This window comes from Oerskovia sp. NPDC060338, assembly GCF_042726295.1.
Classification (GTDB): Bacteria; Actinomycetota; Actinomycetes; order Actinomycetales; family Cellulomonadaceae; genus Oerskovia; species Oerskovia merdavium.
Genome location: NZ_JBHXCQ010000010.1, coordinates 174889 through 231133 on the forward strand (window position 1 = coordinate 174889; position 56245 = coordinate 231133).

Annotated in this window: 52 protein-coding genes, 1 pseudogene and 1 riboswitch; of the genes and pseudogenes, 32 read left to right on the plus strand and 21 right to left on the minus strand. The window is 72.8% G+C overall.

Going from position 1 to position 56245, the window contains the following annotated elements:
- The first annotated feature begins 187 nt into the window (after positions 1 to 187).
- From ACFWGN_RS13810 to ACFWGN_RS13865, 12 genes are all read left to right on the plus strand, one after another.
- The gene (locus ACFWGN_RS13810) at positions 188 to 1741 is read left to right on the plus strand and encodes an ABC transporter ATP-binding protein (protein ID WP_377617521.1); all 1554 of its coding nucleotides are present in this window, start codon (positions 188 to 190) and stop codon (positions 1739 to 1741) included.
- A complete protein-coding gene (locus ACFWGN_RS13815) occupies positions 1738 to 2994 on the plus strand; it encodes an ABC transporter permease (RefSeq protein ID WP_377617522.1) in 1257 nt (418 codons plus the stop codon). Before ACFWGN_RS13810 ends, ACFWGN_RS13815 begins: the two co-directional genes overlap by 4 nt.
- A gap of 5 nt (positions 2995 to 2999) precedes the next feature.
- Positions 3000 to 4268 (plus strand): ABC transporter permease, encoded by a 1269-nt coding sequence (locus ACFWGN_RS13820; protein ID WP_377617608.1) that lies wholly within the window; start codon positions 3000 to 3002, stop codon positions 4266 to 4268.
- A 4-nt stretch (positions 4269 to 4272) separates the two neighbouring features.
- On the plus strand, positions 4273 to 4683 hold the full coding sequence (locus ACFWGN_RS13825) for a cytidine deaminase (RefSeq protein ID WP_191803718.1): 411 nt from the start codon (positions 4273 to 4275) through the stop codon (positions 4681 to 4683).
- Positions 4680 to 6026 (plus strand): thymidine phosphorylase, encoded by a 1347-nt coding sequence (locus tag ACFWGN_RS13830; RefSeq protein WP_354509770.1) that lies wholly within the window; start codon positions 4680 to 4682, stop codon positions 6024 to 6026. The genes ACFWGN_RS13825 and ACFWGN_RS13830 overlap by 4 nt, the downstream gene beginning before the upstream one ends.
- A gap of 1 nt (position 6027) precedes the next feature.
- A complete protein-coding gene (locus ACFWGN_RS13835) occupies positions 6028 to 6462 on the plus strand; it encodes a YidH family protein (protein WP_377617524.1) in 435 nt (144 codons plus the stop codon).
- Complete coding sequence (locus tag ACFWGN_RS13840) at positions 6459 to 6773, plus strand: DUF202 domain-containing protein (RefSeq protein WP_191803712.1); 315 nt, start codon at positions 6459 to 6461, stop codon at positions 6771 to 6773. Before ACFWGN_RS13835 ends, ACFWGN_RS13840 begins: the two co-directional genes overlap by 4 nt.
- Positions 6774 to 6831: 58 nt before the next feature.
- On the plus strand, positions 6832 to 7935 hold the full coding sequence (locus ACFWGN_RS13845; protein WP_377617526.1) for a hypothetical protein: 1104 nt from the start codon (positions 6832 to 6834) through the stop codon (positions 7933 to 7935).
- 29 nt (positions 7936 to 7964) lie between these two features.
- Positions 7965 to 8237 carry a hypothetical protein gene (locus ACFWGN_RS13850; protein ID WP_377617528.1) on the plus strand — a complete coding sequence of 91 codons (273 nt, stop codon included), beginning with the start codon at positions 7965 to 7967 and terminating at the stop codon, positions 8235 to 8237.
- An 88-nt stretch (positions 8238 to 8325) separates the two neighbouring features.
- Positions 8326 to 9438 (plus strand): adenosine deaminase, encoded by a 1113-nt coding sequence (locus tag ACFWGN_RS13855; protein WP_191803706.1) that lies wholly within the window; start codon positions 8326 to 8328, stop codon positions 9436 to 9438.
- Entirely contained in the window at positions 9435 to 10142 is a 708-nt protein-coding gene (gene deoC, locus ACFWGN_RS13860) for a deoxyribose-phosphate aldolase (RefSeq protein WP_377617530.1), read from the plus strand. Before ACFWGN_RS13855 ends, deoC begins: the two co-directional genes overlap by 4 nt.
- A gap of 117 nt (positions 10143 to 10259) precedes the next feature.
- Positions 10260 to 11072 carry a siderophore-interacting protein gene (locus ACFWGN_RS13865; RefSeq protein WP_377617532.1) on the plus strand — a complete coding sequence of 271 codons (813 nt, stop codon included), beginning with the start codon at positions 10260 to 10262 and terminating at the stop codon, positions 11070 to 11072.
- 11 nt (positions 11073 to 11083) lie between these two features.
- Here the strand turns inward: ACFWGN_RS13865 and ACFWGN_RS13870 are convergent, their stop codons facing one another.
- Positions 11084 to 11728, minus strand: coding sequence for a response regulator (locus ACFWGN_RS13870; protein WP_377617533.1), 645 nt, complete (start codon positions 11726 to 11728; stop codon positions 11084 to 11086).
- 56 nt (positions 11729 to 11784) lie between these two features.
- Positions 11785 to 13329 (minus strand): histidine kinase, encoded by a 1545-nt coding sequence (locus ACFWGN_RS13875; RefSeq protein WP_377617535.1) that lies wholly within the window; start codon positions 13327 to 13329, stop codon positions 11785 to 11787.
- 172 nt (positions 13330 to 13501) lie between these two features.
- Here ACFWGN_RS13875 and ACFWGN_RS13880 point away from each other — a divergent pair, with 172 nt between their 5' ends.
- Entirely contained in the window at positions 13502 to 14221 is a 720-nt protein-coding gene (locus ACFWGN_RS13880) for a DUF4352 domain-containing protein (RefSeq protein WP_377617536.1), read from the plus strand.
- 90 nt (positions 14222 to 14311) lie between these two features.
- On the opposite strand, the gene ACFWGN_RS13885 is transcribed toward ACFWGN_RS13880, so the two are convergent.
- Both ACFWGN_RS13885 and ACFWGN_RS13890 read right to left on the minus strand, forming a co-directional pair.
- A complete protein-coding gene (locus ACFWGN_RS13885; protein ID WP_377617538.1) occupies positions 14312 to 16138 on the minus strand; it encodes a phospho-sugar mutase in 1827 nt (608 codons plus the stop codon).
- A gap of 1 nt (position 16139) precedes the next feature.
- On the minus strand, positions 16140 to 16979 hold the full coding sequence (locus ACFWGN_RS13890; protein WP_377617540.1) for a purine-nucleoside phosphorylase: 840 nt from the start codon (positions 16977 to 16979) through the stop codon (positions 16140 to 16142).
- 110 nt (positions 16980 to 17089) lie between these two features.
- Between ACFWGN_RS13890 and ACFWGN_RS13895 the strand changes: the two genes are divergently transcribed.
- Complete coding sequence (locus tag ACFWGN_RS13895; RefSeq protein ID WP_191803690.1) at positions 17090 to 18541, plus strand: NAD(P)H-quinone dehydrogenase; 1452 nt, start codon at positions 17090 to 17092, stop codon at positions 18539 to 18541.
- Between the two features lie 104 nt (positions 18542 to 18645).
- Here ACFWGN_RS13895 and ACFWGN_RS13900 read toward each other — a convergent pair whose 3' ends face one another.
- Positions 18646 to 21195: an endonuclease/exonuclease/phosphatase family protein gene (locus ACFWGN_RS13900; RefSeq protein WP_377617542.1), complete on the minus strand. Its 2550-nt coding sequence runs from the start codon at positions 21193 to 21195 to the stop codon at positions 18646 to 18648.
- A gap of 187 nt (positions 21196 to 21382) precedes the next feature.
- Between ACFWGN_RS13900 and ACFWGN_RS13905 the strand changes: the two genes are divergently transcribed.
- The 5 genes from ACFWGN_RS13905 (at position 21383) to ACFWGN_RS13925 (ending at position 28034) form a co-directional block, all read left to right on the plus strand.
- Positions 21383 to 22921, plus strand: a complete 1539-nt coding sequence (locus tag ACFWGN_RS13905; RefSeq protein ID WP_377617544.1) for a CoA-acylating methylmalonate-semialdehyde dehydrogenase — start codon at positions 21383 to 21385, stop codon at positions 22919 to 22921.
- Positions 22922 to 23022: 101 nt separating this feature from the next.
- On the plus strand, positions 23023 to 24393 hold the full coding sequence (locus tag ACFWGN_RS13910; protein ID WP_377617546.1) for an aspartate aminotransferase family protein: 1371 nt from the start codon (positions 23023 to 23025) through the stop codon (positions 24391 to 24393).
- Between the two features lie 110 nt (positions 24394 to 24503).
- Positions 24504 to 25337: a nitrilase-related carbon-nitrogen hydrolase gene (locus ACFWGN_RS13915; protein WP_354509743.1), complete on the plus strand. Its 834-nt coding sequence runs from the start codon at positions 24504 to 24506 to the stop codon at positions 25335 to 25337.
- A gap of 80 nt (positions 25338 to 25417) precedes the next feature.
- Entirely contained in the window at positions 25418 to 26884 is a 1467-nt protein-coding gene (gene hydA, locus ACFWGN_RS13920) for a dihydropyrimidinase (RefSeq protein ID WP_377617548.1), read from the plus strand.
- A 16-nt stretch (positions 26885 to 26900) separates the two neighbouring features.
- The gene (locus ACFWGN_RS13925) at positions 26901 to 28034 is read left to right on the plus strand and encodes a TIGR03842 family LLM class F420-dependent oxidoreductase (RefSeq protein ID WP_377617550.1); all 1134 of its coding nucleotides are present in this window, start codon (positions 26901 to 26903) and stop codon (positions 28032 to 28034) included.
- 16 nt (positions 28035 to 28050) lie between these two features.
- Here the strand turns inward: ACFWGN_RS13925 and efeB are convergent, their stop codons facing one another.
- The 3 genes from efeB to efeU are packed head-to-tail and all read right to left on the minus strand — an operon-like array spanning position 28051 to position 31575.
- A complete protein-coding gene (gene efeB, locus ACFWGN_RS13930) occupies positions 28051 to 29469 on the minus strand; it encodes an iron uptake transporter deferrochelatase/peroxidase subunit (RefSeq protein WP_377617551.1) in 1419 nt (472 codons plus the stop codon).
- 13 nt (positions 29470 to 29482) lie between these two features.
- Entirely contained in the window at positions 29483 to 30703 is a 1221-nt protein-coding gene (gene efeO, locus ACFWGN_RS13935; protein WP_377617553.1) for an iron uptake system protein EfeO, read from the minus strand.
- Positions 30700 to 31575, minus strand: coding sequence for an iron uptake transporter permease EfeU (gene efeU, locus ACFWGN_RS13940; protein WP_377617555.1), 876 nt, complete (start codon positions 31573 to 31575; stop codon positions 30700 to 30702). Before efeU ends, efeO begins: the two co-directional genes overlap by 4 nt.
- Before the next feature lie 240 nt (positions 31576 to 31815).
- Positions 31816 to 31881, plus strand: a riboswitch (guanidine-III (ykkC-III) riboswitch).
- Positions 31882 to 31894: 13 nt separating this feature from the next.
- Here efeU and ACFWGN_RS13945 point away from each other — a divergent pair.
- Positions 31895 to 32209: a DMT family transporter gene (locus tag ACFWGN_RS13945; protein ID WP_377617556.1), complete on the plus strand. Its 315-nt coding sequence runs from the start codon at positions 31895 to 31897 to the stop codon at positions 32207 to 32209.
- A gap of 1 nt (position 32210) precedes the next feature.
- A complete protein-coding gene (locus ACFWGN_RS13950) occupies positions 32211 to 32591 on the plus strand; it encodes a DMT family transporter (protein WP_377617557.1) in 381 nt (126 codons plus the stop codon).
- A 96-nt stretch (positions 32592 to 32687) separates the two neighbouring features.
- On the opposite strand, the gene ACFWGN_RS13955 is transcribed toward ACFWGN_RS13950, so the two are convergent.
- Together ACFWGN_RS13955 and ACFWGN_RS13960 are read right to left on the minus strand one after the other, a co-directional pair.
- Positions 32688 to 33230 (minus strand): NUDIX domain-containing protein, encoded by a 543-nt coding sequence (locus ACFWGN_RS13955; RefSeq protein ID WP_377617558.1) that lies wholly within the window; start codon positions 33228 to 33230, stop codon positions 32688 to 32690.
- Between the two features lie 83 nt (positions 33231 to 33313).
- Positions 33314 to 34615 carry a benzoate/H(+) symporter BenE family transporter gene (locus ACFWGN_RS13960; protein ID WP_377617560.1) on the minus strand — a complete coding sequence of 434 codons (1302 nt, stop codon included), beginning with the start codon at positions 34613 to 34615 and terminating at the stop codon, positions 33314 to 33316.
- Positions 34616 to 34792: 177 nt separating this feature from the next.
- Between ACFWGN_RS13960 and ACFWGN_RS13965 the strand changes: the two genes are divergently transcribed.
- A complete protein-coding gene (locus ACFWGN_RS13965; protein ID WP_377617562.1) occupies positions 34793 to 36247 on the plus strand; it encodes an MFS transporter in 1455 nt (484 codons plus the stop codon).
- Positions 36248 to 36338: 91 nt separating this feature from the next.
- On the opposite strand, the gene ACFWGN_RS13970 is transcribed toward ACFWGN_RS13965, so the two are convergent.
- The 7 genes from ACFWGN_RS13970 to ACFWGN_RS14000 all read right to left on the minus strand — a co-directional run bounded on the left by ACFWGN_RS13970 (position 36339) and on the right by ACFWGN_RS14000 (position 44449).
- Positions 36339 to 38171 (minus strand): acetyl/propionyl/methylcrotonyl-CoA carboxylase subunit alpha, encoded by a 1833-nt coding sequence (locus ACFWGN_RS13970; RefSeq protein ID WP_377617564.1) that lies wholly within the window; start codon positions 38169 to 38171, stop codon positions 36339 to 36341.
- Positions 38172 to 38413: 242 nt separating this feature from the next.
- The gene (locus ACFWGN_RS13975; protein WP_191803665.1) at positions 38414 to 39118 is read right to left on the minus strand and encodes a nucleoside triphosphate pyrophosphatase; all 705 of its coding nucleotides are present in this window, start codon (positions 39116 to 39118) and stop codon (positions 38414 to 38416) included.
- Positions 39115 to 40869 (minus strand): DUF885 domain-containing protein, encoded by a 1755-nt coding sequence (locus tag ACFWGN_RS13980; protein ID WP_377617566.1) that lies wholly within the window; start codon positions 40867 to 40869, stop codon positions 39115 to 39117. Before ACFWGN_RS13980 ends, ACFWGN_RS13975 begins: the two co-directional genes overlap by 4 nt.
- A 52-nt stretch (positions 40870 to 40921) precedes the next feature.
- Complete coding sequence (locus ACFWGN_RS13985) at positions 40922 to 41908, minus strand: hypothetical protein (protein ID WP_377617568.1); 987 nt, start codon at positions 41906 to 41908, stop codon at positions 40922 to 40924.
- Positions 41905 to 42171 (minus strand): acyl-CoA carboxylase epsilon subunit, encoded by a 267-nt coding sequence (locus ACFWGN_RS13990; RefSeq protein ID WP_318244526.1) that lies wholly within the window; start codon positions 42169 to 42171, stop codon positions 41905 to 41907. Before ACFWGN_RS13990 ends, ACFWGN_RS13985 begins: the two co-directional genes overlap by 4 nt.
- Positions 42168 to 42833, minus strand: coding sequence for a hypothetical protein (locus ACFWGN_RS13995; RefSeq protein ID WP_377617570.1), 666 nt, complete (start codon positions 42831 to 42833; stop codon positions 42168 to 42170). Before ACFWGN_RS13995 ends, ACFWGN_RS13990 begins: the two co-directional genes overlap by 4 nt.
- Complete coding sequence (locus tag ACFWGN_RS14000; RefSeq protein ID WP_377617571.1) at positions 42830 to 44449, minus strand: acyl-CoA carboxylase subunit beta; 1620 nt, start codon at positions 44447 to 44449, stop codon at positions 42830 to 42832. Before ACFWGN_RS14000 ends, ACFWGN_RS13995 begins: the two co-directional genes overlap by 4 nt.
- 180 nt (positions 44450 to 44629) lie before the next feature.
- Here ACFWGN_RS14000 and ACFWGN_RS14005 point away from each other — a divergent pair, with 180 nt between their 5' ends.
- A complete protein-coding gene (locus ACFWGN_RS14005; protein ID WP_377617572.1) occupies positions 44630 to 45592 on the plus strand; it encodes a biotin--[acetyl-CoA-carboxylase] ligase in 963 nt (320 codons plus the stop codon).
- A 41-nt stretch (positions 45593 to 45633) separates the two neighbouring features.
- Positions 45634 to 46737, plus strand: coding sequence for an adenylate/guanylate cyclase domain-containing protein (locus ACFWGN_RS14010; protein WP_377617574.1), 1104 nt, complete (start codon positions 45634 to 45636; stop codon positions 46735 to 46737).
- A 79-nt stretch (positions 46738 to 46816) separates the two neighbouring features.
- Here the strand turns inward: ACFWGN_RS14010 and ACFWGN_RS14015 are convergent, their stop codons facing one another.
- Positions 46817 to 47560 carry an SOS response-associated peptidase gene (locus ACFWGN_RS14015; protein ID WP_377617576.1) on the minus strand — a complete coding sequence of 248 codons (744 nt, stop codon included), beginning with the start codon at positions 47558 to 47560 and terminating at the stop codon, positions 46817 to 46819.
- 127 nt (positions 47561 to 47687) lie between these two features.
- Between ACFWGN_RS14015 and ACFWGN_RS14020 the strand changes: the two genes are divergently transcribed.
- The 4 genes from ACFWGN_RS14020 to ACFWGN_RS14035 all read left to right on the plus strand — a co-directional run bounded on the left by ACFWGN_RS14020 (position 47688) and on the right by ACFWGN_RS14035 (position 51688).
- Positions 47688 to 48080, plus strand: coding sequence for a PadR family transcriptional regulator (locus ACFWGN_RS14020; protein ID WP_377617578.1), 393 nt, complete (start codon positions 47688 to 47690; stop codon positions 48078 to 48080).
- A complete protein-coding gene (locus ACFWGN_RS14025) occupies positions 48077 to 48892 on the plus strand; it encodes a hypothetical protein (protein WP_377617580.1) in 816 nt (271 codons plus the stop codon). The genes ACFWGN_RS14020 and ACFWGN_RS14025 overlap by 4 nt, the downstream gene beginning before the upstream one ends.
- Positions 48893 to 49028: 136 nt before the next feature.
- Complete coding sequence (locus ACFWGN_RS14030; RefSeq protein ID WP_377617582.1) at positions 49029 to 50312, plus strand: multidrug effflux MFS transporter; 1284 nt, start codon at positions 49029 to 49031, stop codon at positions 50310 to 50312.
- Between the two features lie 101 nt (positions 50313 to 50413).
- Positions 50414 to 51688 carry an LCP family protein gene (locus ACFWGN_RS14035; protein ID WP_377617584.1) on the plus strand — a complete coding sequence of 425 codons (1275 nt, stop codon included), beginning with the start codon at positions 50414 to 50416 and terminating at the stop codon, positions 51686 to 51688.
- A gap of 65 nt (positions 51689 to 51753) precedes the next feature.
- Here the strand turns inward: ACFWGN_RS14035 and ACFWGN_RS14040 are convergent, their stop codons facing one another.
- Positions 51754 to 53049 (minus strand): pyridoxal phosphate-dependent aminotransferase, encoded by a 1296-nt coding sequence (locus ACFWGN_RS14040; RefSeq protein ID WP_377617586.1) that lies wholly within the window; start codon positions 53047 to 53049, stop codon positions 51754 to 51756.
- A 342-nt stretch (positions 53050 to 53391) separates the two neighbouring features.
- Here ACFWGN_RS14040 and ACFWGN_RS14045 point away from each other — a divergent pair.
- Both ACFWGN_RS14045 and ACFWGN_RS14050 read left to right on the plus strand, forming a co-directional pair.
- Positions 53392 to 53853: pseudogene (locus ACFWGN_RS14045) on the plus strand (CpaF family protein); the annotation flags it as partial.
- A gap of 42 nt (positions 53854 to 53895) precedes the next feature.
- Positions 53896 to 54348: a hypothetical protein gene (locus ACFWGN_RS14050; RefSeq protein WP_377617588.1), complete on the plus strand. Its 453-nt coding sequence runs from the start codon at positions 53896 to 53898 to the stop codon at positions 54346 to 54348.
- Here the strand turns inward: ACFWGN_RS14050 and ACFWGN_RS14055 are convergent.
- Entirely contained in the window at positions 54338 to 54595 is a 258-nt protein-coding gene (locus ACFWGN_RS14055) for a hypothetical protein (RefSeq protein ID WP_377617590.1), read from the minus strand. The genes ACFWGN_RS14050 and ACFWGN_RS14055 overlap by 11 nt on opposite strands.
- 199 nt (positions 54596 to 54794) lie before the next feature.
- Here ACFWGN_RS14055 and ACFWGN_RS14060 point away from each other — a divergent pair, with 199 nt between their 5' ends.
- Positions 54795 to 55343, plus strand: coding sequence for a Panacea domain-containing protein (locus ACFWGN_RS14060; protein ID WP_377617591.1), 549 nt, complete (start codon positions 54795 to 54797; stop codon positions 55341 to 55343).
- A complete protein-coding gene (locus tag ACFWGN_RS14065; protein ID WP_377617593.1) occupies positions 55340 to 55714 on the plus strand; it encodes a type II toxin-antitoxin system death-on-curing family toxin in 375 nt (124 codons plus the stop codon). The genes ACFWGN_RS14060 and ACFWGN_RS14065 overlap by 4 nt, the downstream gene beginning before the upstream one ends.
- Positions 55715 to 55778: 64 nt before the next feature.
- Here ACFWGN_RS14065 and ACFWGN_RS14070 read toward each other — a convergent pair.
- Positions 55779 to 56245: hypothetical protein (locus ACFWGN_RS14070; RefSeq protein ID WP_377617595.1), on the minus strand; the 467-nt coding region annotated here is incomplete at its 5' end.

Below are 56245 nucleotides of genomic sequence, written 5' to 3' on the forward strand. Positions count from 1 at the left end.
AATGGACTTTATCGACCCGCCCCCCACGCACATCATCGCCGCAACCTGGGTGGGGGCGCCCCCGCGCGCGCGGGCCCCTCACGTTGAACCTGGGGGTCGCGCCGCCCCGGCATCCTCGCCGGGCCGGCTCGACCAGTCTTGGGCTAACGTCACAGGCAAGGCTGCCTGTGCATCGAAGGGACCGTACGTGAAGCTGGAGCTCCGCGGTATCACCAAGTCGTTCGGACCGCTCGTCGCCAACGACCACATCGACCTCGTCATCGAACCGGGGCAGATCCACGCCCTCCTCGGGGAGAACGGCGCAGGCAAGAGCACGTTGATGAACGTGCTGTTCGGCCTCTACCAGGCCGACTCGGGCGCCATCCTGCTCGACGACGAGGAGCGCGCCTTCCGGGGACCGGGCGACGCGCTCGCCGCCGGGATCGGCATGGTGCACCAGCACTTCATGCTCGTGCCCGTGTTCACCGTCGCAGAGAACGTCATGCTCGGGCACGAGGACGTCAAGGCCGGGGGGTTCCTGGACCTCGAGGCCGCCCGTGCCCGCGTCCGCGACCTGTCCACGCGGTTCGGCTTCGGCCTGGACCCGGACGCAGTCGTCGAGGACCTGCCGGTCGGCGTGCAGCAGCGCGTCGAGATCGTCAAGGCGCTCGCACGCGAGGCCAAGGTCCTCATCCTCGACGAACCCACCGCGGTGCTGACCCCGCAGGAGACCGACGAGCTGATCGAGATCATGCGACAGCTCAAGGCCTCGGGCACCTCGATCGTCTTCATCACGCACAAGCTGCGCGAGGTCAAGGCCGTCGCGGACGTCATCACGGTCATCCGCCGGGGCGCCGTCGTCGGCAAGGCCGAGCCGACGGCCTCGGAGACCGAGCTCGCGTCGCTCATGGTGGGACGCTCGGTCTCGCTCGGCCTCGACAAGGCACCCGCGAAGCTCGGTGACGAGACCTTCGTGGTCACGGACCTCACGGTCCTCGCGCCCAACGGGCAGGCCGTCGTGGACCGCGTCTCGTTCTCGGTCGCGCAGGGCGAGATCCTCGCCGTCGCGGGCGTGCAGGGCAACGGGCAGACGGAGCTCACCGAGGCCATCCTCGGGTTGCTCCCCTCTGCGGAGGGGTCGATCGAGCTGCACGGCAAGGAGCTGCGGGGTCTCTCGCCCGACGCGGCCCTCGACGCCGGGATCGGGTTCGTCCCCGAGGACCGCAAGGTCGACGGCCTCGTCCTCGACTTCACGGTCGCGGAGAACCTCGTGCTCGACCTCTACGACAAGTCCCCGTACGCGCGGGGCATCGCGCTCAACCTGCCGGAGATCCGGCGCAACGCCGAGCACCGCATCACGGAGTTCGACATCCGCACGCAGGGCCCCGGCCAGGAGGTCGGCCGGCTCTCGGGCGGCAACCAGCAGAAGGTCGTCCTCGCGCGTGAGCTCTCGCGACCGCTCAAGCTCTTCATCGCGAGCCAGCCGACGCGCGGCGTGGACGTGGGTTCCATCGAGTTCCTGCACCGCCGCATCGTCCAGGAGCGTGACAACGGCACGCCGGTGATCATCGTCTCGACCGAGCTCGACGAGGTCGTGGAGCTCGCCGACCGGATCGCCGTGATGTACCGCGGGCGCATCGTGGGCTTCGTCCCCCCGACGACCTCCCGCGAGGTGCTCGGCCTCATGATGGCCGGCGTGCCCTACGACGAGGCCACCGCACAGGTGACCGACCAGACCGACACGACGGGAGCAACCCAGTGACCGACCAGCAGCCCGTCCCTCCGGCGACGGGGGAGCCGACCCCCGAGGCGCCGCGCGCGGCGAAGCCCGCGAGCGACGCCCGCTGGGCTGCGACCTTCCGGGAGATCACGACGGGCCCGTTCGGCGTCACCGTCCTGGCGTTCGTCCTCGCGCTCGTCATCGGCGGGCTCCTGATCATCGTCACCGACCCTGACGTGACCGCCGCCGCGAGCTACCTCTTCGCCAAGCCCGCCGACTTCTTCGGCGCGGCCTGGAGCGCCGTGAGCGACGCCTACTCGGCGATGTTCCGCGGCGCGGTCTTCAACTACGAGGCCCCCACGTTCGCTCGCGGCATCCGCTCGCTGACCGAGACCATGACGGTCTCGACGCCGCTCATCATCGCGGCCCTCGGCGTGGCGGTCGGCTTCCGCGCGGGCCTGTTCAACATCGGCGCCCAGGGGCAGGTCCTCATGGGGGCCGCGATCGGTGGCTACGTCGGCTTCGCCTGGAGCCTGCCGCCCGTCCTGCACCTGCTGCTCGCGCTGCTCGGCGGCGTGCTCGCGGGTGGGTTCTGGGCAGGCATCGCCGGGTTCCTCAAGGCCCGTACGGGTGCGCACGAGGTGATCGTGACGATCATGCTGAACTACGTCGCGCTCTACCTGGTCGCGTGGTTCCTCACGACCAGCGCGTTCACCCGGCCCGGCTCCAACCAGCCCAAGAGCCCGGGCGTCAAGGACACGGCCCAGCTGCCGCTGCTGCTCGGCGACCAGTTCCGCCTCAACGCGGGCTTCCTGGTCGCGATCCTCGCCGCGGTCTTCGTGTGGTGGCTCATGTCCCGCTCGACGTGGGGCTTCCGGTTCCGCGCGGTGGGCTCCAACCCGCAGGCCGCCCGGACCGCAGGCATGGGCGTGGCGTCCTCGTTCGTGCTCGTCATGGTCGTCTCGGGTGCCCTCGCGGGCCTCGCCGGTGCCGTGCAGATCCTCGGCACCGAGAAGGCGCTGACCGGTGGGATCGCCGGATCCATCGGGTTCGACGCGATCACCGTCGCCCTGCTGGGCAGGTCCAAGCCGCTCGGCATCTTCTTCGCCGGTCTGCTGTACGCCGGGCTCAACGTGGGTGGCCGGGCCATGGAGGCCTCGACGGGCACGTCGATCAACATCGTCCTGGTCATCCAGTCGCTCGTCGTGCTCTTCATCGCGGCCCCGCCGCTCGTGCGGGCGATCTTCCGGCTGCCCGCCCCGAACCCCGTCGTCGTGAAGGGAGCCAGCGCATGACCGCCATGGCCGCACCGCGTACCCAGGTCGCTGCCGTGACGGCGACCCGCAGCTGGAAGGTCCCCATCACGCTCGGGGTCTTCGGCCTGCTCTCGTTCGTCCTGTTCGGTCTCCTGGGACCTGCTGGTTCCGTGACGACCTTCGGGATCTCGACGGGGGCCGACCTCCTCAAGTTCGACCCGGTCGAGCTCCCCACGCGGGCCACCGCGATCGTGCTCTCGGTGCTCTGCCTGCTCCTGGCGGGCTACGCGACCGTGCGGGTCCGTGCGGACCAGCCGGTGGGCCGGTGGGTCCTCGCGGTCTTCGGTGTGCTGTGGGTCCTGACGTTCCTCGTGTGGGCCGTCGCGGACAAGAGCACGTCGATCGTGAGCCTCCTGCAGGGCTCGCTGCTCCTCGCCGTCCCGCTCGCGTTCGGTGCGCTCGGCGGCCTGCTCAACGAGCGGGCCGGCGTCGTCAACATCGCGATCGAGGGTCAGCTGCTCACAGGGGCGTTCGGCGCAGCGGTGCTTGCCTCGGTCGTGGGCAACGCGTACGTCGGCCTGGTCGCCGCGCCGCTCGCCGGGCTGCTGATCGGCGCGATGCTCGCACTGTTCACGGTCAAGTACCACGTGAACCAGATCATCGTCGGTGTCGTGCTCAACGTGTTCGCGGTGGGTCTGACGAGCTTCCTGTTCTCCTCGGTGCTCAAGAACGACCCCGCGACGCTCAACACGCCCCCGCGCCTGCCGACGCTCCCGATCCCGCTGCTCTCCGAGATCCCGATCATCGGTCCGGTCCTGTTCCGCCAGTCGATCATCGTGTACCTGCTCTACGTCGCGGTCATCGTCATCAGCATCGCGCTCTTCCGCACGCGGTGGGGCCTGCGAGTCCGCTCGGTCGGGGAGTACCCCCAGGCCGCGGACACGGTCGGCATCAACGTGAACCGCACCCGGTGGGGCAACGTCCTGCTCGGGTCCATGGTCGCGGGCCTCGGCGGCGCGTTCTTCACGATCGGGTCCGTGGGAGCGTTCGGCCAGGAGATGACGGCGGGCAAGGGGTACATCGCGCTCGCCGCGATGATCCTGGGCCGCTGGAGCCCGTGGGGCGCCCTGGGGGCCGCGCTGCTCTTCGGGTTCGCCGACAAGCTGCAGCAGGTGCTCGGCGTCCTCGAGACCCCGATCCCCAACCAGTTCATGCTCATGCTGCCCTACGTCGTGACGATCTTCGCGGTCGCCGGCCTGGTCGGTCGCGTGCGCGGGCCCGCTGCCGCGGGCGAACCGTACGTGAAGGGATGACCGGATGAGCGACGAGACACCGACGATCGACTGGGAGGCCCTGCGGGTCGCCGCCCGGGCCGCGATGGAGAAGGCGTACGCGCCGTACTCCTCGTTCAAGGTCGGGGCGGCCGCGCTGGTCGACGACGGCCGGCTGGTCACGGGAGCCAACATCGAGAACGCGGCGTACGGCGTGACGCTGTGCGCCGAGTGCTCGCTCGTGAGCGACCTGATCGGGAGCGGGGGCGGGCGCCTCGTGGCGTTCGCGTGCGTCGACGGGCACGGCGACGTGCTCATGCCGTGCGGTCGGTGCCGCCAGCTCCTGTGGGAGCACGGCGGGCCCCGGCTGCTCGTGGAGACGACCCGTGGCATCAAGCCCATGACCGATGTGCTGCCCGACGCTTTCGGGCCCGAGGATCTGGTGGAGAGAGCATGAGCACGCAGAGCACTCCGGTGGGCGCCTCCGGCGCGCTGCCGAACAAGGAGACCGAGTCGTTCGACGCGGTCGACGTCATCCGCACCAAGCGGGACAAGGGCCGCCTGTCGGCCGAGCAGATCGACTGGGTCATCGACGCCTACACGCGCGGTGTCGTGGCCGAGGAGCAGATGGCCGCCCTCAACATGGCGATCCTGCTCAACGGCATGGACCGTACGGAGATCGGTCGCTGGACCGCGGCCATGATCGCCTCGGGCGAGCGCATGAACTTCTCGGCGCTCTCGCGGCCCACGGCCGACAAGCACTCGACGGGAGGCGTCGGGGACAAGATCACGCTGCCGCTCGCCCCGCTCGTCGCGGTGTTCGGCGTGGCCGTCCCGCAGCTCTCGGGGCGCGGCCTCGGGCACACCGGGGGCACGCTCGACAAGCTCGAGTCCATCCCCGGCTGGCGCGCCGCGCTGACGAACGAGCAGATGATGAACCAGCTCGAGCACGTGGGCGCCGTCATCTGCCAGGCGGGCTCGGGCCTGGCCCCGGCCGACCGCAAGCTCTACGCGTTGCGCGACGTCACGGCCACGGTCGAGGCGATCCCGCTCATCGCGTCCTCGATCATGAGCAAGAAGATCGCCGAGGGCACGGGGGCGCTCGTCCTGGACGTCAAGGTCGGCTCGGGTGCGTTCATGAAGGACCTCGAGCAGGCGCGCGAGCTCGCGCGCACCATGGTGGACCTGGGCACGGACGCGGGGGTCCGCACGGTCGCGCTGCTGACCGACATGTCGACCCCGCTCGGCCTCACGGCCGGCAACGCGCTCGAGGTCCGCGAGACGCTCGAGGTGCTCTCCGGCGGGGGACCGCGCGACGTCGTCGACCTCACGGTCGCGCTCGCGGTCGAGATGCTCGACGCGGCCGGCAAGCCCGTCCCGGAGGAGGAGGTGCGGCACGCGCTCTCGAACGGCCGGGCCATGGACAAGTGGCGCGAGATGATCGCGGAGCAGGGCGGCGACGCCCGCGCACCGCTGCCCGTGGCACGCGAGAAGGAGCACGTGGTCGCGGACCGCGACGGCGTGCTCTCGCACCTGGACGCGTTCGGCGTGGGTGTCGCGGCCTGGCGCCTCGGAGCGGGCCGCGCCCGCAAGGAGGACCCGGTGCAGGCCGGGGCCGGGATCGAGATCCACGCCAAGCCGGGCGACGTGGTCACCAAGGGGCAGCACCTGCTCACGCTCCACACCGACACCCCGGAGCGGTTCGACCGGGCGGTCGAGGCGCTCGACGGCGCCTGGGCCGTCGCGGACCCGGGCACGGTCGTCGAGACGCCGGCCCTGATCCTCGACCGGCTCGCCTGACATGACGTCGGAGGGGGAGGCCCCGGGGGGCGCGGCACCGCGCGACCCGGCGGCCTCCCTGCCCGACGACCGTCGACCGCGTTCGGTCTACGGGGTCGGCGAGGAGCCGGACATCCGCTTCAGCCTGGCCAACGAGCGCACCGCGCTCGCGTGGGTGCGCACGGGGCTCGGCCTGGTCGCGGGCGGGGTCGCGCTGACGTCCTTCGCGTCGTTCGCGGACCTCACCGGGTTCGTCGACCTGATCGCCGCGGTGGCCTGTCTCGCCGGGGCCGGGTTCGCGGGGTACGCGCTCCTCTCCTGGAAGCGCGTCGAGCGGGCGATCCGCCGGGGTGAACCGCTGCCGTCGCCGAACGGTCTGCCCGTGCTGGTCGCGGGCGTCGTCGTCCTGGCGCTGCTCGTGGCCGGGTACGCGGTCACCGAGGTCTGGCGGCGGTGACACCGCCGACCCGGGACCCCGGGCTCCAGCCCGAGCGCACGGCTCTGGCCTGGCAGCGCACGGTCCTCGCGGTCGTGATCGGTGCCATCCTGCTCGCGGTCGCGGGCCTGCGCGCGGGGCAGCCCGTCCTCGCGGCGTGCGCGGGGGTGCTCGCGGTCGCGACGCTCGTGCCCGCGGTCCTGCGGCCGCCGTCGGGCGGGCTGCCCCGCGACGGTCGGCTGCGGTCGTGGGGGTTCCTGGTCAGGGTCGCGTCGCTCGTGGGGACCCTGGGCCTGCTGGGCGCGGCGAGCGCGCTCGTCCGGCTGCTCTGAGGGCTGCGACGCGGGGAGCGAGGCCCTCGTGGGGCTCGAAGGATGGCAGGCTGTCCGGATGATCCTCGCCGACCTCCAGCTCACCCGGGTCCTGCGCGCAGCGGGCGCCGGCCGGGGTCCGTTGCCCCCGTCGCCCCCTGCGGGGCGCTACGTCCTGCCCGACGGCGCTGCCTCCTCGGCGCGTCGGGCCGCCCTGCGCGCGGGGCATCCCGGGCAGGTCGCGGACCGGCTCGTCACTGTGCTCGAGTCGTTGCGCCCGTGGGAGCGCGAGCACGTGCTCGACCCTCTGCGTCGCCGTGCGGTCGCCCCTGACCAGCGCCGTGACCTCGCGGGCGGAACCGGCCCGGTGGCGGGCCGCCCGGTCGCCCAGGGCCAGGGTTCTGCTCCCGGCCGCCCCGACCTGCGCTTCCCGGAGCCGCTCGTGCTGGGCCGGGCCCGGGCGGTGCAGGTCGACGAGACGACGTGCGGGTCCGCGGTCCTCGCCGTCCTGGCCGCGGCGGGAGACCCCGTGGTCGCGCTGTGGCTCGTCGCGGGTACCGACGTCTCGCGAGGGGCCGGCGAGCACGTCGTGAGCGAGGGCCAGGTGGACGCGACCGCCCGGGAGCTCGAGACGTCGTCGGGCCGGTTCCAGGCGCTCCAGCGCCTCCTCAAGGCGCGCACGACGCGCGCCGCGCTCGGTCCCCTCCCGTGGCCCGGCGGGCTCGGGACGCCACCCTGGACGGCTGCGCGCGACGCCCGCTACGCCGACGTGCGCTTCACGCACCGGATCGTCGCGGGCGGCGGCCCGGGCGACCCGGTGCTCGCGAGCGCGCTGCGGTCCGCGGCCGCGGGCGTGCCCGTGCCGCTGTACACGGGCGGCGACGTCGGGACCGGGTGGTCCACCGCGGTGCCGCGCCACGTGGTGCTGCTGGCCGGGGTGAGCGGGCCGCAGGACGGGACGGGCGCGGACGGCGGGACGAGCGCGCACGGCGGGCGCTGGTGCTCGCTGTACGAGCCGTCGTCCGGGGCGCTGCACCGTGTGCGGGTCGCGGACCTCCTCGCGGGCACGCGCGTCGCGGGGGAGCCGAGCAAGGCCGTTCGCCGCGCGCTCGGGGGCTGGCCGCACGTCACCTGGGCGGTCCTGCCCGCCGGACGGGCTGGCGGGTCGCGCCGGGTCGGGTGACGATGGAGGGACGGCGAGAGGAGCACCCCATGAGCACCGTGCCCGGAGCGGAGGCCTGGCGAGACGCCGGGCTGGTCACGCCCGACGACGTCCCGACGAACCTGGTCGAGGAGGAGTCGCAGGGCGAGCCGCCGCCCTCGCCCGAGGACGCAGAGGACTACACCCCGGGGACCCCACGACCCGACCTGGACGGTGAGGCCGCCGAGGCCGACGTCGTCGAGCAGGCGGCCGTGGTCCCGGTCGGCGAGGGCGGCGACGAGGATGCGGACGCCCCGGGGGGTCCTGGCGGCGACGGCGCGTGAGACAGCATGACCGCCCGTGACGCAGCCGTGACCTGCCCGGCGGGGCGGCCGTCGGGTGCACCCGTCCCGTGCCCGGTAGCGTGAGCGCATGACCTCCACACCCTCCTCAGTGAGCGAGACCGTCGCGGCGATCGCCGCGCTCCCCAAGGTCGTCCTCCACGACCACCTCGACGGCGGGCTGCGTCCCGCGACGATCATCGAGCTGGCCGCTGCGATCGGGCACGACCTGCCCGCGACCGAGCCGGACGCGCTGGGCACCTGGTTCGTCGAGTCGGCGGACTCGGGCTCGCTCGTGCGCTACCTCGAGACCTTCGACCACACCATCGCCGTCATGCAGACGCCCGAGGCGCTCGCGCGCGTCGCCCGCGAGTCCGTCCTCGACCTCGCCGCGGACGGCGTCGTGTACGCCGAGCAGCGCTGGGCCCCCGAGCAGCACCTGCAGCGCGGCCTGAGCCTGCAGGACACCGTGGACGCCGTCCAGGCCGGGCTCGAGGAGGGCGTGGCCCTCGCAGCGGCCCAGGGGCGCACGATCCGCGTGGGGCAGCTCGTCACCGCGATGCGGCACGCCGACCGCTGGCAGGAGATCGCCGAGCTCGCCGTGGCCAACCGTGGCAACGGCGTGGTCGGGTTCGACATCGCGGGTGCCGAGGACGGCTTCCCGCCCTCGCGCTTCCCCGACGTGTGGCAGTACCTGGCCGACGAGAACTTCCCCGTGACGATCCACGCGGGCGAGGCCTCGGGCGTCACGTCGATCGCCGAGGCGGTCCACCTGGGCCAGGCCTCGCGCGTGGGCCACGGCGTGCGCCTCATCGAGGACATCTCGTTCGACGAGAGCCACGGTACCGCGGCCCTGGGGCAGTTCGCCCACTGGGTCCGTGACCACCAGATCCCGCTCGAGTTGTGCCCCGTCTCCAACCTGCAGACCGGTGCGGCGGGCTCGATCGCGACGCACCCCATCACGCGCCTCAAGGAGCTCGACTTCGCGGTCACGCTCAACACGGACAACCGCCTCATGTCGCGCACGTCCATGACCCACGAGATGACGCTGCTCGTCGAGCAGGCCGGCTGGACGCTCGAGGACCTCTACGACGTCACGGCCACGGCCGCGTGGAGCGCCTTCATCCACCACGACGAGCGCCGCGCGCTCATCGACGACGTCATCCTCCCCGGTTACCAGGAGATCCAAGGAGCACAGCTGTGAGCACCGCAGGCACGTCCCCCCTGGACCGCGCGTCCCTCGCGCAGTTCGTCGACCACACCCTCCTCAAGCCCGAGGCGACCCGCGCGGACTTCGAGGCGCTCGTCGACGAGGGCGTCGCGCTCGGCGTCTACTCGGTGTGCGTCTCGCCCTCGGTCCTGCCGCTCGACGGCAAGGGCCTGAAGATCGCGACCGTGTGCGGGTTCCCGTCGGGCACCCACCACAGCGAGGTCAAGGCCGCGGAGGCGGCCCGTTCGGTCGCCGACGGCGCGGACGAGGTCGACATGGTCATCGACCTGGGTGCGGCCAAGGCGGGCGACTGGGCGTACGTCCAGGCCGACATCGCCGCTGTCCGTGCGGCGGTCCCGGCGCCCAAGGTGCTCAAGGTCATCATCGAGTCCGCCGCGCTGACGGACCACGAGATCGTCGAGGCGTGCCGCGCCTCGGAGGCCGCGGGTGCCGACTTCGTCAAGACCTCGACGGGCTTCCACCCGGCGGGCGGGGCCTCGACGCACGCGGTGTCCATCATGGCCGAGACCGTGGGCGGACGCCTCGGGGTCAAGGCCTCGGGCGGTGTGCGCACGCTCGCCGACGCGCTCGCGATGATCGAGCACGGGGCCACGCGCCTGGGCCTGTCGGGCACCGCTGCCGTGCTCGCGGGCTTCGACGGGATCGAGCCTGCTGAGAACGGCTCGTCGGGCTACTGACACGTCCGTGCTGACCGAGGGGTGACCGTGCCTGGACGGGCGGTCACCCCTCGGCGCGTTCGGGGTTAGGCTAGCCTCACTTCGCCATCGCGGGCGGAGCGCACCTTGGAGGACCGCATGACAGACCCCACCCCCCGCAGGCCCGAGCGCGTCGCGACCCACGCCGTGGTCGTGCGCACCGAGCAGCTCACGCCGCACATGATCCGCGTCGTCCTCGGAGGGGACGGTCTCGACGGGTTCGACGCCGGTCCGTACACCGACCACTACGTCAAGCTCCTCTTCCCGGACGCGGCTGGTCCCGAGGGCCGCGTCCCGATGCGCACGTACACGATCCGCTCGTGGGACTCCGTGGCGCGCGAGCTGGCCATCGACTTCGTGGCGCACGGCGACGAGGGCCTCGCCGGTCCGTGGGCGGCCGCCGCCCAGGTGGGCGACCCGATCTCCTTCTTCGGCCCCGGTGGTGACTACGCGCCGTCGGGCTCGGCGGACTGGCACCTGCTCGTGGGGGACGAGAGCGCGCTGCCCGCGATCGCCGCGGCTCTCGAGGCCATGCCCGACGGCGTGCCCGTCCTCGCGGTCGTCGAGGTCGCCTCGGCGGACGAGGAGCAGGCCCTCACGTCGCCCGGAGCGCTCGACCTGCGGTGGGTGCACCGCGACGAGCACCCCGACCGCGCGCCCGGGGAGGCGCTCGTCGAGGCCGTCGAGGCGCTCACGTTCCTGCCCGGGACGCCACAGGTGTTCCTGCACGGCGACGCCGGGTTCGTGCGCACGCTGCGCCGCCACGTCCGGCTCGAGCGCCAGGTGCCCGTGACGTCGCTGTCCGCGTCGGGCTACTGGCGCCGTGGACGCACCGAGGAGGGCTGGCGTGCCGAGAAGGCCGACTGGAAGGCCGCCGTGGAGCGCGACGAGGAGCCTGCGCTGCGGTCCTGAGCGCCGGTCGCTCAGCGGGCGCGCTCGACGGCGATCGCGAGCGCGACCCGGTTGGGCATGTCGAGCTTGGTCATGGTGCGGCTCAGGTGCGTCTTGACCGTGGCCTCGGCACAGTAGAGGCGTTCACCGATCTGTGCGTTGCTCAGCCCTTCCGCGACACCCTGGGCGATCTGCCGCTCGCGGTCGGTGAGCTGGTCGAGGAGCGCGCGGGCCCGCTGCTGCTCGCTCGTCACCTGTCCCTGCGCGACGCGCGAGACGACGTAGCGGACCACGCGGGGCGCCAGCACCGACTCGCCGTCCGCGACGGCGAGGACGCCCCCGATGAGCTCCGCCGGCGAGGCGTCCTTGAGCAGGAACCCGCCCGCACCGGACTCGAGCGCTCCCAGGACGTCCGTGTCGCTCTCGAAGCTCGTCAGGACCAGGACGACCGGAGGCTCGGGGAGCAGGCGCAGCGCGCGGGTCGCCTCGACGCCCTGGACCCTTGCCATGCGCAGGTCCATGAGCACCACGTCGGGACGGTGGGCGAGGAACGCCGGGACGGCCTCGTCGCCGTCGGTCGCCTCGGCCACCACCTCGATGCGAGGACTGCTCGACAGGATCAGGCGGAGGCCGGTGCGGACGAGCGCATCGTCGTCGACCAGGAGGACTCGGATCACGCGTCGATCGTAGGGCGAAGCACCCACACCTGGGCCCGCCGTCCGGTGAGGGCGTCTCAGTCGACGTCGACCGCGTCGCTCACCCACGGTAGCCAGACGTCCACGACGAAGCAGCCCTCCTGGGGGCCGAGCGTGGCCCGTCCGCCGAGGAGCTTGGCCCGTTCGGCGATCCCCGTGATCCCCGCCCGGCTCCCGGGTGCTCGTGGGCCGGGGGACCCGGGGAGCGGATTGGTCACGCGCAGGCTCACGCCGCTCGCCGGGTCCCCGCCGAGGTCGATGAGGACCTCGCTCCCGGGCGCGTGCTTGTGCACGTTGGTCAGCGACTCCTGGAGGATCCGGTAGGTCGCTCGCGCCACGTGCGGGCTGATCGACGAGGCGTCGTTGAAGACGACCGTCGCGACGAGCCGTGTGCCGGCCGCCCGGGTGGTGGCGAGCAAAGCAGGAAGGTCGGACAGCGTGCCCCCTGCCCTCTGCGCCTGCCGATGGGCGAGCCCGTCCGGGTCGCGAAGGATCTCGATCAGGTCCCGGAGGTCCTCGAGCGACCGGTGGGCGTTCTCTCGGACCACCTTGGCCGCGTCGCGGAGCTGCCCGTCCTGCTCGGGGACCGACACCTCGAGCACTCCCGAGTGGAGCGAGACCAGGGAGAGGCTGTGGGCCAGGGTGTCGTGCACCTCACGGGCGATGAGCTGACGCTCCTGCTGGCGCGCGACCTCCTCCTGCTGGCGGGTCACCTCGTCCCTCAGCTCCTCGGTGACCACGTCCTTGCGGGCGACCTCGTCGCGCAGGTGCTCGGCCACGACCTCGTGGCGCTGGGCCTCGCCACGGAACCGTCCCACCTGGTAGTGGGCGCGGCGCGCCCAGCCGACGCTCACCGAGAGCGCGAGCCCGGCCGTCGCGAGGAGCACGTACACCCACTCCGGCGCACCGACGGCCTCGGTGGACCCGGTCGCCGTGAACGAGAAGATGCGTCCCTCGACGGGCCGCAGGGCGTCGCGGGTCAACGAGACGATCGTGGCGAGAGCCGTGAGCGCGCCCAGCAGCCATCCGACCCGGACCGGGCGCGACGAGACGACCCAGGACAACGCCACGAGGGCGCCGATCGCGTCCAGGGGGAAGAGGAGCGCGCCCCCGCAGGCGATCAGGCAGACCGCGACCGGGTAGCGGCGGCGGAACACGAGCATGGTCGCGATGCCGACCGCGGACGCCCAGCCGATCAGGACCCAGACGAAGACCACGTCCGAGATCTCCTGGCCGTCCACGCCGTCGAGCGTCCCCGCTGCGGAGCCCGCGAAGGCGATGCACACGGAAGAGGCGACGAAGGACGCGACGACGATCCACACGGTCGAGGCACGGGACCACCAGCGTCGGCCGTCCGTCGGCCGGTCGGGGACCGTTCCGGGGGAGGGTTCGGAGGCGGCGGCAGGAACCGCTGCCGGACGGCGACCCTGGTGAGCAGCGGCCTGTCCTTGCCCCTGCTGCCATGGCGGCGGCCAGGAACCACCCGTCGGGCCGGCGACCGCCCACCCCGGAGGCACGGGGCTGCCGGGGGGCGGCGTCGCGCGAGGCCAGGGGGAGCCCGAGGGCGGGTGCGGGGTGGTCACGGCCCCAGCGTAGGGAACACCACCGACGGCGGGGTCCGTCGACCGGTTCGGGAGGCCAGGGACCGCGTACGACTTTCGGTGCGCTGGTCGTACCCGGTCCGCCGACGCGCCCGCCCGGTGCGACGCGATGGAGTGGTCCCGTACCGATCCGGAACCCACGAGAGGCCCTCCCATGAATAGCGACCCGACGCAGCAGCCGTCCGTCCAGCAGTACCCGCACCAGCAGTACCCTCAGCAGCCGTACCCGAACCCGCCCTTCCCGGGGCAGCCGCAGCCGCCCCTGGCCCCCGTGCCGCGCAAGTCCTTCTTCGCGCGGCACAAGGTCCTCACGGTCTTCCTGGCGTTCCTCGCGCTGGTCGTCGTCGTCTCGGTCGCGTCCGGCCTCGGGGGCGACGAGCCGTCCGGCACCACGGTGCCGGTGGGCACGACCGGGACCGGCGACGCAGCCCCGGAGGGCGAGCCCGACGGGCAGGCTCCGGCCGCCCCGGAGGAGACGGTGCCCGGCATCGGCACGGCCGTGCGCGACGGGAAGTTCGAGTTCACCGTCACAGCCGTCGAGCCGGGCGTCGCCAGCGTGGGCGACGAGCTCCTGAGCGTCGACGCCCAGGGGCAGTTCGTCCTGGTCCACGTCACGGTGACGAACGTCGGCGACGCGGCCCAGATGTTCGACGCGAGCTCGCAGAAGCTGTTCGACGCCCAGGGGCGCGAGCACTCGGCCGACTCCACGGCCGGGATCTACCTGGGAGACGCCAACAGCTTCCTCAACGACATCAACCCCGGCAACTCGATCCAGGGCGTCGTGGTGTTCGACGTCCCTGCCGACGCGGTGCCGGCGAGCATCGAGCTGCACGACTCGTTCATGTCGGGTGGCATCTCGGTCGCACTGGGCTGACGGCCCGTCCTGGACAGGTCTCGCCGGGAACGACGGGGGCCGTCCCCCGCTCCGTGAAGGAGCGAGGGACGGCCCCCGGGCTTCGGCCCGTCAGATCCCGAGCGCCTCCGCGACGTCGCGACGGACGTGGTCCAGCCGGGTCCGCGCGAACGCGCGGGCGGCCGTGAGGTCGTCGTAGCTCGCGTCGGGCGCGACCGGGACGATGACCTCGAGGTAGCACTTGACCTTGGGCTCGGTGCCGCTGGGGCGCACGATGACCCGGGTCCCGTCCGCGGACAGCAGCCGCACGCCGTCGGTCGGGGGCAGACCGTCGAGGCCGTCCGAGAGGTCGACGACCTCGCTCACCCCCGAGCCCGCGAGCGTCCGCGGGGGCGCTGCGCGCAGCCGCGACATGGCCGCCGTGATCTGGTCCAGGTCCGTGAACCGGGCCGAGAGCTGGTCGGTCACGTGCAGGCCGTGCGCGCGCGCCAGGTCGTCGAGCGCGTCGACGAGCGTGCGCCCCTCGGCCTTGAGCCTGTTGGCGAGCTGTGCGAGGAGCAGCGCGGCGCTGATGCCGTCCTTGTCGCGCACGTTCTGCGGGTCCACGCAGTACCCGAGCGCCTCCTCGTAGCCGTAGACCAGGCCGTCGACGCGCGAGATCCACTTGAACCCCGTGAGCGTCGAGGCGTAGCCCAGGCCGTGGCTCTCGGCGATCTTGCGCAGCAGCCGCGAGGACACGATCGAGCTCGCGAAGAACTGCGTCCCGGGCGCGATGCGCAGCCGTGCCGCCCGCTTGCCGATCTCCTCGCCGAGGAGCGAACCCACCTCGTCGCCGTGCAGCATGCGCCACCCGTTCGAGCGCGCGGTCTCGGCCCCCTGGTAGGTCCCGACGCGCGTGTCGTAGACCGCCAGCGCGCACCGGTCGGCGTCAGGGTCGTTCGCGATCACGAGGTCCGCCTTGGCGTCCTGCGCGTACGCGAGCGCGAGGTCGATCGCGCCGGGCTCCTCCGGGTTGGGGAAGGCCACGGTCGGGAACAGGGGGTTCGCCTCGAACTGCTCGGCGACGCTGATGACGTCGGTGAAGCCCGCGTCCTCGAGGACCCGGTTGACGACCGCCCCGCCCACGCCGTGCAGCGGGGTCGCGACGATGCGCAGGTCGCGCGCCGCGCCGTCTGACAGGCGACCCACCGACTCGACATAGCCGAGCGCGAGGTCCCGGCCCAGGACCGTCCAGCCGTCGACCGCCCGCGGAACCCGTGCGGCCACCGGGGCACGGTGGATCGCTGCGGCGATCTCGGCGTCGTACGGGGGCACGATCTGAGCGCCCTGGCCCGAGTCGGTCACGACCCGTCCGCCGAGGTAGACCTTGTAGCCGTTGTCCTGGGGAGGGTTGTGGCTCGCGGTGACCATGACGCCCGCGTCGGCGCCCAGGTGGCGCACGGCGTAGGCGAGGACGGGAGTGGGGAGGGCCGACGGCAGGATCGACGCCGCGACCCCCGCGGCGGTGAAGACCGCCGCGCTGTCCTGGGCGAACGTGTGCGAGTGGTGGCGGGCGTCGTAGCCGATGACGACCCGCGGGGTCTGGCCGGGCAGCGCGTCGCGCAGGAACGACGCGAGGCCGGCGGCCGCCCGGATGACGACCGCGCGGTTCATGCGGTTGGGGCCGGCCGCCATCTCGCCCCGGAGGCCCGCCGTTCCGAACTGCAGCGTCCCGGAGAAGCGGTCTCGGAGCTCGGCGCGGGCCCGCGCGCGCACCTCGTGGTCGCGCGGGTCGGGCGAGTCGGCCTCCGTGAGCAGCGTGCGCAGCTCGACCTGGTCGGCGGGCTCGGGGTCCGCCTCGATCCAGGCCTCGACCTGCTCGAGGAAGGCCGCGTGGCCGGCGCCGGCCTCGTACCCGGGGTCGTCGACCTCGTTGGCCAGGGGCTCGGGGTTCGTCATCTCACACCAACTTCGCGATCTGGGCGAGCAGGGAGCTGATCCGGGGGCCGGCAGCCTGGCCGGCCTCGATGACCTCGCCGTGCGACAGCGGTGTGGGGCTGATCCCCGCGGCGAGGTTGGTCACGAGCGAGATGCCCAGCACCTCGAGCCCCGCGTGCCGTGCGGCGATGGCCTCGAGGGTGGTCGACATGCCCACCAGGTCCGCCCCCAGGATCCCGGCCATGCGGACCTCGGCCGGGGTCTCGTAGTGCGGGCCGGGGAACTGCGCGTAGACGCCCTCGCCGAGCGACCCGTCGACCGTCCGGGCCAGGTCGCGCAGGCGCGGGGAGTACAGGTCGGTGAGGTCGACGAACGTGGTGCCCTCGAGCGGTGAGGTCGCGGTGAGGTTGATGTGGTCGCGGATGAGGACCGGGGTGCCCGGCCCGTGGTCCAGGTTCAGGCCACCGCAGCCGTTCGTGAGGATGACGGTCTGCGCGCCGGTCGCGGCAGCGGTCCGGACGCCGTGGACGACGTGGCGCACGCCCTTGCCCTCGTACAGGTGCGTGCGCGACCCGAGCACGAGCGCGTGGCGGACCGAGCCGTCGGCGCGCTCGATCCGGATCGAGCGGGTGGTGCCCACGTGCCCGGCCACGGCCGGCTTGGAGAAGCCGGGGATCTCGTTCGTGGGGATCTCCGCGACGACGTCGCCCAGGAGCTCGGCCGCGCCGCCCCAGCCGGACCCGAGCACGAGGGCCACGTCGTGCCCCTCGATCCCGGTGGCGTGGGCGATGTGGTCGGCAGCGGCGCGGGCCACGAGGAACGGGTCGGTGGTGGGGTCGTCGAGAGACAAGGTCGTCGTCATAGGACGAGGCTAACCGTTCTTGGGCCTCGCGCCCCGCCGAAGGCCCACCCGGCGACCGGCTGACCGATCTGTCCGCATGCTGACACGGTGACCTCGGACTTCCTGACACAATGGCACCCGTGACGAACGAGAACAGTGACCTGCAGGCCAGCCGTATCGTGATCGTGGGCGGTGGTCCCGGAGGCTACGAAGCGGCCCTCGTCGCCCGCCGGCTCGGCGCGGACGTCACGGTGGTCGAGCGCCAGGGGCTCGGGGGAGCCGCGGTGCTCACAGACGTCGTCCCCTCCAAGACGCTCATCGCGACCGCCGACTGGATGACCATCGCGGACCGCGCAGCCGACCTCGGCATCCGCCTGCCCGTCGACACGGTCAAGGCCGCCCACCCGGCCATGCGTCGGCACATGGTGGACCTCGACGCCGTCAACACCCGAGTCATGGCGCTCGCGGCGGCCCAGTCGGCCGACATCCACGCACGCCTCGAGCGCGAGGGCGTGCGCGTGCTCCTCGGGGAGGGCCGCCTCGACGGGCCCACCCGCGTGCAGGTGACGCCGTCGGACGCCGACGAGCAGCCCGTCACGCTCGACGCGGACGTCGTCCTGCTCGCGCTCGGCGCGACGCCGCGCGTGCTACCGACCGCCGTCCCGGACGGCGAGCGCATCCTCACGTGGACCCAGCTCTACAACCTCAAGGAGCTCCCCGAGCGCCTGATCGTCGTGGGCTCGGGGGTCACGGGGGCCGAGTTCGCGGGCGCCTACAACGCCCTGGGCTCCGACGTCGTGCTCGTCTCGAGCCGGGACCGCGTCCTGCCGGGTGAGGACGCCGACGCGGCCGAGCTCATCGAGGGCGTCTTCCGCTCGCGCGGCATGACGGTCATGTCGCGCTCGCGTGCCGAGGCCGCCGTGCGCACCGCGGACGGGGTCGAGGTCACGCTCGCCGACGGCCGGGTCGTCCAGGGCACCCACGTCCTGCTCGCGGTCGGCTCCATCCCCTCGACGCAGGGCATCGGGCTCGAGGAGGCGGGGGTGCGCCTCACGCCGAGCGGGCACGTCCAGGTCGACAAGGTCTCGCGCACCTCGGTGCGGGGCATCTACGCGGCCGGTGACTGCACGGGCATCCTGCCGCTGGCCTCGGTCGCGGCGATGCAGGGCCGGGTCGCCATGTCGCACGCCCTGGGCGACGCCGTGAGCCCCATCAAGCTGCGCACGGTCGCGGCGAACATCTTCACGGCCCCCGAGATCGCGACCGTCGGGTACAGCGAGGAGAAGCTCAAGGAGCAGGGCTCCAAGTACGTGACCACGACCCTGCCCCTCGCCCGCAACCCGCGCGCCAAGATGCTCGGCATGCGCGACGGGTTCGTCAAGCTGTTCGCGCACCCCGAGGCCGGCGTCGTGCTCGGAGGCGTGGTCGTGGCACCGCGGGCCAGCGAGCTCGTCTTCCCCATCACGCTCGCGGTCGCGCACCGTCTCACGGTGGACGACGTGGCCGAGGCCTTCACGGTCTACCCGTCGCTGAGCGGGTCCATCGCCGAGGTGGCCCGCATGCTCCACCACCGCGAGGACTGAGCCGCCGCGCGAGGGGCGCCGGGCGCTCCGGGCGGGCGGCGCCGTCGGGCGTCCTGGGCCCGCGGGTGGACAGTGCCGCGGCCTTCACGGCCGCGGCGCTGCCCCTACTCCTGCTCCGCGCTGCCGGGCCGGACCACCGCGACGAGCGGACGGTGGTCGGACCAGGCGACGTCGAGCACCGTGACGCGCTGGAACTCCAGACCCGAGCCGAACACCCAGTCGATCCGGTAGGCGGGAGCGTCCGCAGGAGAGGTCAGGTCGCCGGGGTTCCCGACGTCGTCCTGCCCGCTGACGAGCCCGTGGGACTCGACGAGCTCGATCTCGTCCCAGCCGGGCTCGGCGTTGAGGTCTCCCGCGAGCAGGTACGGACCGGTCACGGGCTCGGCCGCGAACAGGGCGTCGAGCTGGTCGATGCGTGTCGGGGTGTTCGCCTCGCGGTGCTGCAGGTGCACCGAGGTCACCCGGACGCCGCCGGGCCACGAGGTGTCGCCGTCCACGGGGGTGAACGTGGCCGAGACGGTCGAGCGGTTCTGCGGGCCGGCGCCCAGCGGCAGGGCGAGGCGCGCGACGTCGCTCGCCGCGACCACGTCGGGGTTCCACAGGACCGCGTTGCCGAACTGGCGGTCGGCAGCACCCACGAACTCGACCTCCAGGCCCGTCTCCCGGGCGAGGTAGGACGCCATGTCCACGCCTCCCCCGAGCACCCAGCCGCGAGAGACCTCCTGGAGCGTCACGACCTGCGCGCCCGAGTCGCGGACGATCGCGACGACCTCGTCGAGGTCGACCGACGGTGTCGCGCTCACGCCGTAGTGCAGGTTCCAGTCCAGCACCGTGAGGCGCTGCTCGCGGTCGGCGACCGCGACGGGGGCTGCGCTCGTCGAGACGAGCAGCGCGCCGGCGGCGGCCAGGGCCGCGACGGCCGCGGTGACCGGCAGGGAGATGCGCAGGCCCGGCGCGGGCGCGTGGGCCGCGTCGGCTGCGGCGCCCACGGCTGCGCCGGACGCCTCGGGCAGGTCGGCCGGAACGCCGCGCGCGCGGCGCAGGCCCGCGACCGCGAGCACGACCGCGACGGCGACCGGGACGCTCGCGTTGGGCACGGGCAGGGGGACGTCGTAGTCGAGCTGGTAGACGAGCAGCGGCAGGATCAGGCCCAGCCCGACGGCGGTGCTCGCCCCCGCCAGGCGGGCCCACCCGAGCTCGTGGGCGGGTCGGGTCAGGGCGTGGCGGACCGCGTCGGTCGCGGTCGCCGCGAGACCCACGACGCACACCAGCAGCGCCCAGCCGAGCGACGACGAGACGTCCTGCGTGCGCCCGGGCACCAGGAACAGCACCGCGGTGAACGCGGGCAGCAGCACGAGCGAGACCCACCGGCCGGTCGAGGCCAGAGAGCGAGCGGCGGGGGTGCTCGTCCCGGCGACGCCCCAGAGCGGGAGCAGCCCGACGACCAGGGCCATGACGGCGACCGCTCCACCGGACACGGGCAGCGAGAGGCCGGTCTGCGACGCGACGAACGCGGGGTTGCCGAAGACCATGACGCCCAGCGCGAGGTAGGGGCCCAGCACCCACAGCCCACGTGATCCCGGGGTGGCGGGGTCGCGACGCAGGAGCCAGGCCGCGACCACGGCCACCCCGCCGAGGGCGACCGGCGCGATCCAGCCGAGCAGGTCGGTGCGCCAGTAGGCGTCCCACGTGCCGTGCAGCAGGCTGACCCCGGCGGCGCCGAGCACCCCCAGGCCGATGCCCATCGCGACCATCCGGCCGTTCGCCGGGCGCGGCGGACCTGCGGGGCTGTCGTCGAGCTCGGCCGCGGGATGCGGCCGGGTGCCGCTCGCGAACCCGGCGACCAGGACGACGGTCGCGACCGCGAGCGCAGCGCCCCCGAGCCCGAGCCCGTAGCGGGCCGTGCCGAGCCAGGAGCCCGACGCGGCCGCGATCCCGAGTCCTTGCAGGCCCAGGCGCCACACCACGAGCGCCACGACGGCACCGACGACGACGCGACCGTTCACGGGCAGGCGGGCCGCGACGATGGTCACCGCGAGGGCAGGCGCGGCGTAGGTGACCAGCGCCGTGACCGCGGCCGTGACGACCCCGGAGGTGAACGCGCGGTCCAGCAGGGGCCCGCTCGCGCGGATCATCTCGACCGCGAGCGCGGTGACCACCGTGAGGAGCAGCAGTCTTGCCGCGTTGCCCCGTCCGAGGCTCGCGACCCGGCGTGCGGCGTGCGCGATCTGTCGGCGCGTCGTGTGCGGCGCGGTGCCCGAGGTCGTCGGGCCCGCCGCGGAGGGAGGCTCGTCACCGGCGGTGTCCGCCGAGGGGGCGTGCGGGGCGTCGTCGGCCGGGGCCGGGGCCGGGGCCGTCACGCTCGAGGGTGACGGCGCGAAGCGCGCGTCGGCCTGCGGTGCCGTGGGTGCGGCGTCGGGGGGAGAGGCCGGTGTGACCTGGCCGATCGCCGCGGTGTGCGTGGGGACGCGGTGCACCGTGCTGTCCGACCGCCGGGCCAGGTCCGCGAGCTCCGCGGCGCGCTGGGCGGCGCGACGCTCGGCCCGTGTCGCGGGTGTCGAGGGCTCGTCCCGCGGCGCGTCCGCGGCAGAGGGGGCGGCCGAGGTCGGCGGGTCGTCCGGGAGGTCGGTACGGGTGCGGTGGTCGTCGGTCACGGCCCGACGGTACTAGGGGCCGCTGACGCGGCGACGGGGGACGCGCGACGTTCACAGGTCGCTCACCCCCTCTGACCGCCGTACTGTGATCCGGATCACAGAAACAGGGCGATCGTGCCACACTGAGAAGCAGTCGTCGACGACCCGGGCCACCGCTCACCGAGCCCCGCCCGGGAGGGAGGCCAGCATGACGAGCACCGTCCCCGCCCCGCCCGCCGGGGTGGTCGGCCACGTCGTCGGGGGCCGCCCCGTGCGGGAGGCCGAGAGGTTCGGCCCGGTCCACGACCCCGCCACGGGGCACGTCACGGCTCGCGTCGCCCTGGCATCGGTGGACGACGTCGACCGGGCCGTCGCCGCGGCGCTCGCGGCCTTCCCCGGCTGGGCCTCGACGGGCCTGTCCCGGCGGGTCGAGATCCTCTTCGCGTTCCACGAGCTCCTGCGCTCGCACCGCGACGAGATCGCGCACCTGGTCTCGGCCGAGCACGGCAAGGTCGTGAGCGACGCCGAGGGCGAGGTCGCGCGCGCGCTCGAGAACGTCGAGTTCGCCGCGGGGATCCCGCACCTGCTCAAGGGCGGGTTCAGCCAGCAGGTCGCCACGGGCGTGGACGTCCACGAGGTCAAGCAGCCGCTGGGCGTCATGGCGGGCATCACACCGTTCAACTTTCCGGCCATGGTGCCGCTGTGGATGATCCCGACGGCCATCGCGTGCGGCAACACGTTCGTCCTCAAGCCGAGCGAGCGGGACCCCTCGGTCTCCCTGCTGCTCGTGCGCCTGCTCGCGCAAGCAGGACTTCCCGACGGCGTCGTCAACGTGGTGCAGGGCGACCGGGTCGCGGTCGACCGGCTCCTGGAGCACCCCGACGTCGCGGCGGTCAGCTTCGTCGGCTCGACGCCCGTCGCGCGGCACGTCTACGAGACGGGCACGCGCCACGGCAAGCGGGTCCAGGCCCTGGGCGGGGCGAAGAACCACCTCGTCGTCCTGCCCGACGCCGAGCTCGACGCCGCGGCGGACGCTGCGGTCTCGGCGGGGTACGGGTCCGCGGGAGAGCGGTGCATGGCGATCTCGGTCGTGGTCGCGGTCGGTGAGATCGGCGACCGGCTGGTCGAGGCGATCCGGACGCGCGTGGAGGGGCTCGTCGTCGGGCCGGGGAACGACCCCACCTCCCAGATGGGGCCGCTCATCACGGCCGAGCACCGCGACCGCGTCGCGTCGCGCGTGCAGAGCGCGCTCGACGAGGGTGCGAGCCTCGTCGTGGACGGACGCGAGGGGCCGCCCGTGGCCCCCGGGGCCGACGGCGTGGACGTGAGCAGCGGGTTCTTCCTGCGCCCCAGCCTGGTCGACCACGTGCTGCCCGAGCACACCGTGTACCGCGAGGAGGTGTTCGGTCCCGTGCTCTCGGTCGTCCGCGTCGAGTCGTTCGACGACGCGCTGCGGCTCGTCAACGAGAACCCCTACGGCAACGGGGCGGCGCTCTTCACGCGTGACGGGGGCGCGGCCCGACGCTTCGAGGTCGAGGCGCAGGCCGGGATGATCGGGATCAACGTGCCCATCCCCGTGCCGGTCGGCTACTACTCGTTCGGGGGGTGGAAGGGCTCGCTGTTCGGCGACTCGCACATCTACGGACCCGAGGCCATCCACTTCTCGACCCGGACCAAGGTCGTGACGTCGCGCTGGCCGGACCCGGCGACGAGCGCGATCGACCTCGGCTTCCCCCGGAACAGGTGACCCCACGTGACCGCACGCGACGGCAGGTGGAGACAGGCATCGGCGGCGACCGCGCGACCCGACGCGGGGACCGGGCGGCCGAGCGGACGGAGGACCGGCGCATGACGGACGAGGCGACGGGCACGGCGCGGCGCGACCGCGAGGACGCCCACGTCTTCTACTCGTGGTCGGCCCAGGAGCTGATCCGCCCCGTGACGATCGCGGGCGGCGAGGGGGCCTGGTTCTGGGACACGGACGGGCGGCGCTACCTGGACTTCGCGTCACAGCTGATCAACCTCAACCTCGGGCACCAGCACCCTGCGCTCGTGGGCGCGATCCAGGAGCAGGCCGGGCGGCTCGCGACGGTCGCGCCGTCGTTCGCCAACCCGGTCCGCAGCGAGCTCGCGCGGCTCGTCGTCGAGCGGGCGCCGGGCGGCGCGGACGGCGGGCTGACCCGGGTCTTCTTCACCAACGGCGGTGCCGACGCGGTCGAGAACGCCGTGCGGCTGGCGCGTCGCCACACGGGGCGCCAGAAGATCCTGGCGGCCTACCGCTCGTACCACGGGAACACCGGCACGGCCGTGACGGCCACGGGGGACCCGCGCCGCTGGCCGAACGAGGTGGACCCCGGCGTGCGGCACTTCTTCGGGCCCTACACCTACCGGTCGGCGTTCGGCGCCGCCGACGACGCCGAGGAGTGCGTGGCGGCGCTGCGCCACCTGCGCGAGGTCGTCGAGCTCGAGGGGCCCGCGACGATCGCGGCGATCCTGCTCGAGACGGTCGTGGGGACGAACGGCGTGCTCGTCCCGCCCGACGGCTACCTCGCGGGCGTGCGCGAGCTGTGCGACGAGCACGGCATCCTGTACGTCGCCGACGAGGTCATGGTCGGGTTCGGGCGCGTGGGCGAGTGGTTCGCGGTGGACCGCTGGGGGGTGGTGCCGGACCTCGTGGTCTTCGCCAAGGGAGTGAACTCCGGGTACGTCCCGCTCGGCGGCGTCATCATCTCGGAGCGGGTCGCCGCGAGCTTCGACCGCGCCGCGTTCCCCGGTGGCCTGACCTACTCGGGGCACCCGCTCGCGTGCGCGCCGGGTGTCGCGAGCATCCGGGTCTTCGAGGAGCAGGGGATCCTCGACCGCGTCCGCACGCTGGGCGAGAAGGTGATCGGTGCGCGCCTGCGTGACATGGCCGCCCGCCACCCGAGCGTGGGGGAGGTGCGCGGGCTCGGGTTCCTGTGGGCGATCGAGCTCGTCCGCGACCCCGCCACGCGCGAGCGCCTCGTGCCCTTCCAGGGGACGGCCGCCCAGAACGCGCCCATGACGCAGGTCGTCGCGGCCGTGACGGCGGGCGGCGTCTGGCCCTTCCCCCAGGTCAACCGGCTGCACCTCGCCCCGCCGCTCGTGACGTCGGTCGAGGACCTCGAGCACGGCCTCGACGTGGTCGACGCCGCTCTCGACGTCGCCGACCGGTACGTCGTCGAGCCCTCGCCCACGTGACGCGCCGGTCCGCGCGACCGACCCGACCCGATCCGACCTGCAGGAGCACCACCCGCAGCAGCGCCACCGCACCAGCCGCCCCAGCAGCCACACAGACCCGAGGAGAACCCATGATCGTGCGAGCCGCCCTCACCCAGGTCCGCTGGACCGGCGACCAGGAGTCCATGCTCGCGGCCCACGAGACGTTCACGCGCCAGGCCGCGGACCAGGGGGCGAAGGTCATCTGCTTCCAGGAGGTGTTCAACGCTCCCTACTTCCCCCAGGTCGAGGACGCCGCGTTCTACTCCTACGCCGAGCCGGTGCCGGGTCCCACGACCGAGCGCTTCGCGGCCCTCGCCCGGGAGCTGGGCATCGTGATCGTCCTGCCGGTGTACGAGCTCGAGCAGCCCGGGATCCTCTACAACACCGCGGCCGTGATCGACGCCGACGGCAGCTACCTGGGCAAGTACCGCAAGACCCACATCCCGCACCTGCCCGGGTTCTGGGAGAAGTTCTACTTCCGCCCCGGCAACCTCGGCTACCCCGTCTTCGACACCGCGGTCGGACGGATCGGGGTCTACATCTGCTACGACCGGCACTTCCCCGAGGGGTGGCGCGCCCTGGGGCTCGCGGGAGCGACCATCGTGTTCAACCCGAGCGCCACGAGCCGCGGCCTGTCGAACTACCTGTGGAAGCTCGAGCAGCCCGCGGCGGCCGTGGCCAACGAGTACTACGTCGGGGCCATCAACCGGGTCGGGTTCGAGGAGCTCGGGTCGAACGACTTCTACGGCACGAGCTACTTCGTGAGCCCCGAGGGAGCGTTCGTGGGCGAGACGGCCGACGCCTACGAGGAGGAGCTCGTGGTCCGCGACCTCGACCTCGACGTGCTGACCGAGGTCCGCAACCGCTGGCAGTTCTACCGCGACCGCCGACCGGACGCGTACGGCCCGCTGACGGCGCCCTGAGCCGCCGGCCCCGAGCAGCTGCGTCGGCCGGAGCCGGCCCCCGCACAGAAGGACCGACCGACGAACGAGAGGACCGCACCATGGCACTGACCCTCATCACGGGTGGCACCGTCGTCGGGCCCACGGGGCGCTCGCGCGCCGACGTCCTGCTCGACGGCGAGCAGGTCGCCGCGCTCGTGCGCCCGGGCGACACGACGCTCGGGGTGGACCTCGCCTCGGTCGCCGAGACCGTGATCGACGCGACCGGCAAGTACGTGATCCCGGGCGCCGTGGACCCGCACACCCACATGGAGCTGCCGTTCGGCGGCACGGCCGCCTCGGACACGTTCGAGACCGGGACGCGCGCCGCGGCCTGGGGAGGCACGACGACGATCGTCGACTTCGCGGTCCAGCGCACCGGCGAACGGGTCCAGGACTCGCTCGCCGCCTGGTTCGCCAAGGCCGAGGGGAACTGCGCGATCGACTACGGCTTCCACCAGATCCTCGGCGGCGTCGACGACGACTCGCTCAAGGCCATGGACGAGCTCGTGACCGAGGGCATCACGAGCTTCAAGCTCTTCATGGCCTACCCCGGGGTCTTCTACAGCGACGACGGGCAGATCCTGCGGGCCATGCAGAAGGCAGCGACCAACGGTTCGATGGTCATGATGCACGCCGAGAACGGCATCGCGATCGACGTCCTGGTGCGCCAGGCGATCGACCGCGGCGACACGGCCCCGTACTTCCACGGCACCACGCGCCCGTGGGAGACCGAGGAGGAGGCCACGCACCGCGCGATCATGCTCGCGCGGCTCGCCGGTGCCCCGCTCTACGTGGTGCACATGTCGGCCAAGCAGGCCGTCGCCACGCTCGCCCGCGCCCGCGACGACGGCTGGAACGTGTTCGGCGAGACGTGCCCGCAGTACCTGTACCTGTCGCTCGAGGAACAGCTCGGGGCCAGGAGCGAGGAGTGGGGCGACTTCGAGGGCGCCAAGTGGGTCTGCTCGACCCCGCTGCGCTCGCGGGCCGAGGGCCACCAGGACGAGCTGTGGCGCTACCTGCGCACGGGCGACCTGTCCGTGGTGAGCACCGACCACTGCCCGTTCTGCATGAAGGAGCAGAAGGAGCTCGGGCTCGGCGACTTCTCCAAGATCCCCAACGGGATCGGCGGCGTCGAGCACCGCCTCGACCTCGTCTACCAGGGCGTGGTCGACGGGAAGATCTCGCTCGAGCGCTGGGTCGAGCTGTGCTGCACGACGCCGGCGCGCATGTTCGGGCTGGGCGACCGCAAGGGCGTGCTCACCCCGGGGGCCGACGCCGACGTCGTGGTCTACGACCCCGCCGGGCACACGTCGATCGGGTACACCTCGGGCGCGGACGCCGCACACGGGAACCGCAAGACCCACCACATGAACATGGACCACTCCGCCTGGGAGGGCTTCGAGATCGACGGGCACGTCGACGTCGTGATCTCGCGCGGCACGGTCCTGGTCTCGGACGGCGAGTACCACGGGCACCCCGGGCACGGTCGGTACCTGCGCCGCAGCACCTCGGCGTACCTCCGATGACGGGCGGGTACCGGCCATGACCGCGGCAGGCACGGCCGAGCGACTCGACCTGGGCGTCGTCCTGCAGACCAACCCGCCGGCGTGGCGCGTGGTCGACCTCGCGCGCCGCGCCGAGCTCCACGGGTTCAGCCACGTGTGGACGTTCGACTCCCACCTGCTCTGGCAGGAGCCTTTCGTCATCCACTCCCAGATCCTGTCCGCGACCCACCGCGTGACCGTGGGGCCCATGGTCACCAACCCCTCGACGCGCGACGTGACCGTGACCGCCTCGCTCTTCGCGACCCTCAACGACATGTTCGGCAACCGCACGGTCTGCGGGATCGGCCGCGGGGACTCCGCGGTCCGGGTGACCAACGGCAAGCCCGTGACCCTCGCCGAGCTGCGGGCGGCCGTCACGACCGTCCGCGGGCTCGCGGGCGGGCAGTCCGTCGAGTACCACGGCACGACCCTGCACCTGCCCTGGGCCCCCGACAGCCGCACCCCCGTGTGGGTCGCGGCCTACGGCCCGCGCGCGCTGGCGCTCGCGGGCGAGGTCGGGGACGGCTTCATCCTCCAGCTCGCCGACCCCGACATCGTGGCCTGGTCGATCGACGCGGTGCGCCAGGCGGCCGAGCGGGCCGGTCGCGACCCGGCCGAGGTGACCATCTGCGTGGCCGCACCCGCGTACGTGACGGACGAGGCGCCGTCGGGCACTCCTGCAGGCACGGGCGGGGACGGGCCCGCGCACAGGGGAGGGCGGTCGCTCGCCCACGCCTACGACCAGTGCCGCTGGTTCGGCGGCATGGTCGGCAACCACGTCGCGGAGATCGTCGCGCGCTACGGGGCGGGGGAGGGTACGGGGACGGGCGGGGACGGGCCGAGCATCCCGCGCGCCCTGACCGACTTCGTCGCCGGGCGGGTCGACTACGACTACAACGAGCACGGGCGCGCAGGGAACACGCACACCGCGTTCGTGAGCGACGAGATCCTGGACCGGTTCTGCCTGGTCGGGCCGCCCGAGCGGCACGTCGAGCGGCTGCTCGAGCTCAAGGCGCTCGGCGTCGACCAGTTCGCGCTCTACCTCCAGCACGACGCGAACGACGAGACGCTCCAGGCCTACGGCGAGCTGGTCCGTCCCGCGGTCCAGGAGGCGGGCCGGGTCCGGGAGTGAGCCCTCGGCCGGTGGGTCAGGCGAACAGCTCCTGACCCACGAACGCTCCCTGGGCGCCGCCCAGCGTGGCGCCCGCGGCGATCCCGCGCGGCACGGCCCAGATCCCGGAGCCCGTGTGCCGCAGGTACTCGCTCATGAGGTCGTGCTTGGCGAGGGCGTTCTGCATCGGCACGTACTGGGTCGCCGGGTCGCGCACGTACGCGAGGAAGAACAGCCCCGCGTCGAGCCTGCCCAGCCCGTCCGAGCCGTCGGTGTAGTTGTAGCCGCGCCGCAGCATGCGCGCGCCGCCGTTGCTCGTGGGGTGCGCGAGGCGCACGTGCGAGGCCGGGTCGATGAGTGGGACGCCCCCGCGGCCCGCGGCCTCGAAGTCGGGCTCGGTGCGCTCCTCGCCGCCGGACAACGGCGCCCCCGAGCCCTTGGTGCGCCCCACGATGGTCTCCTGCTCACGCAGGGGCGCGCGGTCCCACGTCTCGATCGTCATGCGGATGCGGCGTGCGACCAGGTACGAGCCGCCCGCGAGCCAGTCGGCCCCGTCGCCCGGCGCGACCCACACGTGCTCGTCGATCGCCGAGGACTCCTCGGACGTGATGTTGGCCGTGCCGTCCTTGAAGCCGAACAGGTTCCGGGGCGTGGGCTGAGCGGTCGTGGTCGACGACGTGCGCCCGTAGCCGAGCTGGCTCCAGCGCACCGACGCGGTGCCGAACGCGATGCGCGCGAGGTTGCGGATCGCGTGGACCGCGACCTGCGGGTCGTTCGCGCACGCCTGGACGGCGAGGTCTCCGCCGCAGCGCGCGTCCTCGAGCATGTCGCCCGGGAAGTGCGGCAGGTCCGCGAGGAGGTCGGGCTTGCGCCCGTCGAGGCCGAACCGGGCCGACCCGTCGGCGGCCGTGAAGAACGAGGGGCCGAACCCGAACGTGATCGTCAGCCCGGAGGCCGGCAGGCCCTCGGCCTCGCCCGTGTCGTCCGGCGGCGCGTCGTACGGGCCCGACATGGGTCCGAACTCCCCGGCGGGCTGGCCCTGCGTCATGCGCGAGGCCGCGAGCGTCCACGCGCGCAGGAGCGCGACCACCTCGTCGCGGTCCTGGGTCGTGACGTCCCAGGTCGCGAAGTGCAGGCTGTCCTGGACGGGGGTCGTGATCCCGGCCTGGTGCTCGCCCGTGAAGGCGAACGCGCCGTCGCCCTCGGCAGGACCCGCGCTCGGCGCGGCGCCCCGCGCCGAGGCCGTGGCGCTCCCGGCGAGGAAGCCTCCCGCGAGCCCCGCCCCGGCCAGCCCGACGCCGGCCATCCCCAGGACGGCTCGCCGCGAGATGCGGCGCGCCTCCCGGGTCGGCTCGGTCGGTCGCGTGGGGTCACCGGGTCCGGTGGTCCCACGGGGTGCGTCGGGCCCCTCGAGGGCGGAGGAGCCGGCGTCGGGCTGGTCTGGAGCGGTCGTCATGGTGCGTCGGTCCTCAGAGCACCACGGCGGCGGTGAGCTGCGAGAGCGGCTCGCTCAGCGAGTCGACGGCCTGCGAGAGCGCCTTGACCTGCTCGGGCGTGAGGTCGGTGTAGAGCACGAACCCGTCGCCCTGCTTCTGCTCGTCGAGCAGGCCCTGGAGGGTCGCGAAGCGCTCGTCGAGCGTCGTGGCGAGCTCCTCGTCCTTGGCCGAGACCACGTCGCGCAGACCGTCGTAGGCGACCTTGGCGCCGTCGACGTTGGCCTGGAAGTCCCACAGGTCGGTGTGCGACCAGATCTCCTCCTCGCCCGTGACCTTGCCCGTCGCGACCTCGTCGAGCAGGCCCTTGGCGCCGTTGCCGATCGCGGGCGCGTCGATGCCGTCCGCGAACGACGCCTCGTGCGTGCGGTCGAAGAGCTCCTGGGTGTCGGCGAGGAGCTGGTCGGCGTACTGCGTGCGCTGCTCGGGGGTCAGGGCCACGTAGGTCTCGCCGCCGTTGGCCTCGGGCGCGGGCTGCCACAGGTCCTTCTCGAGCAGGTGCCAGCCGGTCCACTCCTGGCCCTCTTCGAGGTCGGCCTCGCGCAGGTCCATCTTGGGGTCGAGGTCGCCGAACGACTCGGCCACGGGCTCGATGCGCTCCCAGTGCACGCGCACGGGGGCGTAGAGGGCCTTGGCGGCCTCGTCGTCGCCCGCCGTGTACGCGGCCACGAACTCCTGGGTGCCCTCGAGGAGCTGCTCGGTCTGGTCCTTGACGTACGCGACGTAGTTGGTCGAGGCCAGGGCGATCTGGTCGGCGACCGCGCCCGTGGGCTCGATGTCCTTGCCCGAGTCGGTCACGGTGAAGTCGGAGCGGATGCCGTCGCCGATCATGCCGGGCTTGCACGCGGTCACGTACTCGCCGGGCTTGGCCGTGAGCACCAGGTCGCGGCTGATGCCCGGACCGATGTTCTCGACCTCGGACACGATCCGCAGGCCGTCCTCGGCGAGCAGGTAGAACTCGGTCACGTCGTCGCCCGTGTTGGTCACGGTGAAGACGATGTTGCCCGCCGGCGCCTCGGCGGCCGAGAGCGTGCACGCGTCGGCCGACGAGTCGACCGTGAGCTTCGCGGAGCCGGCGGCCGAGCCGTCCGAGCCGGCGGGGGCCGGGTCGTTGGGCGTGCACGCGGCGAGGAGCGGGACGAGAAGAGCGGCAGCGAGCAGCGGCGCTGCGGCGTGGGTGGCCCGTGAGCGGGTCATCGGTTTCCTCCGGGAGTCGTGACGGTGGTTGCCGGGGTGCTGGCCTGCGCGGGGGCACTGCTGCGAGGCGCGCTGAACCAGACGGTCCGGACGAAGAAGAACAGCGTGGGGACGAGGTAGAGCCACCAGGCGGCGAGCTCGAGCCAGGTGGTCGCGGGGGAGAAGTTGAAGACGCCCTTGAGGACCGTGCCGTACCAGCTCGACGGGGGGATCTGCGCGCTGACGTCGAACGCCAGGTTGTGCAGCCCGGGCAGGATGCCGGCCTCCTGGAGGTCGTGCACGCCGTAGGAGAGGACCCCCGCAGCCACCACGATGAGGAACAGCCCGGTCCAGGCGAAGAAGACGCGCAGGTTGAGCTTGACGGCGCCCCGGTAGACGGCCCAGCCGAGCAGGACGGCCACGGCCAGCCCGAGCACGGCTCCGAGCAGGGGCTTGGTCGTGGTGCCCGTGGCCTGGGCGCCCGCCCACAGGAAGAGCGCGGTCTCGAGGCCCTCGCGCCCGACGGCGAGCAGCGCCATGACGACCACGGCCCACTTCCCGGCGGCGACGGCGTCGTCGAGCTTGTGCTGCAGGTCGGTCTTGAGGTGCCGGGCCGTCTTGCCCATCCAGAAGATCATCCACGTGATGAGGCCGACCGCGACGATCGAGAGCGTGCCGCCGATGGCTTCCTGGGCCTCGAACGTCAGCCCCTGCGGTCCGTAGGTCAGGGCCGCGCCGAACCCGATCGAGACGGCCACGGCGATGCCGACTCCGAGCCAGAGGAAGGGGAGCAGGTCGCGCCGACCGGTCTTGACGAGGTAGGTGACGAGGATGCTGACGACGAGCGCGGCCTCGAGGCCTTCACGCAGGCCGATGAGAAAGTTGGCGAACACGGGAGTCCTTCGACGGGTCGCGGGGCGGTGAGCCCGGGAGCCGGAGGCCGGGGCGACCGGTGGCCGCAGCGGTGGCGCCCCCGCTCTGGAACGCGGGTCCCAGTTTGGTAAGGCTTGCCTTCCTCCGCGAGAACAGTACTCCCGTCGCCGGGTCGTCGACACCCGTGCCCACGTGAGCCGTCCCACACGGACGGGGAGCTGCCCCCTGGCCGGGGCGCCGCGATCTTGGTACGATGGTCCCAAGTTCCTCCGACGAGGGACGCGCGGACGAGGGAGCAGTACCCGCACGGACAAGACTGACTCAGAGGGGTTACTTGTCATGGCTTGGGTTGTCCTCGTCCTCTCCGGGATGCTGGAGGCCGTCTGGGCGACGGCGCTGTCCGCCTCGGAGAACTTCACGCGCAAGCGACCGACCGTCGTCTTCGCCGTCTCCCTGATCCTGAGCATGGTCGGTCTCGCGTGGGCCATGACCTCGCTGCCCACGGGCACCGCCTACGCGGTGTGGGTCGGCATCGGCGCCACGCTCACGGTCGTCTGGGGATTCTTCACCGGGTCCGAGACCTTCACCTGGCTGCGCGGACTGCTCCTGGTCCTGCTCGTCGGGTCCGTGGTCGGCCTCAAGGTGGTGAGCTGACGTGCCGTGGATCGTCCTGCTCGTCAGCGCCGTCTTCGAGGCCGTCTGGGCCACGGCCCTCGGCAAGTCCGACGGGTTCTCCCAGCTCGTCCCGTCGATCGTGTTCTTCGTCGCGCTCGCCGTCAGCATGGGCGGGCTCGGCTGGGCCGTGAAGCACATCCCGATCGGCACCGCCTACGCGGTGTGGGTCGGGATCGGTGCGGCCCTGACCGTGTCCTACGCGATCCTGACGGGCGACGAGTCCGCCTCGGTCGGCAAGGTCGTCTTCATCGCGGGCATCATCGCCGCGGTCGTGGGGCTCAAGCTCGTCCCGCACGGGCCCGCGAAGGACCCCGCGCCGACTGAGGTCGAGGGCGCCCCGACCGACCGGTCGGACCGCTAGCGACCACGGCGAACGGCCCGTGGCCACCCTCGGACGTCGAGGGCCGGCCACGGGCCGTTCTCGCGCCCGGAGCACGCCGTGCGGGGGCCGTCCTCGTCAGCGGACCTCCGCGAACCGCCCCACGAGCTCGGGCCACGCGTCCCGGAACGCGTCCAGCAGGGGGAGCGAGGGCACGTCCTCGACCGCGACCCACGCGATCTCGAGGCTCTCGGCGTCGGTGGCGCGCGCCCCGAGGTGAGCACCCGGCACGACCTCCGCGAGCACGGTCGTGTACCGCCACGGCCCGTGGTCCAGGACCCGGTCGCCCACGATGCTCACGAGGGCGGGGTCCACCCCGGCCTCCTCGTGGGCCTCGCGCAGCGCGCCCTGCTCGGGGGTCTCGTCGGGGTGGATCGCGCCGCCGGGTACACCCCACGTGCCGCCCTGGTCGCTCCAGGTCGCCCGGTGCTGGAGCAGGACGTGGCTCACCCGTCCGTCCTCGCCGCGGCGCGCGACGAGCAGGCCCGCGGCTCCCGCGAGCCCCCAGTGCCGCCTGCCGCACGTGCACTCGACCCACCCGTCCCCGGGCTGGAGGTGTCGAGGGGCGCGGGGGGCGTCGGTCGAGGTGGACGGAGGTGCGGGCTCGGTCGGGATCGTCACGGTCCCACCCTGCCATCCGGCGGGCCGGACGGGACAGTGCGCGGCCTGGGTGACCACGTCGTGGACAGGAGCCCGCACGGGGCTCACGTCGCGCGGCGACGCCGGCCGACCGTGAGCACCCCGTACGCGGCGAGCCCCACCACGACCCCCCAGAATGCCGAGCCGACGTGGGCGACCACGATCCCCGAGGTCGTGACGACGAGCGTCAGCACGGCTGCTTCGAGGGCCGCCGGAGACGGGCTCGCACCGGGCGTCGAGGCCGCGGGGGCGAAGGTTCCCGCCAGGGCGCTCGTGAGCGCGCCGACGAGCGCGACCCCCGCGACGGTCGTGACCAGGGCCGCCGGGACGGCGTGGAAGAGACCGACCAGGCTCCCCGCGAACGTCCCCACCACCAGGTACCCGACCCCGCACGCGACCCCCGCGACGTAGCGGCGCGTGCGGTCCTCGTGCGCCTCCGGGCCCGTGCAGATGCCCGCGGTGATCGCGGCCAGGTTGATGCCGTGCGCGCCGAACGGCGCCAGGAAGGCCCAGGCCGCGGCGGTCCCGCCGACCAGCAGCCGGCTGTTCGGGCGGTAGCCGCTCGCACGCAGCATCTCCAGACCCGGGCCGTTCTGGGCGCTGAGCGTCACGAGCAGGAGCGGGACGGAGATCCCGACGACCGCGCCCAGGTCGAGCGTCGGGGTGGTCCACTCGGGGACGGCCAGGGCGAGCGCGGTCGTCGGGCGCGAGACGTCGCCCGCGACGAGCGCCGCCACGACCCCGGCGAGCAGTGCCGCCAGCACGGCGTAGCGCGGCGCGAGGCGGCGCACCACGACGAACGCGACGGCGACGCTCGCCCCGATCACCGGCGAGCCGACCGCGCTCACGACCGCACCCAGCACGAACGGGAGCAGGACCCCCGCGAGCAGCGCCGAGAGGATCTGGGGCGGGACCGCCGCCAGGAGCCTGCCGAACACTCCGCTCGCACCGAGCGCGAGCGCCGCCACCGCCGCGACGAGGTAGGCGCCCACGACGTCCGAGAACGCGAAGTCTCGCAGCGTGCCGAGCAGCAGGGCCGCCCCGGGCGTCGACCAGGCCGTGATGACCGGCTGACGGGTCAGCAGGCTCAGGACCACGCCCGTCAGTCCGCTGCCGATCGAGACGGCCCACAGCCAGGAGGTCGTCTGGGCCGTCGTGAGACCACCGTCGTGCGCGGCCTGCAGGATGATGAGCGACGGCCCGGCGAACGAGACCATGACCGCGACCAGGCCCGCGACCACGGCGGAGACCGACGCGGCGCGCACCGGGCCGGGGGACGGTGCCGGTCCCGTGAGCAGGTCCACGGTCCGGGAGGGTGCGGCGCGAGGGCTCCGGGCGGGGAGGGGCGAGGGTGAGGCGGACGTCACGGGCCCACCCTGCCACCGCGGTGACCTCGTGCGCGGGAACCGGGCGGGGAGAAGCCCGCGCGGCCTTCGGCCGCCTGATCCCGAGGCAGCAGGGGCGCCGGGGAGGCAACGTCCCGGACAGGGCGGTCGACCTCGAATTCGGTGGACGCGCGGCCTCGGGCCCCGCACCATGGACGGGTGAGTCATCCCGAGCCGAACATCGTGTCCGACCCGACCGCAGAGGATGCCTCGACAGGCGCCGACGCCAGGCCCTCATACGCCCCTGAGTCCACCGACCCCGCGGCCGTCTCCTATGGTCCCGCGAGCCTGCCCGAGGCCGCGGACCAGGCTGATCCCGCCGACCCGTCCGGCCCGTCCCGCCCGTCCGGAGCGACCCCGACGGACGACGAGGCCGACAAGCCGCGCTGGCGCCGTGACGCCACGATCTTCCTGGGCGGGCAGACCGTCTCGCTGTTCGGGTCGATGCTCGTGCAGTACGCGATCATGTGGCACCTGACCCTCGAGACCAAGTCCGGTGGTGTGCTCGCCCTGGCTGCAGTGTTCGGCTTCCTGCCGCAGGCCGTCGTGTCGATCTTCGGAGGGGTCTGGGCGGACCGGCTCAACCGCAAGTTCCTGATCATCGCGGCCGACGCCTCGATCGCGGTCACGACCCTCGCGCTCGCTCTGCTGATGCTCGCGGGGAGCGACGACCTGTGGCTCGTCTACGCCGCGCTCGCGATCCGCTCGGTGGGCGCCGGGATCCAGATGCCCGCGGTGGCCTCGCTCCTGCCGCAGCTCGTCCCCGTGAGCAAGCTCATGCGCGTGAACGGGATCAACGGGTCGATCCAGTCGGCCATGACGCTCCTCGCCCCCGCGGTCGCCGCGGCGATCTACGCGAGCGCCTCGATCGTCGCGATCTTCTTCGTTGACGTCGTCACGGCCGCGATCGGGATCGGCCTCCTGGCGCTGATCCCCGTGACCAAGGTGCTGCGCACCGACGTGGGCGCGGGCGAGAAGGTCGGGTACTTCGACGACCTCGTGGGCGGCCTGCGCTACCTGCGCGGCCACGCGTTCGTCCGCTGGGTGCTGGGCCTGTACGCGGTCGTGTTCCTCCTGATCGTCGCGCCGTCCTACCTCACGCCACTCATGGTCGTGCGGACGTTCGGCGACGAGGTCTGGAAGCTCACGGCCAACGAGCTCGCGTTCTCGATCGGCATGATCCTGGGCGGGGTCCTGCTCGCGACGTGGGGCGGCCTCAAGAACCGGGTCGCGATGATCGTCGGCGCGACGTTCGTGTTCGGCGTGCTCTCGGTCGGCATGGGACTCTCGACGAACATGTGGGTCTTCTTCGGCTTCATGTTCCTCCTCGGACTCGCGGTGCCGGCGTTCTCGACGACCTCGATGACGGTCCTGCAGGAGACGGTCGAGCCCGACCGGCAGGGGAGGGTCTTCGGGTTCGTCGGGATCGTGATGGCGCTCGCGATGCCGATCGGCATGGTCGTGTTCGGCCCGCTCGCGGACCGGTACTCGGTCGAGTCGCTCCTGATCGTGTCGGGGGCGCTCATGTTCCTCGTGATCGCGGTCGCCGTGCTCGTGCCCTCGGGCCGCCGGGCCATGCGTGCGGCGGACGAGCACACGTCCGTCACGGTCTGAGGACCAGGCGGCAAGGACGCCGACGGGGTTCGGCCGGCACGCTCCGAAGAGCGTGCCGGCCGAACCCTGTCGGCGTCTCAGCGAAGGAGCGTCAGGCGGACGCCTCGGCGACGTCGGTGATCTCGCAGATCGAGGTGCCCGAACTCACGCTCGCGCCGACCCCGGCGGTCAGGCCCGTGACGCGGCCCGCACGGTGCGCGACGAGGGGCTGCTCCATCTTCATGGCCTCGAGCACCACGATGAGGTCGCCCTCGGCGACCACGGCGCCCTCGGAGACCGCGACCTTGACGATCGTGCCCTGCATGGGCGAGGCCAGCGTGGTGCCGTTGCTCGAGCCCGCCTTGGTCGCCGAGCGACGCGCGGGACGCCGGGCCGCGTTGGCCGAGCGGGCGCGGCCCGCCGCCATGCCGAGCCCTGCGGGGAGGACGACCTCGAGGCGCTTGCCGCCGACCTCGACGACCACCCGCTCGGTCGCGGGCGCCTCGTCCTCCTCGGCAGGAGTCTGGGCGGGCGTGGCGGGTGCGAGCTTGGTCAGCTCGTCGGCGAACGTCGTCTCGATCCAGCGCGTGTGCACGCGGAACGCCGAGTCGTCGGCGGGGACGAAGTCCTCGGAGTCCAGCACGGCGCGGTGGAACGGGACGACCGTCGGGATGCCCTCGACCACCATCTCGCGCAGCGCGCGACGTGCTCGCTGGACGGCCTCGAGGCGCGTGGCACCGGTCACGATGACCTTGGCGATCATCGAGTCGAACGCGCCGGAGATGACGTCGCCCTCGCTCACGCCGCTGTCGACGCGCACGCCCGGTCCGCTGGGGAAGTGCAGGCGCGTGATGCGGCCCGGGGCCGGCAGGAAGTTCGCGGCCGGGTCCTCGCCGTTGATGCGGAACTCGAGCGAGTGCCCGCGCGTGGTCACCTGCGAGTAGCCGAGCGGCTCTCCCGCCGCGATGCGCAGCTGTTCGCGCACCAGGTCGATGCCCGTGACCTCCTCGGAGACCGGGTGCTCGACCTGCAGGCGCGTGTTGACCTCGAGGAACGAGATGGTGCCGTCGGCGCCCACGAGGAACTCGCAGGTCCCGGCGCCGACGTACCCGGCCTCGCGCAGGATCGCCTCGGAGGCCTTGTAGAGCTCGGCCTGCTGCTCGTCGGTCAGGAACGGCGCGGGGGCCTCCTCGACGAGCTTCTGGTGGCGGCGCTGGAGCGAGCAGTCGCGCGTCGAGACGACCACGACCGTGCCGTGCTCGTCGGCCAGGCACTGGGTCTCGACGTGGCGCGGGGTGTCCAGGTAGCGCTCGACGAAGCACTCGCCGCGACCGAACGCTGCGGTGGCCTCGCGGACCGCGGAGTCGAACAGCTCGTCGATCTCGTCGGCCGTGCGCGCGACCTTGAGCCCGCGCCCGCCGCCGCCGAAGGCCGCCTTGATCGCGATCGGCAGGCCGTGCTCGGCGGCGAACGCGTGGACCTCGGTCGCGTCGGCGACAGGGTCCGGGGTGCCGGGGACCAGGGGAGCGCCCGCACGGTGCGCGATGTGCCGGGCGCTCACCTTGTCGCCGAGCGCGTCGATCGCGGAGGGGGGCGGGCCGATCCAGACGAGGCCCGCGTCGATCACGGCCTGGGCGAACCCGGCGTTCTCGGCGAGGAAGCCGTAGCCCGGGTGCACCGCGTCGGCGCCCGCACGGCGTGCGACGTCGAGCAGCTTGGCGACGTCGAGGTAGGTGTCGGCGGCGCGCGCGCCGTCGAGCGCGTACGCCTCGTCGGCGAGGCGCACGTGCAGGGCCTCGCGGTCGGAGTCCGCGTACACGGCGACCGACGCGATCGAGGCGTCGGCGCAGGCGCGGGCGATGCGGACCGCGATCTCCCCGCGGTTGGCGATGAGAACCTTCGACAGTCGTCTGGGCAGGCTGGTCGCGGGGTTCGTTGAGTTCACGGGCACGGCTCACGGTAACGCGTCGGGCGCCCTCGGTTCACGCTCCGACCACCGGTACCGGACAAGATTGGAGATCAGGCCAAGGCACACCGGGGTCGTTTGTAGGAACCCTCCATGGTCGGAGGGACGAACCGCCCCGGGGTCGGCCTGCGTTGTGCGGCCTCGACAAGCCGACGGCCCGCCCGCTCTGCCGCCCGGCGCCCGAAGGCGAGGTGCGGCGGAGCGGGCGGGCCGTCATCGGCTCACGCCCAGAGGTCGGTCCAGGCCACGTCGATCTCGCCGAGCAGCTCGCGCACGAGCGGCAGGCTGATGCCGACCACGCCGTGGTGGTCGCCCTCGATGCTCTCGACGAACGCCCCGCCCAGGCCGTCGACCGTGAACGCGCCGGCGACCGCGAGCGGCTCGCCCGTCGCGACGTACGCGGCGATCTCGGCGTCGGTCACGTCGGCGAAGTGGATCGTCGTCGAGCTGGTCGCGCCGAGCGTCGCCCCGCTGCCGCCGTCCTGCGGGTCGCGCAGGTCGACGAGCCAGTGCCCGGTGTGCAGCACGCCGGACCGGCCGCGCATCGCGCGCCACCGGGCGGTCGCCTCGTCGGCGTCCTTCGGCTTGCCGTACACCTCGCCCGCGAGCTCGAGCATCGAGTCGCAGCCGACCACGATCGGTGCGCTCTCCTCGGGCCCGACGGCGTCGCTCGCCTCGTCACGCTCGCGCGCCTCGCGCGTGAGCACCTGGGCGACCTCCTCGGCCTTCGCCTGGGCGAGGACGAGCACCGCGTCGGCGGGGTCGAGCGCACCGAACCGTGCGGTCGCGGCGTCGAGGACCGCGTCCTCGTCGAGCCCCGAGACCCGGACCTCGGGCGTGACGCCCGCCGAGCGCAGGGTCGCGAGCCTGGCCGGGGACTGCGAAGCCAGGAGCAGGCGGGGTGCAGGGGTGCTGGTGTCGCTCACTGCAGGGCTCCGCGCAGCACGTCGAGGCCGACCGAGCCCAGGTTCAGGGCACGCTCGTGGAACGCCTTGACGTCGAACTCCTCACCGCGGGCCTCCGCAGCCGCACGGGCGGCGTCGCGCGTCTGCTCCCACAGGCGCTGGCCGACCTTGTAGGACGGGGCCTGCCCAGGCCACCCGAGGTAGCGGTTGAGCTCGAAGCGCACGAACGACTCGTCCATGTTGACGTTGGCCTTGAGGAACTCCCAGGCCTTGTCGGCGTCCCAGCGCGGGTCCTCGGAGTCGCCGCGCCACTCCTCGGGCGCGTCGAGCCCGAGGTGCACGCCGATGTCGAGCACGACGCGGGCCGCGCGCATGCGCTGGCCGTCGAGCATCCCGAGCCGGTCGCCCGGGTCGTCGAGGTAGCCCAGGTCGGCCATGAGGCGCTCGGCGTACAGGGCCCAGCCCTCGCCGTGGCCCGAGACCCAGCACGCGAGGCGGCGCCACGAGTTGAGCGTGTCGCGCGCGGCGACGGCCTGGCCGCACTGCAGGTGGTGGCCCGGGACGCCCTCGTGGTAGACGGTCGTCTTCTCGCGCCACGTGTTGAACTCGGTCACGCCCGGCGGCACGGACCACCACATGCGCCCGGGGCGCGAGAAGTCGTCGCTCGGGGGCGTGTAGTAGATCCCGCCGGTCTGGGTCGGGGCGATCATGCACTCGAGGTCCAGGACCGGGGTGGGGATGTCGAAGTGCACGCCGTCGAGGGCCTGGATCGCGGCGTCCGAGGTCTCCTGCATCCACGCACGCAGCGCGTCCGTGCCGTCGAGCCTGCGGCTCGGGTCCGCGTCGAGGATCGCGACGGCCTCCTCGACCGTGGCGCCCGGGCCGGCGATCTGGGCGGCGACGGCCTCCTGCTCGGCGATGACGCGCGCGAGCTCCTCGAGGCCCCACTGGTAGGTCTCCTCGAGGTCGACCTCTGCGCCGAGGAAGTTGCGCGACGCGAGGGCGTAGCGCTCGCGCCCCACGCCGTCGGCCGTGGGGGCCTGGGGTGCGAGCTCGTCCTCCAGGAAGTCGGCGAGCCTGCCGTAGGCGGCCACGGCACCCGCCGCGCCGATCTCGAGCTCCTTGCGCACGAGCGAGCACGCCGCGGACTCGTCGAGCACGGCTGACGCCTCCTCGCCACGGACGAACGTGACGAAGAACGACGTCTCGGGGTTCGCGAGCTCGCGGGCCTGCTTGACGCCCTCGCGGACCTGGCGGATCGCCGCGACGTTGCCGCGCGCGGCACCGGCCGTGAGCGAGGCGATGTACCCGTCCATGGCTCCCGGCAGGGCCGCGAGACGGGCCGCGACGTTCTCCCACGCCTCGACCGTGCCCGTGGGCATCATGTCGAAGATGTCGCGCAGCTCCTGCAGCGGGGACGCGATGTTGTTGAGCAGCGCGAGGTCCTCGCCGGCCTCGTGCAGCTCGAGCGAGAGACCGACGCGCTCGCGCATCGCGGCGAGCGTGACCCGGTCGACGTCGTCGACGGGCTCGGCGTCCGCGAGCTCGGCCAGCACGGCCCGGTCCGCGGCCGCGAGGGCCTCGTACCCGGCGGGCGACAGGTTGGTCATGCGGTGGTCGTAGCCCGTGAGGCCCATGGCCGTGGCGGCGAGCGGGTTCAGGTCGGCGACCGTGAGCACGTACGCGTCGGCGATCGCGTCGATCGCGGAGGGCGTGCGGGGGGTCCTGGCGGTGGGGGTGCCGGGCTCGGCCGGCGAGGTGGGTGAGGTCACCCGGTAGAGGTTACTGCGTGGTACCCGCAGGGGTCGTCGTCCGTGAGGATGATCAGTCCTGGCGCAGGAGTCGTTCCGCCAGGTCGAGCACGGCCGACGGGGCGGTCAGCTCGAGCGACTGCGCACCGCCCCCGTCCGGGCCGATGTACACGAGCTCGTCAGCGTCCTCGAAGACGAGGACGGACCGCGTGCTGCCCGGGAGCGAGAGCTCGACGCGCACGGATCTCCACGCCCCGGTGGGCGCGACCTGCTCGGTGACCAGGCGGGGGTGCTCGGCGCCCGCCCGACCGAGGGCATCGAGGAGGTCCTGGTTCGTCGGCGCCGAGGACGGTTCGGCGTCAGCGGCGGGCGCCGGGTCGGCGGTCCCGACCCCGGAGATGCCGGTCCCACCACCGGCCCGCTCCGGGTGCATCGCGGCGAGCAGGTCGTCCGCCCAGGCGCGCTGGTAGCGCACGAGCACGACGGCCGGCCGGCCTTGCGTACCCCGGGGGTACCAGACCGCGACGGGGTCGCCCGAGCGGGGGCCCTCCGTCATGGCGGGGACGGGCACCGTGAACGGTGCCCGGACGGGGACGTGGTCGACCGAGAAGGTGAGCCGACCGCTCACGAGCGTGGCGCCGTCGGGCAGCTCGCGCGAGGATCCTGAGGGAACCTGGTCCGCCTCGGCCGTGACGTCAACGAGCACCGAGCCCGTGGTGCGCTCGGCCGCCGTGAGCAGGGCGTCGCGTGCGCGGGTCTCGCGCTGCGCTTCGCGGTCGTCGAGGTACCGCGCGAGCGCGAGGACCGCGACGAGCAGGAGCAGGACGGTCAGGACGCCCAGCACCGCGGCCGGGAGGGGCCAGCCCTGCGACGGTGCGAGCTGCTGGTAGGCGACGAGCGCGACCGTCGGGACGGTCGGGACGATCCACGCCCACCGGCGCCAGCCGGTGCGGGCCGGGAGCGGCGGCACGGCGGGCCCGCTGCCGTCGGCCGTGAGCGGACGTTCGACGGCCCCGGGGCCGTCCGCGAGCTCGACCAGGACGGTCGTGGTCTGGCTCATGACTGCAGGCTCCACCGCCAGGAGTCGGCGTTGTGCCGACCCGCGCGGCCGCCGAAGCTCTTGGCCGTCGCGCCCGCCCCGGTCCCGCGCAGGCCGCGCGCACGGTTGGTCCACTCGGACAGGGGCGCCTCGTCGTCGGGCACGTGCGAGGCCGCTGCGGCCGCCGCGAGCCCCGCGACGAGGGCCGCGACCTCGATGTCGTCGGGCGCGCCGCGCACGACGCGCAGCGAACGGCCCGACGGCGCCTCGGGCGTCCCGCTCACAGGCCGCCGTCCGTCGGGTCGTCCGCCGCGTCCCCGTACCCCTCGAAGTCGGCGGCCTCGCCGCGCGACGCGGCCCACTCGGGGATGTCGAAGCCGGCCTCGGCGAGGGCCGCGACGACCTGCTCGCCCGCGTTGTCGAGGAAGTCGATGACCGAGTCGAGCGAGGTGTCGGGCGTCGAGCCCGGTCCCACGACGAAGCCCAGGTAGAAGGGCTCGGCGACCTCGGGCGCCGGGGGCGCGTCCGCGTCGCCGCCCGCGCCGAGCTCCTCGTCCGAGGCCCACACGAGCGAGGTGAGGTCCGGGTGCATGCCGAGCGAACCGTGCAGCGCGTCGTAGACCTGGGCGTTGAGCGTGCTGATGCGCGCCTCGAGGGCAAGGACACGGGGGTCCTCGTCGGCCTCGGACGCACCGAACTCGGAGCGCACGCCCACCGCGGTGCCGATGTAGTCGTGCAGGGCTGCGGCCAGGGCGTCGACCGCGGCGTGCAGCGGCGCCTCGTCGACCGGGCCGAGCGGCTCGGCGCCGTGCGACACGCTGTCGTGCCCGTTGTCCGGGTGGTCGTGGCCCTCGTGGCCGTCGCTCGTGTGCTCGTCGGGCATGTCGTCCTCGCGGTTCGTCTCGTGGTTCGCGTCGTCGTGCGGTGCTGGGGCTCCCGCGGTCACAGCGGGATGTTGCCGTGCTTCTTGGGGGGCAGGCTCGCCCGCTTGGTGCGCAGCGCGCGCAGCGCGCGCACCACCTGCACGCGGGTCTCCGACGGACGGATCACCGCGTCGACGTAGCCGCGCTCGGCCGCGTCCCAGGGGTTCACGATGGCCTCCTCGTACTCGCCGACCAGGCGTGCCCGCTCGGCGTCGACATCCAGTCCTGCGTCCGCCGCAGCCTTGAGGGTGCTGCGCTGGAGGATGTTGACCGCGCCGCCGGCGCCCATCACGGCGATCTGGGCGGTGGGCCACGCGAGGTTCACGTCCGCGCCGAGCTGCTTGGAGCCCATGACGATGTACGCGCCACCGTACGCCTTGCGCGTGATGAGCGTGACGAGCGGGACCGTGGCCTCGGCGTACGCGTAGATGAGCTTGGCGCCGCGACGGATGATGCCCTGGTGCTCCTGGTCGACGCCCGGCAGGAAGCCCGGGACGTCCACGAGGGTCAGGACGGGGATGTTGAACGCGTCGCACGTGCGCACGAACCGCGCGGCCTTCTCGGCCGCGTCGATGTCGAGCGTCCCGGCCATCGCGAGGGGCTGGTTGGCCACGACGCCGACCGACTGGCCCTCGACGTGCCCGAACCCGATCAGGACGTTCTTCGCGAAGAGCGGCTGCACCTCGAGGAAGTCGCCGTCGTCCAGGACGTGCTCGATCACGGTGCGCATGTCGTACGGCTGCGAGTCCGAGTCGGGGACCAGGGTGTCGAGCTCGAGGTCCTCGTCCGTGACCTCGAGCTCGGTGTCCTCGGGCGGGAAGCCGGGGGCGTCCGAGAGGTTGTTCTGCGGCAGGTAGCCGATGAGGTGGCGCACGTAGTCGATCGCGTCGTCCTCGTCGGCGCCCATGTAGTGCGCGACGCCCGAGCGCTCGTTGTGGGTGCGTGCCCCGCCGAGCTCCTCGAAGCCCACGTCCTCGCCCGTGACCGCACGGATCACGTCGGGGCCCGTGATGAACATGTTCGACGTCTGGTCGGCCATGACGATGAAGTCGGTCAGGGCGGGGGAGTACACCGCGCCGCCCGCGCTCGGGCCGAGGATGAGCGAGATCTGCGGGATGACGCCCGAGGCCGCGACGTTGCGCCGGAAGATCTCGGCGAACTGCGTGAGCCCCGCGACCCCTTCCTGGATACGCGCGCCACCGCCGTCGGAGATCCCGACGAGCGGGACGCCCGTGCGCAGGGCCAGGTCCTGGACCTTGGTGATCTTCTGGCCGTGCACCTCGCCGAGGCTCCCGCCGAAGACCGTGAAGTCCTGCGAGTAGATGCACACCTGACGACCGTCGACGGTCCCGTACCCCACGACCACGCCGTCGCCCGCGAGCCGCTTCTTCTCGAGCCCGAAGTTGGTCGAGCGGTGCTTGGCGAACGCGTCGAGCTCGACGAAGCTGCCCTCGTCGAGCAGGGCCTCGATGCGCTCGCGGGCCGTCTTCTTGTTCCGGGCGTGCTGCTTGGCGCGGGCCGCCTCCTCGGGTGCGACGGACGCCTCGGCGCGCCGACGGTCGAGGTCGGCGAGCTTCGCTGCGGTGCCGATGAGCTGACCGGTGGGGGCCGGGGTGGTGCCGGCGACAGGTTCGTTCACGCAGACGAGCCTAGTTGGTGGGTGGGACCAAGCGGGTGCGGGGGATCGCACCGGCGTCCGCGTCGGCGTTGGAGGGTTCCCACAAACCGTTGCGGCGCGGTGCCCGTCGTCGTGCGAGACGCCCCTTCGTCGCGCGGGTGGTGCTGCCGTGCTCCGGGCGCGTCCGTGCATGATGGGGGCATGACGACTGCCGACCACCCTGCGCTGCGCCCCGACTTCCTGCGGGACCTGCTCGTGGTCCCGCACGGCCCGCTCGAGCGCCTCGAGGTCGTCGAGGAGTCCGTCTCGACCAACACCGAGCTGGCCGCGGCCGTGGCCCAGGACCCCCAGGCGTGGCCTGCACCCGCGCTGCTCGTGGCCGAGCACCAGGTCGGTGGGCGGGGCCGTGCGGGGCGCTCCTGGGAGACGCCCGCGCGGACCGCGCTGACGGGCTCGCTCCTGGTCCGGCCCGACGTGCCGCGCGAGCGCCTGAGCTGGCTGCCGCTGCTCGCGGGCCTCGCGACGGTCCGGTGCCTGCGCGCGACCGCGGGCGTCGAGGCCGTGGTCAAGTGGCCCAACGACGTGCTCGTCCCGGCGCCGGGCGCGGCGGCCGACGGAGGCCGCGGGGCAGCGGAGGAGGTCGAGGGCTGGGGGACGCGCCGCAAGGTCGCGGGCATCCTGTGCGAGCTCCTGCCCGACGGCGGAGCGATCGTGGGCGTCGGGCTCAACGTCCTGCAGAGCGAGGGCGAGCTCCCGGTCGCCTCGGCCACCTCGCTCGCCCTGGTGGCGGCTGCCACGACGGACCGTGAGGTCCTGCTGACGGCGCTCGAGGAGTCGTTCGCGCAGACGCTCGGCCGCTGGCAGGACGCGGGAGGCGACGCGGAGGCCGCGGGCCTCGTCGCGGAGTGCGTCGAGGTGAGCGCCACGCTCGGCGCGCACGTGCGGGTCGAGCTCACGGGGGGTGGGCAGGTGATCGGCGAGGCGTTCGGGTTCGGACCCGACGGGTCGCTGCTGGTCCGCGAGGGGGACGGAACGACCCGTTCGCTGCACAGCGGCGACGTGCACCACCTGCGTGCGGGGTCGGGGGACGCGGCCGGCTCGAGGACCGGTGGAGCAGCCCCCGCGGGCCCCGCCGGAGGCCCCGTCGGTGCGCAAGCGGGGTGAACGGGCCAGGGCCTGGGGCAGCACTGAACTAGGATCTGTCTGTGACGCACGACATCCCTGAGGCAGCCGAAGAGACCACCGAGACGACGAAGGCAGCCGAGGAGAGTCGAGCGGAGAGCCCCGTCGTCCCCGAGCGGGCGACGGTCGAGGCCGACGTCGACGCGGCCCTCCTGGGCGGGCCTCGCGCCCTCACGGTCGAGGGGCTCGCGGAGCGGGCCGGGCTCACGGAGAAGCAGGTGCGCTCGTACTGGCAGGCGCTCGGGCTCCCGATCACCGAGGAGCAGGAGCAGATGTTCACCGAGGACGACGCGGTCGCCCTCGAGCAGATCTACTCGGTCGCCGAGCGCGAGCAGTTCGACGACCGGTCGCTGACGACCCTCATCCGGTCGATGGGCCACACGACCGAACGGCTCGTGCTCTGGCAGGTCGAGGCGCTCGTCGAGCACATGACCAAGCGGTTCGACCTCGACGACACGAGTGCCCGGCTGCTCGTGCTCGACCGGCTCCCGGACCTCGCGCCCGTGCTGGAGACCCAGCTGAGCCACGCGTGGCGCCGCCAGCTCGCGGCCGTGGCGGCGCGGTTCGCGGTCGAGTTCTCCGAGGCCCGCGCGGGTGACGTCACCGACTCCCAGGAGCTGCCGCTCCCGCGGGCGGTCGGGTTCGCCGACATCGTCTCGTTCACCAAGCGCACGGCCGGGCTCGGGTCGAGCGAGCTCGCCGAGTTCGTGCAGCTCTTCGAGACCCGGGCGCGCGACGTCATCACGGCGGCCGGCGGCCGCGTCGTCAAGACCATCGGGGACGCGGTCCTGTACGTCGCCGACGACGTCGCGACGGGGGCCAAGGTGGCGCTGGGCCTCGCCGAGGAAGGCGAGCGGGCCGGCGAGGGGATCGAGGTCCCGCCCGTACGGGTCAGCCTCGTCTGGGGCCGGGTGCTCTCGCGCTTCGGCGACGTGTTCGGACCGTCAGTCAACCTCGCGTCGCGGCTCACCGAGATCGCCGAGCCCGCGACCGTGCTCATCGACCGCGAGACGGCCGCCCTGCTCTCGCGGGACTCGCGGTTCGCGCTGACGGCCCAGCCCGAGCGTGAGGTCCATGGCCTGGGAGTAATCGAGCCCGTGCGCCTGCAGTGGGCGTACAAGGGCTGACCGGCACCCCGGCCGCTGCGGCTCGACGGACCGACCACGGGGCCGTGCGGGCCCGGCGTCGCGGGGCCGAGGCCCGGCCTCAGACCGCGAGGACCAGCTCTGGGCCGTTGTTGGCCACGCTGTTGACCAGCGGCGCGACCTCCTGCGCCGTCATGCGCACCTCGGGTGCGACCAGCAGGCCCGCGGCCTCGTCCTTGCCGACGGCAGGGTCGAGCCACGCGTCCCACAGGTCCGGGGCGAGCGACAGCGGCATGCGGTCGTGGATCGACGCGAGCGCGGGGGCGGCGGCGGTCGTCACGATGGTGGTCGACACGAGCCAGCGTGCGGGATCGTCGTCCGCCTTGGTCCGGTCGCGCCAGAACTCGTAGAGCCCCGCGAACGCCGCGACCGCCGACCCGTCGGGGTGGATGAAGAACGGCTGCTTGCTGACCTTGGGCTTGCGGGCTGTCGATCCGGGGGCCGGGGGAGTCTCGATCCGGCGCCACTCGTAGTAGCCGTCGGCGGGAACCAGGCAGCGCCGGGCCGCGAACGGCTTGGCGAAGGCGGGCTTGTCCAGCAAGGACTCCGCGCGCGCGTTGATCATGCGTGCACCGACGCCCGGGTCCTTGGCCCAGCTCGGCACGAGGCCCCAGCGGGCCACCCGCAGCGATCGGCGGACCTCTCCCGTGTCCTTGGCCGCGCGCTCGACCACGATCCGCACGGGGTCTGTCGGGGCGACGTTCCAGGAGGGTGGCAGGAGGCGCGCGTCGTCGGCGAGGTCGGCGATCGCGAACTCGTCGGCCAGGTCCTGGGCGTCCCGGAAGGAGGCATAGCGTCCGCACATGTCTTCCAGGATGCCTCGGGCCACCCACGCGGCGCTGCCGCAGCGCACGGGGAGGGGTGAGCGGCGTCGTCGGGCATGCTGCGACAACTAGATTGACAGCCTGACTAGTTCGCGACACTATCTAGTCATGCCCGAGAAGACCTGGCCCAGCGAGTGGTTGCGCGGCGTCCTGGACGTGTGCGTGCTGCGCATCCTCGCCGCCGGCCCCACCTACGGGTACGCGATCGCCGCGCGCCTCGCCGACGCCGGGCTCGGCGCCATCAAGGGCGGCACGCTCTATCCCCTGCTGGGACGGCTCGAGGCCGGGGGGCTCGTGACGGTCGAGTGGCGGGCAGGCGACGGCGGACCCGGGCGCAAGTACTACGAGCTGACCCCTGCGGGGCATGACGAGCTCGCCCATCGCGCCACGCTGTGGGACGCGTTCACCCGCACGACCCGCGACCTCGTCGGCGGCGTGCAGACGGACGGCCCCGACGACGGGCCCGTCCGCCCGTCCACCCAGACCGAGGAGACCCGATGACCCGCACGAGCGAGAAGCGGACCGCCGCACGCTACGAGATCGAACGACGGCTCGCGCCGCACGTCGACGAGAGGTGGGCAGAGGCCTTCGTGATCGAGCTGAGGCTCCTCGACGTAGGCGGCGCCGCGCTCGGCGCCGCGCTCGCCGAGGTCGAGTCGCACTGCGTCGAGAGCGGTGAGTCGGCCGCAGAAGCGTTCGGAGACCCCGTGGCCTACGCGCGCAGCCTCGGCCTGCCCCCGCAGCGCGAGGGGCGCTGGGAAGCCGTCCAGGTCCTCGGGCCGGTCGGCACCCAGTTCGTGGGGCTGCTCGTCCTCGGCTGGGGCGTCTCCTCGATCGTCCTGGCGCGCGGTGAGGGCGGGGCGGACCCGGGGGTCGAGGTGACGTTCGGGATGATCGCCCTGCTCGTGGCGTTCGAGGTCGCGATCATGCTCTTCTACCGGCACAGCTCGGCGGTGCTCCGGTCCGTGCTGGGCCGGCCCGTCGTGTCCGTCGTCGTGCTGACGGGGCTCGTGGCGGCGTTCGCCGTGGGGGCGGTCCTGCTGGACGGCGTGCTTGTGACGCTCCCGGCGTGGCCCGTGGCGGTCGCGGGGGCGCTCGTGCTCGTCGCGGGAACCGCGTGGAGCCTGGTCCAGGCCCGTCGGGGCACGCTCGAGGACCCGATCCTCTCGCCCGTCCCGACGGACGGCGCCGTCGACGAGGAGCGCGTCGAGAAGGGCGCGGGCGAGCGGCTCCTCTCGGCGAGCGTCACGTGGATCTTCCCGCTCCTCGCCCTCGCGTCCCTCGGGGCGACGTGGCTCGTGGCGGGACGCTGACCCCAGCGGCAGCCCCGGCCGGCCGGGGTGGGCGCGTGGACGGGGAGCCACGCGGTGCAGCACTGTGTCGTACTCCGCACGCCGTACCCACCGCTGGTGGCTCGGGGCAATCATCGAATCGTTATGATTGGCTCTCGTGAGCAACCCGCCGGCAGGAAATGCCCCGACCCCGCAAGCGCCCTCCACGGGCGCCGTCCGTAGCACCCCCGCACGCAGGTCGGGCCGCTCCACGGTCAAGTGGGTCCTCCTGCTCGGCGCGCTCGCGGCGCTCCCGGCCTTCACGGTCGACATGTACCTGCCGCTCCTGCCCGACGTCGCGACCGACCTCGACGCGAGCCCCGCCCTGGCTCAGCTCACCCTCGCGGGGATGCTCCTCGGCGGTGCCGTCGGGCAGCTCGTGGTCGGACCGCTCTCCGACCGTTACGGACGACGCGCGCCCGTGATCATCGGCCTCGCGCTCCACGTCGTCACCTCGATCCTCTGCGCGGTCGTACCGGGCATCGGATGGCTCATCACGCTGCGCGTGCTCCAGGGCTTCTTCAACGCCTCGACGCAGGTCGTCTCGATCGCCGTGATCCGCGACCGGTTCACCGGGTCGGACGCGGCCCGCATCCTGTCGCGCCTCATGCTCGTGATCGGGCTCGCGCCGCTCCTGGCGCCCACGTTCGGTTCGCTGATCGCCGCGCACGGCACATGGCGCTGGGTGTTCTGGGTCCTCGCGGTGCTCGGAGCAGCCCTCGCCCTGATCGTCCTGCGCTTCATGCCCGAGACGCTCGAGACCGAGCGACGCCAGACCGGAGGAGTGGGCAGCGTCTTCCGCGGGTACGCGACGCTGCTGCGCGACCGCCACTTCCTCGCGCTCGCGGTCCTCCCCGGGCTCGGCCAGGCGGTCCTCATGAGCTACGTCGTCGGGTCCCCGTTCGTGCTCCAGGAGGGCTACGGGCTCACGCACGGACAGTTCGCGGCGCTGTTCGCGGTCAACGGGATCGGTCTCGTGATCTCCGCGCAGGTCAACGCCTCGCTCGTGCGCAGGGTCGCACCCATCCGGATCCTGCGCACGGCCCTCGTCCTGCAGTCGGTGTTCGCGGCGGGACTGCTCGTGGTCGCGCTCACTGGCGCGGGCGGGCTGATCGGCCTCCTCGTCGCGCTCTGGCTCACGCTCTCGCTCCAGGGCCTCATCCCGGCCAACGCGTCTGCTCTGGCGCTGACCCGGCACGGCGAGCGGGCGGGCACCGCGGCGGCCGTCATCGGGGCGTTCCAGGCAGGCGTCGCAGGGCTCGTGAGCCCGCTCGTGGGCGTCCTCGGCGGCGACGAGGTGGCCATGAGCTCGGTCATGCTCGGGGCCGTGGTGGCGTCCCTACTGGTGCTCGGACTGGCCACCCCGGCGTTCCGGAAGGGTGGCTGGCACCTGCCGGCCTGACGGGGCGAACGGCCGCCGCGCGGCCCGCGGCAGCAGGACACTTCACATTTCCTTTTCACGACACGAAGGCCGCACCCTTCCCGTACCTCTAGGCTCTTCCCATGCCCAGCCCGAAGTCCGCCTCGAAGAGCGGCCCTCATCACGCGCGCTCCCAGCGCTCGCACAAGGCCCTTCGCGTCGTCGGAATGGTCGCCACCGGATGCCTGGCCTTCGCCGGGACGGCCGCGGCCGCGATGTACGTCGACTTCCAGAGCTCGGTGGTCGTGAGCGACGTCTCCAACCTCGTCGAGGGCGCGTCGCCGGAGCCCCCCCGGGACCCGGACGACCCGTTCGCGGGCAAGGCGCTCAACATCCTCGTGATGGGCACGGACTACCGCGACGCCGAGAACGCCGCGATCGCGGGCGAGGAGGAAGGCATGCGGTCGGACACCACGTTCGTGGTGCACGTCTCCGGTGACCGCACGCGCATGGAGGTCGTCTCCATCCCGCGTGACTCCCTGGTCGACATCCCGTCGTGCAACCTGTCGGACGGGTCGACCTCGAAGCCGCGCAAGGCCACGATGTTCAACGAGGCGTTCCAGATCGGGGCCGGGCAGGACGACGACCTGGTGGGCGCGGCCGCCTGCACCATCACGACCGTGCAGTCCCTCACGGGGCTGACGATCACCGACCACGTCGTGCTGAAGATGAACGGGGTCGTGGGTGTCGTCAACGCGATCGGCGGGGTCACCATGTGTCTCCCCGAACCCATGAAGGAAAGCCCCCGGTACGGGACGCTCGACCTGCCGGCCGGACAGACGACCCTGAACGGTGACCAGGCGATCAGCTTCCTGAGGGCGCGCCACGGCACGGGGATGGGCCTCGAGATGGGCAGCGACCTGTCCAGGATCCCGCGACAGCAGGCGTTCATCGACTCGATGCTCCGCGAGGTCCTGTCCAAGAACCTCATCACCAACGCCCCCGAGCTCTACGGCATGATCAAGGCAGTCCTGTCGTCGGTGAGCGCCAGCCCCAGCCTCGCGGGCCTCGACTCCCTCGCCGGCCTGGCGTTCTCGCTCAAGGACATCGACACGAACGAGATCGTCTTCACCGAGCTGCCCGTCATCGACGCCCCCACCAACAAGAACCGCGTCGTGTGGACCATGGACGCCCAGGCGATCTGGGACCGCATGGCCGCCGACGAGCCGCCCCCCGGGCACGAGACTCCCGCCCCGACCGACGTGGTCCCGGACACCGGTGCGGTCCAGGGGACCGATCCTGCGACGGGGACCGATCCCGGGACCGGCGCCGTACCCGAGACGGGGGCCGTCCCCGATGCGGGAACCGGTGAGGTCGCACCCCCGGTGGTCGAGGAGCGGCTGCCGGGCGTCTGCTGATGCCCCGCGCCCGATGAGCCGGGTGCGAGGCGCACCCGGCCACGCGATCCGGTCGGGCCTCGCAGCTAGCGGCCCACTCGTAGCGCGCCCAGCCGTGCGACCGCGTCGCGGAGCACGTCCTCCCGCTTGACGAACGTGAAGCGGACGCGCGAGGCCAGGGCACGCGCCGTCGTCGGGCCTTGGGGGACGTCACCCGGCGCGCCCGGCGCACGGCAGAACGCGCTCACGGGCACGCCCACGACGCCCGCGAGGTCCGGGAGCCGGCGGCACAGCTCGACACCGTCGTCGAAGCCCAGCGGGGCGCCGTCCGCGACCACGAAGTACGTCCCGCGGGGGACGACGACCTCGAACCCCGCCGCCACGAGCCCCTCGCACAGCAGGTCGCGCCGGGTCGCGAGCGACGCGGCCAGGGCCCGCGGCGCCTCGTCGTCGGCGAGCGCCTGGGCGATCGCGGGCTGGAACGGTGCCCCCGACGTGTACGTCAGGAACTGCTTGACGGTCCGCACCGCCTCCACGAGGTGTGCCGGCCCGTGCAGCCACCCGATCTTCCAGCCCGTGAACGAGAAGGTCTTGCCCGCCGAGGAGATGGTGATCGTGCGGTCGGCCATGCTCGGCAGGGTCGCGACGGGCACGTGCTCGGCGTCGTCGAACACGAGGTGCTCGTAGACCTCGTCGGTCACCACGATCGCCCCCACGGAGCGGGCCGCGTCCGCGATCACCTGCAGCTCGGTGCGCGTCAGGACCGTCCCGGTCGGGTTGTGCGGCGTGTTGACGAGGACCAGCCGGGTCCGCGGCCCGACGGCGGCACGCACCTGGGCAGGGTCGAGGCGGAAGCCGTCCGGGGTGGGATGGAGCGGCACGGTCACGTGCGTGGCCCCCGCGAGCGCGATGACGGCCGCGTGGGAGTCGTAGAAGGGCTCCAGGGTCACGACCTCGTCACCCGGCCCCGCGAGGGCCAGGACGGTGGCCGCGAGCGCCTCCGTGGCCCCCGTCGTGACCAGGACCTCGGTGTCCGGGTCCAGGTCCAGGCCGTAGTGGCGTCGCTGGTGGTCCGCGACGGCCCGGCGCAGCTCGGGGATGCCCGTGCCCGGCGGGTACTGGTTGTGCCCGTCCTCGATCGCGCGGATCGCGGCCTGCTTGATCGCGTGCGGACCGTCGACGTCCGGGAAGCCCTGGCCCAGGTTGATCGCGCCCGTGCGCGCCGCGAGGTTCGTCATCTCGGCGAAGATCGTCGACGCGACCGTGCCGTCGGCGCGCAGGAGCCCCGTGGCTGCTGCGGCCGCGCGCCAGCGGCCAGCGACCTGGGGCGAGGACCGGGGGTGCTGCGGGGGGTTCGGGGCAGCGGGGTGGGGCGTCGACATGACCACGACCCTAAGCCGGGAGGCGCCGTGTGGGCGCTGGGGCGTCGGGGCTCCGGGGTATCGCGTGTGCTTCGTACGCCCGAGGGAGCATGGCTCAAGGCCCACGAGCCTGACCTGGCGCGACGCGTCGCGGTCGGGTGGAACGAACGTGACGGTGCCCATATTCCGGACAGTCCGGGGAGGTCGAGGCACGGAATCCCGCCGATCCTGGCCCGTCGTCCACAGGGTGCGTGCGCACCTGGGGCGATGTGCCCTAGTGTCGGCGCTCAGCCGCCCCGCGACGCCGGGGCCGCTGGCTGCGCGGGGGGCGCGCAGGGGGACGCAAGGGGGCGTGACGGCGACATGAGCACCAGCGGTGTGACCATCCTCGAGACCGAGGTGCGCGAGCTGATCCGCCGACGTGGCGTGGACCCGGTGCGGGACAAGGACGGGATCGACCGCCTCGTCGCCGATGCCCTGGCCGACTACGACTCCCGGACCGCGCTCGGCGTCGTGCCCGCGCTCGCCGACGCGCAGGGGGCGGTGCGTGCGGTCCTCGACGCGGTCGCCGGCCTCGGCCCGCTCCAGAAGTACCTCGACGACCCGGAGGTCGAGGAGATCTGGATCAACTCGCCCGCCAAGGTGTTCGTCGCCCGGGGCGGGAACGCCGAGCTCACCTCGACCATCCTGACCTCGACGCAGGTACGCGACCTCGTCGAGCAGATGCTCAAGTCCTCCGGTCGGCGCCTCGACCTCTCGAGCCCGTTCGTCGACGCCGCGCTGCCGGGCGGGGAGCGGCTCCACGTGGTGATCCCGGACGGAACAACCTGCTGGGTACAGTCGCGCGGCTGCCGCTAGGCTCCCCGCATGACGGGGGAGTGGACGATTCGTGAGCTCGCGCGCGAGGCCGGGGTGTCGCGGAAGAGCGTGTGGGCGTGGATCGATGCACAGGGCTGGGAGCGCCCGGCGTCGGGCCCGTGGATCCTCGATGACGAGCGTGCACGGCTCGTGCTCGAGAGGTTCGAGCAGACCGCCCCGTTACGTACCCGGCGAGAGCCCACGGTGTGCGGCGTCGAGGACTGTGAGCGTCCGCGGGCCGGGCTGCAGGACGTGTGCACGATGCACTACAAGCGGCGGGCACGGACCGGCCGCACCGAGCGGTCGTCAGGCGGGGACTGGCAGACCCGCAAGACCCACTGCCCGCAGGGGCATGAGTACACGTCCGAGAACATCTACCACTTCCCGTCCGATGCCGGCACCAGGCGCCGCTGCCGGACCTGCCGCATTGCCCAGTCGTCTCGGCCGCGGCCTATCGCCTGATGACGGCGCCGGCCCAGACCCAGGCCGTGTCGGGATGGCCGAAGCGGTCCGTGTAGCTGATGTGCACGGCGCGGCGGGTCCAGGCGATCGCGTCGGCGTCGATCTCGAACTCGTCCCCTTGCATCGTCACGATCCACGCTCGGACAGGCATCGGAGTCTCCGGCGTCGTGACCTCGAACCCGTACTGCTTCGGGTTCAACGTGCGGGCCCGCTTCGGGAACGGGGTGTTGCCGGTCGGTCTGCTCACCAGACCAGCGTATCGAACATGTGTTCGACACCTCGAGTGTCGGTGGCTCAGGGCATCGTGTGGGCTGTGGACAACGGCGCTGCGCCCCAGGGGCTGGTTGTCGACTGGTGCAGCGGTTGCAGTCGTCTACACTGAGGCAACAGCCTGTGGACGAAACCTATCCACAGCCTGTGGACAACGAGTCGAAAGGAGGGGAATTGTGATCAGCGACCTGGACGTGGGCGCATACATCTACGCCAAGATGGGGTGGATCGACTCGTGGCGTCTGCAGAAGCTCACTTACTATTCCCAGTCCTGGTCGCTCGCTTGGACCGGGCGACCGCTCTTCAACGACCAGATTCAGGCATGGTCGGACGGTCCAGTCGCCCCGACGCTCTTTCGCGTGAACAAGTACGAGTCCTTGCCGATGTCGACCGACCTTCCGGGAGCCGATGTCGCACGCCTCCACCCGGATGCCGCGCGGACCATCGACTCGGTTCTTGCCTTCTATGGCGAGTTCAACAAGGCGTCTCTCATCGAACTCACGCACAACGAGAGCCCATGGCATGACGCCTTCAATTGCGGGCGCAACTCTGAGATCACTCGAGGCGCAATGCTCGGGTTCTACTCGAAGTTGTCTGCGATCGGCGGCGCCGTGCCTGAGCGGCCGAGTCTGGGCGAGACGGTCGTAGACATCAATCGCTTCTTCACTCGCGCCGCCTTTCAGCAGCAGCGATGGGCGGCGACGCTGGAGCGACTCGCCCAGTGAGCTACTGCTTCGACCCTGATGTAGTTATCGAGCTCAATGGACGGCTCACCAATGCCCCGGCTGTGGTGCTCGATAGGTTGAAGCTTGAGTCGGCGCTAGCTCGGCCACATCACACCTATGACGGAACGTACTTGCATCGAACGCTCGTCGAGCGGACGGCAGCGCTCCTCGACGGACTGTGTCAGGCTCACGCTTTCATGGACGGAAACAAGCGGACTGCCTGGATGTGTTCAGTTCTTTACCTCGATCTGAACGGTGTGGCAATTCGCGATATGGACGAGGCGGAGGCTGGCGGATTCGTCGAAGGTGTCGTTCTGCACGAGTATGACGTTGAGACGGCTTCTGTCTGGTTCGCGGAGCGAATCATCTAGCAGTCCGACATGACAAGAGGCCCCACCCTCCCGGCCGGGAGGGTGGGGCTTCGTCATGCCGGGGTCAGGCGAGGTCGTCGGGGCGGTACATCGCGACGAGGTCGGAGCCGTCGAGCTGGACGCCGTAGTGCCAGCCGTCCTCGCGCTGCTCGACGTAGAAGATCCTGCCGCGCTGGCCGGTGGCCGTGATGGTGACGTGGTCGCCGCGCTCGAGCGGGGGCGGCGTCCCGGACGTCCGGGGCGCGTACTCCTCGAGGGTGCCGATCTTGGCGTGGCGGGTGTAGGTCGGTGTCTGGGCGGAGCCGAGGACGAGGCGGGTGAGCCAGTCCGGGATGTGGGGCTCGGCCCAGCGCCAGGCGATGTACCAGGCGCCGACGACCAGGGCCGTGATGGCGGTGATCGCGAGGTCGGAGGTCAGGAGGTCGGTGACCTCGGTGGGCAGGACCACGACCGTGAGCAGCCACGCGACGGCCGAGCCCCACAGGACGGGCACGACGGTGCGCAGGTAGGACACGGCGCGGTCGGAGATCG

Coding starts and splice junctions, on each gene's coding strand:
- ACFWGN_RS14005 (WP_377617572.1), top strand. CDS start 44,630: ATGACGACTGCCGACCACCCTGCGCTGCGCCCCGACTTCCTGCGGGAC.
- efeO (WP_377617553.1), bottom strand. CDS start 30,703: ATGACCCGCTCACGGGCCACCCACGCCGCAGCGCCGCTGCTCGCTGCC.
- ACFWGN_RS14025 (WP_377617580.1), top strand. CDS start 48,077: ATGACCCGCACGAGCGAGAAGCGGACCGCCGCACGCTACGAGATCGAA.
- ACFWGN_RS13985 (WP_377617568.1), bottom strand. CDS start 41,908: ATGAGCCAGACCACGACCGTCCTGGTCGAGCTCGCGGACGGCCCCGGG.
- ACFWGN_RS13895 (WP_191803690.1), top strand. CDS start 17,090: ATGGCACCCGTGACGAACGAGAACAGTGACCTGCAGGCCAGCCGTATC.
- ACFWGN_RS13850 (WP_377617528.1), top strand. CDS start 7,965: ATGAGCACCGTGCCCGGAGCGGAGGCCTGGCGAGACGCCGGGCTGGTC.
- ACFWGN_RS13910 (WP_377617546.1), top strand. CDS start 23,023: ATGACGGACGAGGCGACGGGCACGGCGCGGCGCGACCGCGAGGACGCC.
- ACFWGN_RS14015 (WP_377617576.1), bottom strand. CDS start 47,560: ATGTGCGGACGCTATGCCTCCTTCCGGGACGCCCAGGACCTGGCCGAC.
- efeB (WP_377617551.1), bottom strand. CDS start 29,469: ATGACGACCGCTCCAGACCAGCCCGACGCCGGCTCCTCCGCCCTCGAG.
- ACFWGN_RS13880 (WP_377617536.1), top strand. CDS start 13,502: ATGAATAGCGACCCGACGCAGCAGCCGTCCGTCCAGCAGTACCCGCAC.
- ACFWGN_RS13845 (WP_377617526.1), top strand. CDS start 6,832: ATGATCCTCGCCGACCTCCAGCTCACCCGGGTCCTGCGCGCAGCGGGC.
- ACFWGN_RS14035 (WP_377617584.1), top strand. CDS start 50,414: ATGCCCAGCCCGAAGTCCGCCTCGAAGAGCGGCCCTCATCACGCGCGC.
- ACFWGN_RS14020 (WP_377617578.1), top strand. CDS start 47,688: ATGCCCGAGAAGACCTGGCCCAGCGAGTGGTTGCGCGGCGTCCTGGAC.
- ACFWGN_RS13825 (WP_191803718.1), top strand. CDS start 4,273: ATGAGCGACGAGACACCGACGATCGACTGGGAGGCCCTGCGGGTCGCC.
- ACFWGN_RS13945 (WP_377617556.1), top strand. CDS start 31,895: ATGGCTTGGGTTGTCCTCGTCCTCTCCGGGATGCTGGAGGCCGTCTGG.
- hydA (WP_377617548.1), top strand. CDS start 25,418: ATGGCACTGACCCTCATCACGGGTGGCACCGTCGTCGGGCCCACGGGG.
- ACFWGN_RS13905 (WP_377617544.1), top strand. CDS start 21,383: ATGACGAGCACCGTCCCCGCCCCGCCCGCCGGGGTGGTCGGCCACGTC.
- ACFWGN_RS14050 (WP_377617588.1), top strand. CDS start 53,896: ATGACGGGGGAGTGGACGATTCGTGAGCTCGCGCGCGAGGCCGGGGTG.
- ACFWGN_RS13865 (WP_377617532.1), top strand. CDS start 10,260: ATGACAGACCCCACCCCCCGCAGGCCCGAGCGCGTCGCGACCCACGCC.
- ACFWGN_RS13820 (WP_377617608.1), top strand. CDS start 3,000: ATGGCCGCACCGCGTACCCAGGTCGCTGCCGTGACGGCGACCCGCAGC.
- ACFWGN_RS13830 (WP_354509770.1), top strand. CDS start 4,680: ATGAGCACGCAGAGCACTCCGGTGGGCGCCTCCGGCGCGCTGCCGAAC.
- ACFWGN_RS13925 (WP_377617550.1), top strand. CDS start 26,901: ATGACCGCGGCAGGCACGGCCGAGCGACTCGACCTGGGCGTCGTCCTG.
- ACFWGN_RS13915 (WP_354509743.1), top strand. CDS start 24,504: ATGATCGTGCGAGCCGCCCTCACCCAGGTCCGCTGGACCGGCGACCAG.
- ACFWGN_RS13885 (WP_377617538.1), bottom strand. CDS start 16,138: ATGACGAACCCCGAGCCCCTGGCCAACGAGGTCGACGACCCCGGGTAC.
- ACFWGN_RS13855 (WP_191803706.1), top strand. CDS start 8,326: ATGACCTCCACACCCTCCTCAGTGAGCGAGACCGTCGCGGCGATCGCC.
- ACFWGN_RS14040 (WP_377617586.1), bottom strand. CDS start 53,049: ATGTCGACGCCCCACCCCGCTGCCCCGAACCCCCCGCAGCACCCCCGG.
- ACFWGN_RS13890 (WP_377617540.1), bottom strand. CDS start 16,979: ATGACGACGACCTTGTCTCTCGACGACCCCACCACCGACCCGTTCCTC.
- ACFWGN_RS13835 (WP_377617524.1), top strand. CDS start 6,028: ATGACGTCGGAGGGGGAGGCCCCGGGGGGCGCGGCACCGCGCGACCCG.